This is a genomic window from Citrobacter sp. wls826 (genome assembly GCF_005281245.1).
In the GTDB taxonomy this organism is placed as follows: domain Bacteria; phylum Pseudomonadota; class Gammaproteobacteria; order Enterobacterales; family Enterobacteriaceae; genus Citrobacter; species Citrobacter braakii.
In genome coordinates this window covers 112859-154077 of the sequence record NZ_SZWS01000064.1, presented here as the reverse complement: position 1 = coordinate 154077, position 41219 = coordinate 112859, and the positions used below count along the sequence as shown (strand labels likewise).

Sequence of the window (41219 nt, the reverse complement as noted above, 5' to 3'; positions counted from 1 at the left end):
CGACCTTGCCAAGGTCGGGGTCGCGAGTTCGAGTCTCGTTTCCCGCTCCAAATTCTTACACCAATAAAAATATCCACAGCGAATAAATACGTTGGGGACGTTTTGTTTCGTCATTGACATACTCTTGTAAACAGACTTATCCACAGGTTCGGGTATTATTCCTGGAATGCAAAAAACTTAGTCGGGTGAATAGTATCATTTTAACTCTTTGAAAATATTGAATTAATTATCATTTCAAATTGTTAATACGATCACTTGACGATTTTTTCCCTCTTGAATATCAATGTGTTTTTATTTTTATACACAAGCTGTGGATGACTTAAGCGTCACGCGGCAGACCCTTTTCAATGACCCTGACCAAACGTTGTTTCTTCGGTAACTGCACTTCAACTACGCAGGCATTTCGCTTCTCGATTTGCTGAGCAACCGCCCACTCTATGTGTTCGTCGAGAAGTGGGTGCTCACCTCTGCGACTTTCCAGCGCGTGAATAACGGCTTCATCCCATGGGGCATTACCCAGCGCAACGGCGATATTTCGCAGCCAGCGCAGGTGACCAATACGACGAATAGCAGACCCCTCCGTGACTTTTAAAAACCACGCTTCGCTCCAGCTAAACAGCTCTATTAACTCCGGAGCATGAAGCTGTTTGCGTGTGTTGAAGTCATCCTCTGTCGTCAACTGAGAGTAACGGTTCCACGGGCAAATGAGTTGGCAATCATCGCAGCCGTAAATTCGATTCCCCAACAGAGGACGAAATTCTTCCGGGATCGGGCCTTCCAGTTCGATAGTGAGATAAGAGATACAGCGGCGCGCATCTACCGTGTAGGGTTCAACGATGGCCCCGGTGGGACAGATGGTCATACAGGCGACGCATTTCCCGCATCCTTCTTCTACTGGGTTGTCGACCGGCAGGGGCAAATCGATCAGTAATTCCCCGAGAAAGAAAAATGAACCGGCTGCGCGATTGAGGATAAGTGAGTGCTTACCTGTCCAGCCAAGCCCGGCTTTTTCCGCTAATGGACGCTCAAGAATGGGCGCAGAATCGACAAAAGGTCTAAAATTCAGCGAAACGCAGTGCTGTTGAATCCTCTCTCCCAGCTTTTTTAAGCGGTTACGCAGCAGTTTATGGTAGTCGCGCCCAAGCGCGTAACGGCTGACGTAACCCAGAGTGGGGTTTTTCAACGTGCTGGCAAAGGCCGCATTGGCAGGAAGATAGTTCATACGTACGCTGATGACACGTAACGTACCGGGTAATAATTCGTGAGGTCGGGCGCGCATCATGCCGTGACGGGCCATCCAGTCCATCTCGCCGTGATAGTGTTTATCCAGCCAGGCCTGCAGTTTGGGCTCCGCTTCGCTGAGGTCGGTGTCGGCAATACCGACCTGCTGAAAGCCAAGCTCCAGCCCCCACTGCTTAATATTTTGCGCTAACTGATTGAGATCGAGGGGCTCTGACATGACGGACCATACAATGAAGAAAAACCCCGCAAGTATACCACACTCCATTTGGCACGCCGATGACATCAGGCGGATGGAGCGAGAGGCGGCAGACAGTTTAGGACTGACGTTGTACGAGCTGATGCAACGGGCGGGAGAGGCGGCGTTTCAGGTCACCCGCAAGACATATCCAAACGCTCAGCACTGGCTGGTGCTATGTGGTCATGGCAACAACGGTGGTGATGGTTACGTGGTGGCAAGGCTTGCCAAAGCTCAGGGTCTTGATATTACGTTGCTGGCACAGGAGAGTGATAAAGCGTTCCCCGAGGAAGCACAGCAGGCGCGCGACGCCTGGCTTAACGCCGGTGGCGTCATTCATGCTGCGGATATCAATTGGCCAGATCGCGTGGACGTCATTATTGATGCGCTGTCAGGCACAGGCTTAAAACACGCGCCGCGTGAGCCTCTCTCGGCATTGATCGAACGTGCCAATCACCATCCTGCCCCTGTCGTGGCGATAGACATTCCATCCGGCTTGCTGGCGCAGACGGGCGCGGCGCCGGGCGCGGTTATCAATGCTGCGCACACCGTGACCTTTATTGCGTTAAAGCCTGGTCTGCTAACCGGTAAAGCGCGCGATGTCACCGGACGCCTGCATGTTAACGCACTCGGACTGGACGACTGGCTGGCGGGGCAGAACGCGCCGCTGCAACGGTTTGATGCTCAACAGCTTGTAAACTGGTTAACGCCGCGTCGACCCACCTCGCACAAAGGCTCCCACGGTCGGCTGGTGATCATCGGTGGTGACCACGGCACGGCTGGCGCAATACGCATGGCCGGTGAAGCGGCGCTGCGTGCAGGAGCCGGGTTGGTCAAAGTGCTGACCCGAAGTGAAAATATTGCGCCTATTCTGACTGCCAGACCGGAACTGATGGTCGATGCGCTGACGCCGCAGACTCTGGAAGAGAGCCTGGCGTGGGCGGATGTTGTGGTGATAGGACCAGGGCTTGGTCAGCAGGAGTGGGGTAAAAAAGCGCTGCAAAAGGTAGAGAATTTTCGCAAACCGATGCTCTGGGATGCGGATGCGCTGAACCTGCTGGCAATCAACCCCGATAAACGTCACAATCGCGTGATCACGCCGCATCCTGGTGAAGCCGCGCGACTTCTGGGCTGTTCCATTGCAGAAATTGAAGACGATCGATTACTTTGTGCACAACGTCTGGTAAAACGGTACGGAGGCGTCGTCGTGCTGAAAGGCGCGGGTACGGTTGTTGCTGCCGAACAGGCCGAATTGGGTATTATTGATACCGGCAATGCTGGAATGGCCAGCGGCGGAATGGGTGATGTGCTTTCCGGTATTATTGGCGCATTGCTCGGACAGAAGCTTACCCCGTATGATGCGGCATGTGCGGGATGTGTCGCGCACGGTGCGGCGGCGGATGTGCTGGCGGCGCGTTTTGGTACGCGCGGCATGCTGGCGACAGATCTCTTTACCACGCTACAGCGTATTGTTAACCCTGATGTGATTGACGTTTATCATGATGAATCGAGTAATTCCACTACCTGATGAGCAGGCGACTTTAGACCTGGGACTGCGGGTAGCCAAAGCCTGTGATGGCGCGACGGTAATTTATTTGTACGGCGACCTGGGGGCGGGTAAAACCACTTTCAGCCGGGGATTCCTGCAGGCGTTAGGTCACAAAGGAAATGTAAAAAGCCCCACCTATACGCTGGTTGAACCCTATTCGCTCGATAATTTGATGGTATATCACTTCGATCTGTACCGACTTGCGGACCCAGAGGAGCTGGAATTTATGGGGATCCGCGATTATTTTGCCAATGACGCCATCTGCCTGGTGGAATGGCCGCAACAAGGTAAAGGTGTACTGCCAGACCCGGACGTCGAAATACACATTGAATATCAGGCGCAAGGTCGAGAGGCGCGCATAAGCGCAGTCTCCTCATCGGGTGATTTATTGCTGGCGCGTTTAGCCGATTAACCTTAAGGGTGGCGGGATGATTTATCGCATCAGAAACTGGCTGATGGCAACACTGGTCCTGCTGTGCGCGCAGGCAGGGGCCGCCAGCCTCTCCGATCTTCAGGTGTCCAATGGCGATCAACAAGCGCGGATTACGCTGAGCTTTATTGGCGATCCTGAATACGCAGTTTCGCAGGACGGGAAACGAACCGTCGCGTTGGATATTAAACAAACCGGTGTGATTCAGGGGTTACCGCTGCTGTTTAGCGGCAATAATCTGGTGAAATCTATCCGTTCCGGCACGCCAAAAGATGCGCAGTCTCTGCGCCTGGTTGTGGATTTAACCGAGAACGGCAAAGCCGAAGCCGTAAAACGCCAGAACGGCGGCAATTATACCGTCGTGTTTACCATCAAAGCTGATGCGCCTCCGCCGCCTCCACCACCTCCAGTGGTTGCGAAGCGTGTTGAAGCGCCGGTTATCGCCCCGCGCCCTGCCGAGCCTGCGCGTAATCCGTTTAAAGCGGAAAACGATCGCACCACGATGGTAACCAACAGTAATACCTCCACACGACCTGCGGCGCGCGCCAGTACCAGTAACGGCGAAAAAGTAGTTATCGCCATTGATGCCGGACACGGCGGGCAGGATCCTGGCGCTATTGGTCCCGGTGGCACACGTGAGAAAAACGTCACGATTGCCGTGGCGCGCAAACTGCGCAGTTTGCTCAATGATGACCCGATGTTTAAAGGCGTACTCACCCGTGATGGCGATTACTTTATCTCGGTGATGGGGCGTTCAGACGTTGCGCGTAAACAAAACGCCAACTTCCTGGTCTCTATTCATGCAGATGCCGCACCAAACCGGGATGCCACTGGTGCTTCCGTCTGGGTACTGTCAAACCGTCGGGCAAACAGTGAAATGGCCGGCTGGCTGGAACAGCACGAAAAGCAATCGGAACTGTTGGGTGGGGCGGGCGATGTGCTGGCAAACAGCCAGTCCGATCCTTATCTCAGCCAGGCCGTGTTGGATCTGCAGTTCGGTCATTCGCAACGCGTTGGGTATGATGTAGCGACCAGCATGATCGGCCAGTTAGAACGTATTGGCTCGATGCATAAGCGTCGTCCGGAACACGCCAGCCTTGGGGTATTACGTTCGCCTGATATCCCGTCAGTGCTGGTTGAAACCGGCTTTATCAGTAACAACAGCGAAGAGCGTCTGTTGGCGAGTGATGACTACCAGCAGCAGCTGGCCGAGGCAATTTACAAAGGATTGCGTAACTATTTCCAGGCGCACCCGATGCAAACCGGGCCTCAGGGCACACAGGCGCAAACCGCCAGTGCGGTATCGCCTGGTAACACGTTAACAAATTAAGGATTAGCCATGCCGATTCAGGTTCTACCGCCACAGCTGGCGAACCAGATTGCCGCAGGCGAGGTGGTAGAACGGCCTGCGTCAGTGGTGAAGGAGCTGGTGGAAAACAGTATCGATGCCGGTGCGACGCGCATTGATATTGATATTGAGCGCGGCGGCGCGAAGCTTATCCGTATTCGTGACAACGGCTGCGGGATTAAAAAAGACGAGCTGGCGCTGGCGCTGGCGCGTCATGCCACCAGTAAAATTTCCTCGCTTGACGATCTCGAAGCCATCGTGAGCCTCGGGTTTCGCGGCGAAGCGCTGGCCAGTATCAGCTCCGTTTCTCGTTTAACCCTGACGTCGCGTACGCAAGAACAACCTGAAGCCTGGCAAGCCTATGCCGAAGGGCGCGACATGGATGTGACGGTTAAACCCGCTGCGCATCCGGTGGGAACCACGCTGGAGGTGTTAGATCTGTTCTACAACACTCCGGCGCGGCGCAAGTTTATGCGCACCGAGAAAACTGAATTTAATCATATCGACGAAATAATCCGCCGCATTGCGCTGGCACGTTTTGATGTGACGATTAATTTGTCGCACAACGGCAAAGTGGTGCGTCAGTACCGGGCAGTGGCTGCGGATGGGCAGCAAGAGCGCCGACTGGGCGCGATTTGCGGCACGCCGTTTCTGGAACATGCGCTGGCGATTGAATGGCAGCATGGCGATTTAACGCTGCGCGGCTGGGTGGCCGATCCTAACCACACAACGGCGGCGCTGGCGGAAATCCAGTACTGCTATGTGAATGGCCGGATGATGCGCGACCGGTTGATCAACCATGCTATCCGCCAGGCCTGTGAAGATAAGCTGGGAGCCGATCAGCAGCCCGCTTTTGTGCTGTATCTGGAAATCGACCCGCATCAGGTGGATGTTAACGTACATCCCGCCAAACATGAGGTCCGTTTTCATCAGTCCCGCCTGGTGCATGATTTTATTTACCAGGGCGTGTTGAGCGTCCTGCAACAGCAGCTTGAAACGCCGCTGCCGTTGGCTGATGACGACGAGCCCGCCCCAAGGCACATCCCGGAAAACCGCGTTGCGGCCGGGCGTAACCATTTTGCCGAACCGGCCCCGGCGCGTGAACCTGCGACGCCGCGTTACTCAGCATCTGCTGGCGCTGGCAGTAGTGGTGGCCGTCAGACGGGGGCCAGCTGGCCTCATGCCCAACCTGGATATCAAAAGCAGCAGGGTGAGATTTATCAGCAACTGCTACAGACGCCGGTTCCGCCGCGTAAAACGCCGGTTTCTGAAACGCCATCAGCACCTCTGACCGGCAACAGTCAGGGCTTTGGGCGGGTGCTAACCATTGTCGGTACGGACTGCGCATTACTCGAATGCGATGGTCACATTCGGTTGCTGGCATTGCCGGTGGCGGAACGTTGGCTACGTCAGGCGCAGTTAACGCCGGACCAGGGCGTCGTTTGCGCTCAGCCGTTACTGATCCCTTTACGTCTAAAAGTGACCGCTGATGAAAAAGCGGCGCTGCAAAAAGGGCAGAGCCAACTGGCTGAGTTGGGTATTGAATTTCAACTGGATGCACAGCATGTGACCATCCGGGCGGTGCCTTTACCCTTACGCCAACAAAATTTACAAATCTTGATTCCTGAACTGATAGGCTACCTGGCGCAGCAGTCCGAATTCGAACCGGGCAATATTGCACAGTGGATTGCACGTAATCTGATTAGCGAGCATCCGCAGTGGAGCATGGCTCAGGCGATTACGCTGTTAGCGGATGTTGAGCGGCTTTGCCCACAACTCGTGAAGGCGCCGCCGGGTGGTTTGTTACAACCTGTTGATTTACATTCGGTAATGAATGCCCTGAAACATGAGTGATACCCGTAAGGCGAGCCTGCCAAAGGCGATTTTTTTGATGGGGCCGACGGCCTCCGGTAAAACGGCACTGGCAATTGAATTGCGTAAAGTTTTGCCTGTAGAGTTGATAAGCGTTGATTCCGCCCTTATTTACAAGGGGATGGATATCGGTACAGCCAAGCCTGATGCAGATGAATTACAGGCCGCGCCGCACCGGTTGCTGGATATCCGCGATCCGTCCCAGGCGTACTCTGCTGCGGATTTTCGCCGCGATGCGTTAGCCGAGATGGCTGATATCACCGCCGCGGGGCGTATTCCGCTGCTGGTGGGCGGCACAATGTTATATTTCAAAGCCTTGCTTGAAGGGCTGTCGCCGTTACCGTCGGCAGATCCGGAAGTCAGGGCCAGAATTGAGCAGCAGGCGGCAGAGCATGGGTGGGACGCGTTACACCGACAGCTTCAGGAAATAGATCCGGTGGCTGCGGCGCGTATTCATCCAAATGATCCGCAAAGACTTTCCCGGGCACTGGAAGTTTTTTTCATTTCGGGTAAAACTTTAACGGAGCTGACGCAAACGTCAGGAGATGCTTTGCCGTATCAGGTGCATCAGTTTGCTATCGCCCCGGCGAGCCGTGAACTGCTCCATCAGCGAATTGAGCAGCGTTTTCATCAGATGTTGGCTTCAGGTTTTGAAGCAGAAGTCCGGGCGCTATTTGCCCGTGGAGATTTGCATACGGATTTGCCTTCCATTCGTTGTGTAGGGTATCGCCAGATGTGGTCATACATTGAAGGCGAAATTTCATACGATGAAATGGTTTATAGAGGTGTTTGCGCCACGAGGCAGTTGGCGAAGCGACAGGTAACCTGGTTGCGTGGTTGGGAAGGGGTGCACTGGCTTGACAGTGAAAAGCCTGACCAGGCGCGAAACGAAGTATTACAGGTTGTTGGTGCTATCGCGAACTGAATGTGTACAATTGAAACGTATCGTGCGCAATTTTTCAGAATCGAAAGGTTCAAAGTACAAATAAGCATATAAGGAAAAGAGAGAATGGCTAAGGGGCAATCTTTACAAGATCCGTTCCTGAACGCACTGCGTCGGGAACGTGTTCCAGTTTCTATTTATTTGGTGAATGGTATTAAGCTGCAAGGTCAAATCGAGTCTTTTGATCAGTTCGTGATCCTGTTGAAAAACACGGTCAGCCAGATGGTTTATAAGCACGCGATTTCTACTGTTGTCCCGTCTCGCCCGGTTTCTCATCACAGCAATAATGCCACCGGCGGTACTGGCAGCAACTACCATCACGGTAGCAACGCGCAAGGTTCATCTGCGCAACAGGACAGCGAAGAAACCGAATAAGGTTGTTAGCTGTTTTACACACGGGGAGCCAGCGATCCTGCGTTCCCCGTTGATATATATTAAGGGGTTGACGCTTGTTTGACCGTTATGATGCCGGTGAGCAGGCGGTACTGGTACACATCTATTTTTCGCAAGACAAAGATATGGAAGACCTCCAGGAGTTTGAATCTCTGGTTTCTTCCGCCGGTGTCGAAGCAATGCAGGTGATTACCGGGAGCCGTAAAGCACCGCACCCGAAGTATTTTGTTGGTGAAGGTAAGGCAATCGAAATTGCGGAAGCCGTAAAAGCGACTGGCGCTGCGGTGGTGATTTTTGATCATGCTCTAAGCCCCGCCCAGGAACGTAACCTGGAACAGTTGTGCCAGTGTCTTGTTATCGACAGGACAGGTCTTATTTTAGATATTTTTGCCCAGCGTGCGCGCACCCATGAGGGTAAGTTGCAGGTTGAGCTGGCGCAGTTGCGCCATATGGCTACTCGTCTGGTCCGTGGCTGGACCCACCTTGAAAGGCAAAAGGGCGGGATTGGTTTGCGCGGTCCGGGTGAAACCCAGCTCGAAACCGACCGTCGTTTGCTGCGTAATCGCATTTTGCAAATACAGTCGCGCCTGGAAAAAGTTGAAAAGCAACGTGAGCAGGGGCGACAGTCGCGCAAGAAAGCGGATGTCCCAACCGTATCACTGGTGGGATATACCAACGCCGGAAAATCCACCCTGTTCAACCAGATCACCGAAGCCCGGGTTTACGCAGCGGATCAGCTGTTTGCAACCCTGGACCCAACGCTGCGCCGTATAGACGTAGCGGACGTCGGTGAAACCGTGCTGGCGGATACCGTAGGGTTTATCCGTCATTTGCCGCACGACCTGGTGGCGGCGTTTAAAGCCACCCTGCAGGAAACGCGTCAGGCGACATTGCTGCTGCATGTTATTGATGCTGCAGATTTTCGTGTGCAGGAAAACATCGAGGCCGTCGACACGGTGCTCGAAGAGATCGATGCGCATGAGATCCCGACTCTGCTGGTGATGAATAAAATCGATATGCTGGATGATTTTGAACCACGTATCGACAGAGATGAAGAGAATAAACCCATTCGCGTTTGGGTTTCAGCGCAAACGGGAATAGGTATACCACAGCTTTTTCAGGCTTTGACTGAGCGACTTTCCGGTGAGGTGGCGCAGCACACGTTGCGTTTGCCGCCGCAGGAAGGGCGTCTGAGAAGCCGGTTTTACCAACTTCAGGCAATAGAAAGAGAGTGGATGGAGGAGGACGGCAGCGTGGGTCTGCAGGTTCGTATGCCGATCGTAGACTGGCGTCGCCTCTGTAAACAAGAACCGGCACTGGAAGACTATATTGTCTGACCTGACGGATATGGCCTGAAGATTTTTTCGCCTCTATACCTTGTGGGTTTTGTGCAGCATGAAGGTGGCAAGTCCTGAAATCTTCAGGAGCATAGTCAACTATGTGACTGAGATTAAGGGGCGTAGCCAACGCATCGGCAGCGCAAAATACGCAGGTATAGCATCGCATAACAAATATGGAGCACAAAAATGGCGTGGAATCAGCCCGGTAATAACGGACAAGACCGCGACCCGTGGGGAAGCAGCAAACCTGGCGGCAACCCTGAGGGAAATGGAAACAAAGGTGGTCGCGATCAGGGACCTCCCGATCTGGATGATATCTTCCGCAAACTGAGTAAAAAGCTCGGTGGTCTGGGTGGCGGTAAAGGTGCTGGTTCTGGCGGCGGTAGCTCATCGCAAGGCCCGCGTCCGCAATTGGGTGGTCGAGTCTTTACTATCGCAGCGGCAGCTATCGTCATTATCTGGGCGGCCAGCGGTTTCTACACCATTAAAGAAGCGGAACGCGGCGTGGTGACACGCTTCGGTAAATTCAGCCATTTGGTTGAACCGGGTCTGAACTGGAAACCGACCTTTGTCGACGAAGTGACCCCGGTCAACGTGGAAGCCGTGCGTGAACTTGCCGCATCCGGCGTGATGCTGACCTCTGACGAAAACGTCGTACGCGTTGAAATGAACGTGCAGTACCGCGTGACCGATCCGCAGCGTTACCTGTTTAGCGTAACCAGCGCGGATGACAGTCTGCGTCAGGCAACCGACAGCGCCCTGCGTGGGGTTATCGGTAAATACACCATGGACCGTATCCTGACCGAAGGGCGTACCGTTATTCGTAGCGATACCCAGCGTGAACTGGAAGAAACGATCCGTCCGTACAACATGGGTATCACCCTGCTGGACGTCAACTTCCAGGCAGCACGTCCGCCGGAAGAAGTAAAAGCCGCGTTTGACGATGCCATTGCAGCACGTGAAAACGAGCAGCAGTACATCCGTGAAGCAGAAGCGTACACCAACGAAGTTCAGCCACGTGCTAACGGTCAGGCGCAGCGTATTCTGGAAGAAGCGCGTGCTTACAAAACGCGAACCATCCTGGAAGCACAGGGTGAAGTGGCTCGTTTCGCAAAAATTCTGCCGGAATATAAAGCCGCACCGCAAATTACTCGCGAGCGTCTGTATATCGAAACCATGGAAAAAGTGCTGAGCAATACCCGCAAAGTCCTGGTTAACGATAAGGGCAGCAATCTGATGGTTCTGCCGCTGGATCAAATGCTGAAAGGCGGTAGTGCGCCAGCAGCAAAGAGTGACAGCAGTTCAAACCTGCTGCGTCTGCCGCCAGCAACGACGTCCGGCACTGGAGCAAGCAATACCTCGTCCACCAGTCAGGGCGATATTATGGACCAACGCCGCGCGAACGCGCAGCGTAACGACTACCAGCGTCAGGGGGAATAACGATGCGTAAGTCAGTTATTGCGATTATCATCATCGTTCTGGTAGTTCTGTTCATGTCTGTCTTTGTGGTCAAAGAAGGCGAGCGCGGGATTACTCTGCGCTTTGGTAAAGTTCTGCGTGACGATGAAAACAAGCCGCTGGTTGTTGCACCAGGCCTGCACTTCAAGATTCCGTTTATTGAATCTGTGAAGATGCTGGATGCGCGTATTCAGACCATGGACAACCAGGCCGATCGCTTTGTTACCAAAGAGAAGAAAGACCTGATCGTTGACTCCTACATTAAGTGGCGCATCAGTGACTTTAGCCGTTACTACCTGGCAACGGGCGGTGGCGATGTTTCTCAGGCAGAAGTCCTGCTGAAACGTAAGTTCTCTGACCGTCTGCGTTCTGAAATTGGTCGTCTGGACGTGAAAGACATCGTTACCGATTCCCGCGGTCGTCTGACGCTGGAAGTTCGTGATGCGCTGAACTCCGGTTCTGCTGGCACGGAAGATGAAGTCGCGACTCCGGCGGCAGATAGCGCGATTGCCGAAGCGGCTGAGCGTGTTCAGGCTGAAACAAACGGTAAAGTACCGGTCATCAACCCGAACAGTATGGCGGCATTGGGCATCGAAGTGGTTGACGTGCGTATCAAGCAAATCAACCTGCCTGCTGAAGTGTCTGAGGCTATCTACAACCGTATGCGCGCTGAGCGTGAAGCGGTAGCACGTCGCCATCGTTCACAAGGTCAGGAAGAAGCGGAAAAACTGCGTGCCACGGCGGATTATGAAGTGACCAAAACGCTGGCAGAATCTGAGCGTCAGGGCCGCATCATGCGCGGTGAAGGCGATGCAGAAGCCGCTAAACTGTTTGCCGATGCGTTCAGCCAGGATCCTGACTTCTACGCCTTCATCCGTAGCCTGCGAGCTTACGAGAAGAGCTTCGAAGGCAACCAGGACGTGATGGTCATGAGCCCGGACAGCGATTTCTTCCGCTACATGAAGACACCGAGCACTACGACACGCTAATAAAGTTCCAGCGGTTTTAAACCAGCAAAACCACCGGCATCCCCATGGATGCGGTGGTTTTCTTTTTATAAAAGGACGATGGATGAATTCAACAATTTTGCTGGCGCTCGCGCTGGTTTTGGTGCTGGAAGGCCCGGGCCCTATGCTTTATCCCCGTGCGTGGAAGAAAATAATTTCCGCAATGGCACAACTTCCCGAAAATACTTTGCGTCGTTTTGGTGGAGGTCTTGTGGTTGCGGGCGTTGTGGTCTACTACATGTTGAGGAAAACGATTGGCTGATCAATAAGTAGCCTATTTTGCGGATTTTCGCATGCAAAAAGTGCTGTATATCTGAAAAAGCGGTGGTAGAATCCATTTTTAAGCAAACGGTGATTTTGAAAAATGGGTAACAACGTCGTCGTACTGGGCACCCAATGGGGTGACGAAGGTAAAGGGAAGATCGTCGATCTTCTGACTGAACGGGCTAAATATGTTGTGCGCTACCAGGGTGGTCACAACGCAGGCCATACTCTCGTAATCAACGGTGAAAAAACCGTCCTCCATCTTATTCCATCAGGTATTCTTCGCGAGAATGTCATCAGCATCATCGGTAACGGTGTTGTACTGTCTCCGTCCGCGCTGATGAAAGAAATGAAAGGACTGGAAGATCGTGGCATCCCGGTTCGCGAGCGCCTGCTGTTGTCTGAAGCTTGTCCGCTGATCCTTGATTATCACGTTGCGTTGGATAATGCTCGTGAGAAAGCGCGTGGCGAGAAAGCGATCGGTACTACCGGTCGTGGCATCGGTCCGGCTTATGAAGACAAAGTAGCTCGTCGCGGTCTGCGCGTTGGCGATCTGTTTGATAAAGCAACCTTCGCTGAAAAACTGAAAGAAGTGATGGAATATCACAACTTCCAGTTGGTGAATTTCTATAAAGTTGAAGCAGTTGACTACCAGAAAGTGCTGGATGATGTGATGGCGATTGCCGACATCCTGACCTCTATGGTTGTTGATGTTTCCGATCTGCTGGACCAGGCGCGTAAGCGTGGCGATTTCGTCATGTTCGAAGGCGCACAGGGTACCCTGCTGGATATCGACCACGGTACCTATCCGTACGTAACGTCTTCCAACACCACCGCAGGTGGCGTGGCGACTGGCTCCGGCCTGGGTCCACGGTATGTGGATTACGTTCTGGGTATCATCAAAGCTTACTCTACACGTGTAGGCGCGGGTCCGTTCCCGACTGAGCTGTTTGATGACGTTGGCGAGTTCCTGTGCAAACAAGGTAACGAGTATGGCGCGACCACCGGTCGTCGTCGTCGCACCGGTTGGCTGGACTCCGTTGCTGTACGCCGTGCAGTACAGATTAACTCCCTGTCTGGCTTCTGCCTGACCAAACTGGACGTACTGGACGGTTTGAAAGAGGTGAAAATCTGTGTCGCTTATCGTATGCCGGATGGCCGTGAAGTAACGACTACCCCGCTGGCTGCAGACGACTGGAAAGGTATCGAGCCGATCTACGAAACCATGCCGGGCTGGTCTGAATCCACCTTCGGTGTGAAGGAACGTAGCGGTCTGCCGCAGGCAGCACTGAACTACATCAAGCGTATTGAAGAACTGACCGGTGTGCCGATTGATATTATCTCAACTGGCCCAGACCGTACTGAAACCATGATCCTGCGCGACCCGTTCGACGCATAATTCTGGTTATAGCGTGGCGTCGAATGGCGCTGCGCTTGCACTATCTTAGGCCGGATGAGGCGCTTTGCATCATAATCCGGCTTAAAATCACGTAAGTTCCTCGCTTTTTTCCTTCCTGAACTGAAATAAATTAGCGACCTGGCTGGTGGCTGGTTTATCATCAATGTAATTAATACCACCAGGTTTATCCGTTTTATCCCTTTTCCTGAGGTTGATGTGCAGTTAACAAGTTTCACCGATTACGGATTACGTGCGCTAATCTACATGGCGTCACTTCCCGAAGGACGTATGACCAGTATTTCTGAGGTGACAGAAGTCTACGGCGTGTCCCGTAATCATATGGTCAAAATAATCAATCAACTTAGCCGTGCGGGCTTCGTTACTGCTATTCGAGGAAAAAATGGCGGTATCCGCCTGGGTAAACCAGCTAAGGATATTGGTATTGGTGATGTGGTTCGCGAGCTGGAACCACTATCGTTGGTCAATTGTAGCAGCGAGTTTTGCCACATTACCCCAGCCTGTCGACTTAAACAGGCGCTTTCTAAGGCAGTGCAAAGTTTTCTCACGGAACTGGACAACTACACACTTGCTGATTTGGTTGAAGAGAATCAACCGCTTTATAAATTATTGCTGGTGGAGTGACGAAAATCTTCATCAGAGCTGACAATGGAGGAACCTCGATGTCACAAGATCCTTTCCAGGAACGCGAAGCAGAAAAATACGCGAATCCTATCCCGAGCCGGGAATTTATCCTCGAACATTTAACTAAACGTGAAAAACCGGCCAACCGCGATGAGCTGGCTGCTGAACTCAACATTGAAGGTGAAGAGCAGCAAGAAGCGCTGCGTCGCCGCCTGCGCGCCATGGAGCGTGACGGGCAACTGGTCTTCACTCGTCGTCAGTGCTATGCGCTGCCGGAGCGTCTTGACCTGCTGAAAGGTACCGTTATTGGCCACCGTGATGGCTACGGCTTTCTGCGCGTTGAAGGCCGCAAAGATGACCTGTACCTGTCCAGCGAGCAGATGAAAACCTGTATTCATGGCGATCAGGTGTTGGCACAGCCGCTGGGCGCGGACCGTAAAGGTCGTCGCGAAGCGCGTATTGTGCGCGTACTGGTGCCGAAAACCAGCCAGATTGTCGGTCGCTACTTCACCGACGCTGGCGTTGGGTTTGTCGTCCCTGACGACAGCCGCCTGAGCTTTGATATCCTGATCCCGCCGGAAGAGGTGATGGGTGCTCGTATGGGTTTTGTGGTCGTGGTTGAGCTGACCCAGCGTCCGACGCGTCGCACTAAAGCGGTGGGTAAAATTGTTGAAGTCCTGGGCGACAACATGGGAACCAGCATGGCCGTTGATATGGCACTGCGTACTCATGAAATCCCGTATATCTGGCCTCAGGCGGTCGAAAAACAGGTCGCCGGACTGAAAGAAGAAGTGCCGGAAGAAGCGAAAGCCGGACGTGTCGATCTGCGCTCCCTGCCGCTGGTCACTATCGATGGTGAAGATGCGCGTGACTTCGATGATGCGGTTTACTGCGAGAAGAAGCGCGGCGGCGGCTGGCGTTTATGGGTGGCGATTGCTGACGTAAGCTATTACGTTCGCCCGCCGACTCCGCTGGACCAGGAAGCGCGCAGCCGTGGCACATCCGTCTACTTTCCATCGCAGGTTGTTCCGATGCTACCGGAAGTGCTGTCTAACGGATTGTGTTCGCTCAACCCGCAGGTGGACAGGCTGTGTATGGTCTGTGAAATGACCATTTCTTCGAAAGGCCGCTTAACAGGCTTTAAATTCTACGAAGCGGTTATGAGCTCCCATGCGCGTCTGACCTACACCAAGGTCTGGCACATGCTGCAGGGCGATCAGGAACTGCGTGAGCAGTACGCGCCGTTGGTTAAACACATTGAAGAGCTGCATAACCTCTACAAAGTGCTGGATAAAGCGCGTGAAGAGCGTGGCGGTATCTCGTTTGAAAGTGAAGAAGCGAAGTTTATCTTCAATGCTGAACGCCGTATTGAGCGTATTGAGCAGACGCAGCGTAATGACGCGCACAAACTGATTGAAGAGTGCATGATCATGGCGAACATCTCAGCGGCGCGATTCGTTGAGAAAGCCAAAGAGCCGGCACTGTTCCGTATTCACGATAAGCCGACGACCGAAGCGATTAATTCGTTCCGTTCGGTGTTGGCGGAGCTGGGGCTGGAGCTGCCTGGTGGTAATAAACCCGAGCCGCGTGATTACGCTGAACTGCTGGAGTCGATTGCTGACCGTCCTGACGCAGAAATGCTGCAAACTATGCTGCTGCGTTCAATGAAGCAGGCGATTTACGATCCGGAAAACCGCGGTCACTTTGGCCTTGCGTTGCAATCTTATGCACACTTCACCTCGCCGATCCGTCGTTACCCGGATCTCTCCTTGCACCGGGCGATTAAGTATCTGCTGGCGCAGGAGCAGGGCCATAAAGGCAACACCACGGAAACGGGTGGCTACCATTATTCGATGGAAGAGATGCTGCAGCTGGGTCAACACTGTTCGATGGCCGAGCGCCGTGCTGACGAAGCCACACGCGACGTCTCTGACTGGCTGAAGTGCGACTTCATGCTGGATCAGGTAGGTAATGTCTTCAAAGGCGTGATCGCCAGCGTGACCGGGTTTGGTTTCTTCGTCCGTCTTGATGAGCTGTTTATCGACGGTCTGGTGCATGTCTCCTCCCTGGATAACGACTACTATCGTTTTGACCAGGTTGGGCAGCGTCTGACGGGGGAATCCAGCGGTCAAATGTATCGCCTGGGCGATCGCGTGGAAGTTCGCGTGGAAGCGGTCAACATGGACGAGCGTAAAATCGACTTCAGTTTGATCTCCAGCGAGCGTGCACCGCGCAATGAAGGTAAAACCGCGCGTGAAAAAGCGAAAAAAAGCGATGCGGGTAAAAATACCGGTAAGCGTCGTCAGATGGGCAAAAAAGTAAATTTCGAGCCGGATAGCGCTTTCCGCGGCGAGAAGAAAGGCAGAGCCAAACCTCAGGCCGATAAAAAAACGGCTGAGAAGAAAGGCGATAAAAAAGCGAAAAAGCCATCGGCAAAAACGCTTAAAATCGCTGCCGCCACCAAAGCTAAACGCGCGACGAAAAAGAAAGTCGCGCAATAACAGCCATAAACAGTAAGTCGGGCAACCTCGCGTTGCCCGCGTTACGCATAAACTATTAACGAGTACATTCATGAGTGAAATGATTTACGGCATCCATGCGGTGCAGGCTCTGCTGGAACGTGCGCCTGAGCGCTTCCAGGACGTCTTTATTCTCAAAGGTCGTGAAGATAAACGCCTGCTGCCGCTGATCCACGCACTGGAAGCACAGGGTGTTGTCATTCAGCTGGCTAACCGTCAGTTCCTGGATGAGAAAAGCGAGGGTGCGGTACATCAGGGAATTATTGCTCGCGTGAAACCGGGTCGTCAGTATCAGGAAAACGATCTGCCGGATCTGATTGCTACGCTCGATCAGCCGTTCTTTTTGATCCTCGATGGTGTTACCGATCCGCATAACCTGGGGGCATGCCTGCGTAGCGCCGATGCTGCTGGCGTCCATGCTGTTATCGTACCGAAGGATCGTTCTGCGCAGTTGAATGCAACGGCGAAAAAAGTGGCCTGCGGCGCGGCAGAAAGCGTACCGCTGATCCGTGTGACCAACCTGGCGCGCACTATGCGTATGCTGCAGGAAGAGAATATCTGGATCGTCGGAACCGCAGGTGAAGCTGACCATACTCTCTACCAGAGCAAAATGACCGGACGTCTGGCGCTGGTGATGGGCGCAGAGGGTGAAGGTATGCGTCGTTTGACCCGCGAACACTGTGACGAACTGATCAGCATCCCGATGGCTGGGAGCGTTTCGTCGCTGAACGTTTCAGTTGCGACGGGCATCTGCCTGTTTGAGGCTGTACGCCAGCGCGGCTAAACTATCTCCCTCATTTCTCTCTTCTCTCAAGCCATCCTTCGGGATGGCTTTTTTGTGACCGTTGTCCCATGCGTGCAGCCCTCTGCCTGACCATACTTAAGGTGACGGCCATTGACGGAGGGAGACACAATGCACTGGCAAACGCATACCGTTTTTAACCAACCTGTACCGCTCAATAACAGCAACTTATATCTGTCCGATGGCGCGCTGTGTGAAGCGGTTATCCGTGAAGGCGCTGGCTGGGACAGCGATCTTCTCGCCAGTATTGGTCAGCAGCTAGGGACTGCCGAGTCGCTCGAGCTTGGCCGTCTGGCCAATGCTTTTCCACCCGAGTTGTTGCGCTACGACTCGCAGGGTCAGCGGCTGGATGATGTGCGTTTTCATCCTGCCTGGCATTTGCTGATGCAGGGATTGTGCGCCAATCGCGTACATAATCTGGCCTGGGAAGAAGACGCGAGGCAGGGAACATTTGTCGCCCGGGCAGCCCGTTTCATCCTGCATGCGCAGGTGGAAGCGGGCACGTTGTGTCCGGTTACCATGACTTTTGCCGCCACGCCGTTGTTACTTCAGATGTTACCTGCACCCTTTCACGACTGGTTTACGCCGCTGCTAAGCGACCGTTATGACTCGCATTTACTGCCCGGAGGGCAAAAGCGTGGGTTATTGATCGGCATGGGAATGACCGAGAAGCAGGGGGGGTCAGATGTGCTAAGCAATACCACTCAGGCAGAACGTCTTACAGACGGCTCGTATCGGCTGGTGGGACATAAGTGGTTTTTCTCCGTGCCGCAAAGCGATGCCCATTTGGTACTGGCCCAGGCAAAGGGAGGCTTATCCTGCTTTTTTGTACCGCGATTTTTACCAGACGGGCAGCGTAATGCTATCCGTCTGGAGCGGCTGAAAGATAAGTTAGGCAATCGCTCCAACGCCAGCTGCGAGGTTGAATTCCACGATGCGATTGGCTGGCTATTGGGTGAAGAAGGGGAAGGTATACGTCATATCCTGAAAATGGGGGGGATGACGCGTTTTGACTGTGCACTCGGCAGTCATGGCATGATGCGACGTGCTTTTTCTGTCGCGATTTATCATGCGCATCAGCGACAGGTTTTTGGCAAACCATTGATCGAACAGCCGATGATGCGCCAGGTATTAGGTCGGATGGCGCTCCAACTGGAAGGTCAGACGGCGTTACTGTTCCGACTGGCGCGAGCCTGGGACCGTCGCGCTGATGTCAAAGAATCTCTGTGGGCCAGGTTGTTCACACCAGCAGCGAAATTCTCTGTTTGCAAGGCCGGTATGCCGTTTGTTGCAGAGGCGATGGAAGTGCTCGGCGGGATTGGCTACTGCGAGGAGAGTGAGTTGCCGCGCCTGTATCGTGAGATGCCGGTAAACAGTATCTGGGAGGGCTCTGGCAACATTATGTGCCTCGATGTATTGCGGGTGCTGACAAAACAACCCGGCATATACGATATGCTCAGCGAAGCCTTTGCTGAGGTAAAAGGGCAAGACCGACATTACGATCGAATGGTACGTCAACTACAGCAGCGTTTACGTAAACCCAGCGAGGAGTTGGGACGGGAGATTACGCAGCAGCTTTTCCTGCTCGGTTGCGGGGCGCAGATGTTGCGCTATGCCTCTCCGCCAGTGGCGCAGGCCTGGTGTCAAATGATGCTCGATACGCGTGGTGGACTACGATTGTCCGAACAGGTGCTGAATGACTTGCTCCTGCGGGCAACGGGGGGATTACGGTAGTAATATGCCTGATGGCGACGCTGGCGCGCCTTATCATGCCTACATTCAATGTAGGCCGGATAAGTTTACGCCATCCGGCAATCTGTTAAGCATAGAGTATGGCCTGTACGCGCCAGTTGTCGGGCTGCTGGTCTTCGTACATCTGAATGATCCGATACCATGAGGCACCCTGTTCATCCGCTTTTAACGCGACTACTCGTTCTACATCCTGCGGATTCCCTGCAATGTTACTGACAGATATCAGGCCAATTTCGTTCAGGCCTGTAACGCAGTCAGCACTGGCGAACTCGGCAGACTGCGCCGTAGTACCTACCAGTCCGGCAGAAAGCAGCAGTGAGGATAAGGCAAGTGATTGTTTCATCGTCAGCTCCATTATTCGTACCCCTACACACGGCAGGGCATTCCATCGCGATCATAAACCTCAAGCTTCCTGCTGTTGGTTTATTGTGCACAGGTAAACGCATAGCGGCGCAAAGCAATGTAAAGCTGACTAAATTCCAACCCAATGTTATTTACGATACAAAATAGCTTGTGAATACCATTGGCCTGTCACGATGGTTTCATCCACTAATAAAACCACGTAGTAATCAGCTTTAGCCGCGACGGCTTTGTCACGGATCTCTGCCAGCGCATCATCCGGAGAGCCTCTTACCAGTGCGCTGACCGTTCCTATTCGCTGTAACCCATTACTCTGGTCACGGCGGATCTCCTGCGGGTGGTCGGCAACGGGCGGTGCGGGTTGCGGCGTTCCCTGTAGCACGCTACAGGCGCTTAAAAGCATCACCAGCAATAAAGAGGCAAACCGACGCATAACTCTATCTCGTTTCCTGATAGCCATAGTGTAGTGCCTTATCAATTTCCCTTTAGGGGAATGTTCCCGAAGTGTTATCTCTCACGCGATTTTCGAATGAAAATGTTGCGAAAGCGTAACCCAGTTCTCAACATTATGAATCATTGCTGAACACATTCGCTTGCGTTAAGTATTGCTGCATGGCATACCAGAAAAAAAGAGGCGACAAATGATTGAAATTGAAACACGACAGTTGGCTGGTATCCCTGTCCTGCACGCCGTTCCGACTGGTAAACGCGAGTGTTCACTCCCTTGCATTATTTTCTATCACGGGTTTACATCTTCAAGTCTGGTCTATAGCTATTTTGCCGTTGCTCTGGCTCAGGCCGGATTCCGGGTTGTCATGCCAGATGCGCCCGACCATGGTGCCCGCTTCAACGGTGATGCTCAGGAGCGAATGTTCCGCTTCTGGCATATATTGCAGCAAAACATGCAGGAGTTTACGACGTTACGTGCGGCGCTGGTGGCGGAAAATTGGCTATCAGATGAAAGACTTGCTGTTGCGGGGGCGTCGATGGGAGGCATGACGGCGTTGGGCATTATGACCCGCCATCCCGAGGTTAAATGTGTAGCCAGCCTGATGGGTTCGGGCTATTTTACCCGTCTTGCACAGACGCTTTTTCCCCCTTTACGGGTCCAGACGCCAGAGCAGCAGGCAGAGTTCGATGCCGTTATCGCACCGCTCGCCGAATGGGACGTTACGCATCAACTACAACGCCTGGCCGACCGACCGTTGCTGTTGTGGCATGGACAGGAGGACGATGTGGTGCCCGCGGTTGAAACCTTCCGCTTACAGCAGGCGCTGATTCAGGCAGGGCTGGATAACAATTTAACCTGCCTGTGGGAAGCGGGCGTGCGCCACCGCATCACGCCAGAGGCGCTGGCTGCGACGGTAACGTTTTTTCGCCAGCACCTTTAAACGCGCATTATGCTTACGCCCTGAGCTTCAAGTTGTTGCAGAATCTCAGGGTTAGCGTTTTTGCCGGTAATGAGCATATCGATTTGATCGGCGCGACTGAACAGCATCCCCGCGCGTTCACCGACCTTACTGCTATCGACCAGCACCACCAGTTTACCCACTACGTTAAGCATCTTCTGCTCAGCCATCGCGGTTAGCATATCGGTTTTATACAGTCCGTCCGCGGTCAACCCTTTACCGCTGGTAAACATCCAGTGTCCGGCATACAGGCTATTTTCGCTGCCTTGCGGACTAAGCGTGATGGACTGGCTTTTGTTGTATTGCCCTCCCATGATGATCACGCTGTCATGTTCCTGGTCGATCAGATAGTTCGCCAGCGGCAGATAATTGGTGATGATCTGCACTGGCTTGCCGCACATTTCACGACCAAGCAGGAAGGCGGTTGATCCGCAGTTGATCACCACGCTTTCACCCGCATTTACAAGCTGGGATGCGGCCTTGGCAATGCGAACTTTTTCATCGTGGTTCTGCGCCTGATGCAGATTCATAGGTGTCCAGCGCGGACGTTGCTGGGTGATGGCTTCTGCGCCATTGCGGACTTTCTTGAGTTTGCCGCTTTCGTCGAGTTTATTGATGTCCCGGCGTGCTGTGGCTGGTGAAATCCCCAGACGCTCAATCACGTTCTCAACGGTAACAAAGCCCAACTGCGCCAGCATATCCAGCAATATTTGATGTCTTTGTGCTTCAGTCATGAGCTATTCCGATACAAATTGATTTGAAAAGATGATATTTGAAATAGCCTGGAAATACTAAAGTAAATGGGAAAAAATGCCGGAATAGACCGGCATTTTGTAGGGGTCACAAGAAGGATTTAAACGGCAGATCCGGTTCAATCGTGAAGCAGTCATCAAAGCCGCGCGGATAGTGATATTCAAAGTTATCTTTGTCCAGCGGCCAGGTGAACTTACCGCCCACCTGCCAGATAAACGGCTTAAAGCCATACTTCAGTCGATCTTTTTTCATCTCCCACAGTACGCGGATCTCCTGAGGGTCGGCCTGGAAGTTTGACCAGATGTCATGATGGAAAGGGATCACCACTTTCGTATTCAACGCTTCCGCCATGCGCAGCATGTCGGAGCTGGTCATTTTGTCCGTAATCCCGCGCGGATTCTCACCATAGGAGCCGAGCGCAACGTCGATCTGGTGCTCGTTGCCATGCTTTGCGTAGTAGTTAGAGTAGTGCGAGTCTCCGCTGTGGTACAGCGTACCGCCCGGTGTTTTGAACAGGTAGTTTACCGCACGTGCATCCATACCATCCGGCAGCACACCTGCCGCTTTTTGATCGGCAGGCAGCGTGATTAATGCCGTACGATCAAACGCGTCAAGCGCATGAATTTCAATATCTTTCACTTTCACCACATCGCCTGGTTTTACCACGATGCAGCGCTCTTTTGGCACACCCCAACCCATCCACAGATCCACACAGGTTTGCGGCCCGATAAATGGCACGTCATCGGCGCAGTTTTGCATGACGGCGGCCGCGACATTCACGTCGATGTGATCGTTATGATCGTGTGTCGCCAGCACCGCATCGATCTGTCGAATTGCAAACGGATCAAGAACAAACGGCGTGGTGCGCAGGTTTGGCTGCAGTTTCTTCACCCCAGCCATGCGTTGCATCTGGTGGCCGGTTTTCATTAGCGGGTTACCGTGACTCTGTTTACCCGTTCCGCACCAGAAATCGACGCAAATGTTCGTCCCGCCTTCCGACTTCAGCCAGATGCCGGTACAGCCAAGCCACCACATAGCGAATGTGCCCGGGGCGACCTGCTCCTGTTCGATCTCTTCATTCAGCCAACTTCCCCACTCCGGGAATGTGCTCAGGATCCATGATTCACGCGTGATGCTTTTTACTTTACTCATCGCATTTACCTTCATATTTATTCAGATTAAGTCAATTTATGATTTGTTTTGATTGATATTGACATCATTTTTTCAAGAAGGCAATGCGTTGATTTTTGGTGTTCAGCGGGGAAATGTGAGCAAATCACAGCGTGACAGGATGGTTTACTTGAGTGTTTGCTTTGTATTTTATTGTTTTAATAGAGTTTATTTTGGAAGTGATTAATTAGAAGTAAAGCCACTCTGCAAGTGTGTGAATTATTTGCGTACTGCATCACATTTAATCAAATTCAATCTTGTTGTGATTACTTTTGAAAATTAGAGTGAGGGCACAACATCCTGGGCATCTGTAATGAATGTTCAGCAACTTCGTCTACTGGAGATCGTTATGGAGATCCTCTACAACATCTTTACCGTCTTTTTTAATCAGGTTATGACCAACGCGCCCTTGCTGTTGGGTATTGTGACCTGTCTTGGTTACATCCTGCTGCGTAAAAGCGTCAGCGTTATTATCAAAGGCACGATCAAAACGATTATCGGTTTTATGTTGCTGCAAGCGGGATCGGGCATTCTGACCAGCACGTTTAAACCGGTGGTGGCAAAGATGTCCGAAGTTTACGGTATCAATGGTGCGATTTCCGATACCTATGCCTCCATGATGGCAACCATCGAACGTATGGGCGATGCCTATAGTTGGGTGGGTTATGCGGTGTTGTTGGCGCTGGCGCTGAATATTTGTTACGTACTGCTACGGCGTATTACCGGCATTCGCACCATCATGCTGACCGGCCACATTATGTTCCAGCAGGCGGGCCTGATTGCCGTCTCTCTCTACATCTTTGGTTACCCGATGTGGACCACCATCATCTGCACCGCGGTGCTGGTGTCCCTCTACTGGGGCATTACTTCCAATATGATGTACAAGCCGACGCAGGAAGTGACAGACGGCTGCGGTTTCTCCATCGGTCACCAGCAGCAGTTCGCTTCATGGATTGCCTACAAAGTCGCGCCTTATCTGGGTAAGAAAGAGGAGAGTGTTGAAGATCTGAAGCTGCCGGGCTGGCTGAATATCTTCCATGACAACATCGTTTCTACCGCGATTGTTATGACCCTCTTCTTCGGCGCGATCCTGCTCTCTTTCGGCATTGATGTAGTTCAGGCGATGGCGGGTAAAACTCACTGGACGGTCTATATCCTGCAGACCGGTTTTTCGTTTGCCGTCGCTATTTTCATCATCACTCAGGGCGTACGTATGTTCGTGGCTGAGCTTTCAGAAGCGTTCAACGGTATCTCTCAACGTCTGATCCCGGGTGCAGTGCTGGCTATCGACTGCGCGGCGATTTATAGCTTTGCGCCCAACGCGGTGGTCTGGGGCTTTATGTGGGGCACCATCGGCCAACTGATTGCGGTGGGCATCCTGGTGGGTTGCGGCTCTTCTATTCTGATTATCCCTGGCTTTATTCCGATGTTCTTCTCGAACGCGACTATCGGCGTGTTTGCTAACCACTTTGGCGGCTGGCGCGCGGCACTCAAGATTTGCCTGGTGATGGGGATGATCGAAATCTTCGGCTGCGTCTGGGCGGTGAAGCTCACCGGGATGAGCGCCTGGATGGGCATGGCGGACTGGTCAATTCTGGCGCCGCCGATGATGCAGGGCTTTGCCTCCATCGGCATCGTGTTTATGGCCGTCATTATTCTGATTGCACTGGCTTATATGTTTTTCGCAGGACGCACCTTGCGCGCTGAGGAAGACGCAGAAAAACAACTGGCAGAACACTCTGCTTAATAAGGAGTTCCGATTATGACCGTACGTATTTTGGCTGTATGTGGCAATGGGCAGGGGAGTTCCATGATCATGAAGATGAAGGTGGATCAGTTTTTAACCCAGTCAAATATTGACCATACGGTAAACAGTTGCGCAGTAGGCGAATACAAAAGTGAACTGAGCGGCGCGGATATCATCATCGCTTCTACCCATATCGCCGGTGAGATTACCGTATCGGGCAATAAATATGTTGTTGGCGTACGCAACATGCTGTCTCCCGCCGATTTTGGACCAAAACTGCTGGAAGTGATCAACGCGCATTTCCCACAGGACGTGAAGTAAGGAGGCGGCCTATGAAATTACGTGATTCGCTGGCAGACAATAACACCATCCTTTTACAGGCTGAGGCCAGCTCCTGGCAGGAAGCGGTAAAGCTGAGCGTGGATCTGCTGGTTAAGGCTGATGTGGTTGAACCACGCTACTACCAGGCCATCCTCGACGGAGTCGAACAGTTCGGCCCGTATTTCGTGATTGCGCCCGGCCTGGCGATGCCGCACGGCCGTCCGGAGGAAGGGGTTAAGAAAACCGGTTTTGCGCTGGTGACGCTGAAAACACCGCTGGTGTTTAACCACGAAGATAACGACCCGGTCGACATCCTGATCACCATGGCGGCAGTAGACGCCAACACACATCAGGAAGTCGGCATCATGCAGATCGTGAATCTTTTTGACGACGAAGCCAATTTCGACCGTTTACGCGCCTGCCGTACCGCGCAGGAAGTGCTGGATTTAATTGATAACGCCACTGCGGCGGCTGTTTAAAAGGATACCAAAATGTCATTACCTATGTTGCAGGTTGCGCTGGATAACCAATCAATGTCTTCCGCCTATGAAACGACGCGTCTGATTGCCGAAGAGGTCGATATCATTGAGGTGGGCACGATTCTTTGCGTGGCAGAGGGGGTGCGCGCCGTACGCGATCTGAAGGCGCTTTATCCGCATAAAATTGTGCTGGCGGACGCCAAAATCGCCGACGCGGGTAAAATCCTCTCGCGCATGTGTTTCGAAGCCAATGCTGACTGGGTTACCGTCATCTGCTGCGCGGATATCAACACCACCAGGGGGGCGCTGGAGGTGGCGAAAGAATTTAACGGCGACGTGCAGATTGAACTGACTGGTTACTGGACCTGGGAGCAGGCGCAGGAGTGGCGTGACGCGGGCATTGGGCAAGTGGTATATCACCGCAGCCGTGACGCGCAGGCGGCGGGTGTGGCGTGGGGAGAGGCAGATATCAGCGCCATCAAACGCTTGTCTGATATGGGCTTTAAGGTCACCGTCACCGGTGGCCTGGCGCTGGAGGATCTGCCGCTGTTCCAGGGGATCCCTATCCACGTCTTTATTGCCGGACGCAGCATTCGCGATGCCGCCTCTCCGGTAGACGCTGCGCGTCAGTTCAAACGTTCCATCGCCCAACTGTGGGGATAAGGAGCGACTATGCTGTCGAAACAGGTCCCGCTCGGTATCTATGAAAAAGCGCTCCCCGGCGGGGAGTGCTGGCTGGAACGCTTGCAGCTGGCGAAGGAACTGGGCTTTGATTTTGTCGAAATATCGGTTGATGAAACCGACGATCGCCTGGCGCGTCTTGACTGGCGCCGCGAGCAGCGACTGGCGCTGGTGGCCGCTATCGCCGAGACAGGGATACGCGTACCGTCCATGTGCCTGAGCGCTCATCGTCGTTTCCCGCTTGGCAATGAAGATGATGCGGTGCGCGAACAGGGGCTGGAGATCATGCGTAAAGCCATTCAGTTTGCGCAGGATATCGGTATTCGCGTTATTCAACTGGCGGGTTACGACGTCTATTACCAGCAGGCCAATAACGAAACGCGTCGTCGGTTTCGCGATGGGCTGAAAGAGAGCGTGGAGATGGCGAGCCGCGCGCAGGTGACGCTGGCGATGGAAATCATGGATTATCCGCTAATGAATTCGATCAGCAAGGCACTGGGTTATGCCCACTATCTCAACAATCCGTGGTTCCAGTTGTATCCCGATATTGGCAATTTGTCGGCGTGGGATAACGACGTGCAGATGGAGCTGCAGGCTGGGATGGGTCATATCGTTGCCGTACACGTGAAGGATACCAAACCCGGTGTATTCAAAAATGTGCCGTTTGGTGAAGGGGTTGTTGAGTTCGAACGTTGTTTTGCGACGCTCAAACAGAGTGGGTACTGCGGACCATACCTGATTGAGATGTGGAGTGAAACGTCGGACGACCCGGCACGTGAAGTCGCGAAGGCGCGCGACTGGGTGAAGGCGCGAATGGCCAGCGCAGGTCTGGTGGAGGCGGTGTAATGCAAAAACTTAAACAGCAGGTTTTTGAGGCCAATATGGATTTGCCGCGCTACGGGCTGGTGACGTTCACCTGGGGGAACGTCAGCGCCATTGACCGCGAGCGCGGTCTGGTGGTGATTAAGCCTAGCGGCGTCGACTACCAAACGATGCAGGTAGATGACATGGTGGTTGTGGATCTGGCCGGCAACGTAGTGGAAGGGCGCTATCGTCCTTCTTCTGATACCGCCACCCATCTGGAGCTGTATCGCCGCTATTCTTCTCTCGGCGGCGTGGTGCACACCCACTCAACGCACGCGACGGCATGGGCGCAGGCGGGTCTGGCAATTCCCTCGTTCGGCACGACGCATGCGGATTACTTCTTTGGCGATATTCCTTGCACCAGGGCGTTAACTGAAGCTGAAGTTCAGGGCGAGTATGAGCTAAATACCGGTAAGGTGATTGTCGAAACGCTGGGGGAGGTGGAACCTTTGCATACGCCTGGCGTAGTGGTGTACCAGCATGGCCCGTTTGCCTGGGGCAAGGATGCTCACGATGCGGTACATAACGCCGTGGTGATGGAGGAAGTGGCAAAAATGGCATGGATTGCGCGTGGTATCAATCCGGCTCTTAGCCCCATCGACAGTTATCTGATGAATAAGCATTTCATGCGTAAGCACGGTCCAAACGCCTATTACGGACAGAAGTAACGACTAAGTCCTGGAACCCAATCATTCAGGGGATGTTATCGATCTGGCTTCGGGACTTTTTTGCAAAAAAAGCCCCCTGTGAAGGGGGCAAATTAAACTGCGGCAATGTTCTCGTTGGTTATTTCTGGTGCTAGCGGTAAATATCTGCACTGGCGTGCATATTTCCGTTACTACCGGGTTCCCTGGTGAGGATCACGTGGTAGTAGGTTGCGCCTTGCGCATCGGTCTCTTCATTCAGGGCCTGAGTGGCTTCACTTTCAGTGGCGAAGTTATGATTTATGTAAATGACGCCTAAGCTCTGCACATCATCCATATTCCTGGCCTGATGATTGTCAATTTTGATGGCTGCCGTTGCATTTGCACTAAGCAAAAGCATAGCCAGAAGGGTCAAAACACGGGCTCGCATATGTACCTCCTCGACTGCGGTCTCTGGTTGCCTCTCTCCTGTGAGTGATTAGCTTCTGATGTAATTTTAACCGTTACCGGCGCAGTCGATAGCGACCATTTCTGATGCAGTTGTTCAAAAAATTACCGCATAGCCATCTTTTCTTTTATTAACAGGCCGCTGGTGTGTACCGCTGCGGTGAAAAATACCTGTCTTTCGCGCATAAGCACTTACCAAATAGTCAATTTAATCGGGTGAGTACGCCGTTTATAGTGAGCCGGATAATTAATATAACTTTATGATAATAAGGCAAAAACTTATGGATGCTTCATTCATGGATTTCAGCTACTTTGTGATTATGTTTATGGTCGCGCTGGTGGCAGGCTTTATTAACGTGGTGTCGGGCGGCGGTGGTTTTCTCTCGATTGGCGCACTGTTAATTTCTGGTTTACCCCCGGCGAATGCGCTGGCAACCAATAAAATTCAGGCGCTGGGCAGCTCGCTGACCTCCGGGATTTATTTTTTACGCCGGGGGCATATCAACGTGCAGGAGCACAAGTATGTGTTTTTATCTGCCTTTATCGGTTCTGCGATGGGAACGACGCTTATCCAGTTCATTGAACCGGAGCTGCTGAAGAAACTGCTCCCGATCCTGATTATCGCGGTCGCTATCTACTTTATTTTTGCGCCAAATCTCAGCGAACCGAAAAGAAAGCAGCAGGTATCCCTGTTTCTCTTCTCGTTGATCGGCGGGGGATGCATTGGCTTTTATGACGGCTTTCTCGGTGCCGGGGCTGGCTCCTTTTATACCCTCAGCTATATCCTGCTGTGGGGATACAGCATCGATAAGGCGCAAATTCACTCGAATTTTATTAACCTGGCGTCCAACATCGCCTCGATATTGTTCTTCATTTTTGGCGGTAAAATGATCTGGTCGCTGGGGCTGGTGATGTTTGCCGGGCAGTCCCTCGGCGCACGTCTTGGCGCGACGGTCGTACTAACGCGCGGCAAGAAAGTTATCCGACCCATGATTGTCATTGTCTCCATTTGCATCAGCGTCAAAATGCTGCTGGATATGTATTAATGGCGACATGATAAATAATCGTACAATTACCTTGAGTTTAGTGGCAGGCGCCAGTATTATGACGCGTCAATTTTTCAGCCGACCTTTAACACGTTCCTTGCCTCCCCGGGCCTCGGCTGACCCAGACAGGAGGCTGAATAATCCGTAAGGAGCAATTCGATGCGTCATTACGAAATCGTTTTTATGGTCCATCCTGACCAGAGCGAACAGGTTCCGGGTATGATCGAACGCTACACTGCTGCCATCACTGGTGCAGAAGGCACGATCCACCGTCTGGAAGACTGGGGCCGCCGTCAGCTGGCTTACCCGATCAACAAACTGCACAAAGCTCACTACGTTCTGCTGAACGTTGAAGCGCCGCAGGAAGTGATCGATGAGCTGGAAACTACCTTCCGCTTCAACGATGCCGTTATCCGCAGCATGGTTATGCGTACTAAACACGCTGTTACCGAAGCATCTCCGATGGTTAAAGCGAAAGACGAGCGTCGTGAACGTCGCGATGATTTCGCTAACGAAACCGCAGATGATGCTGAAGCTGGGGATTCTGAAGAGTAATTTCTGATGACCAACCGTCTGGCGTTGTCCGGCACCGTGTGCAGGGCTCCCCTTCGAAAGGTCAGTCCATCAGGAATTCCTCATTGCCAGTTCGTGCTTGAGCATCGTTCTGTGCAGGAGGAAGCCGGGTTTCACCGGCAGGCGTGGTGCCAAATGCCCGTTATTATTAGCGGACACGAAAACCAGGCCATTACTCACAGTATAACGGTCGGTAGCGCAGTGACCGTTCAGGGGTTCATCTCTTGCCACAAGGCAAAGAACGGCCTGAGCAAAATGGTTCTGCATGCCGAGCAGATTGAATTGATAGATTCTGGAGACTAGCCATATGGCACGTTATTTCCGTCGTCGCAAGTTCTGCCGTTTCACCGCGGAAGGCGTTCAAGAGATCGACTATAAAGATATCGCTACGCTGAAAAACTACATCACCGAAAGCGGTAAGATTGTCCCAAGCCGTATCACCGGTACCCGTGCAAAATACCAGCGTCAGCTGGCTCGCGCTATCAAACGCGCTCGCTACCTGTCCCTGCTGCCGTACACTGATCGTCATCAGTAATCGGTCACGGTCCATTAATACGACTTTGAGAGGATAAGGTAATGCAAGTTATTCTGCTTGATAAAGTAGCAAACCTGGGTAGCCTGGGTGATCAGGTTAACGTTAAAGCGGGCTATGCTCGTAACTTCCTGGTACCACAGGGTAAAGCTGTTCCTGCTACCAAGAAAAACGTTGAATTTTTCGAAGCGCGTCGCGCTGAGCTGGAAGCTAAACTGGCTGACGTTCTGTCCGCTGCTGAAGCTCGTGCTGAGAAAATCAACGCACTGGAAACCGTAACCATCGCGTCTAAAGCTGGCGACGAAGGTAAACTGTTCGGTTCCATCGGTACTCGCGACATCGCTGACGCTGTAACTGCAGCTGGCGTTGAAGTAGCTAAGAGCGAAGTTCGTCTGCCGAACGGCGTTCTGCGTACCACTGGTGAGCACGAAGTGAGCTTCCAGGTTCACAGCGAAGTGTTTGCTAAGCTGACTGTAAACGTAGTTGCAGAATAAGTTTTTATTCTGATTACCGCGTAAAAGCGCCGGCCTTGTGTCGGCGTTTTGCTTTTCTGTTCCCTCCGCTTTTCGCTCTGGCTATTCTTTATCCTTTTCGGGATAATCATAAAAATAAAACATTATTTTAAAATGGTGATGGAATGGAACCAACGCACCAACCTCTGTTTGCGCGTAAAAATGTTGTCTACCTGAGCGCAGCGTTCTGCTGTCTGCTGTGGGGGAGCGCCTATCCGGCGATCAAAAGCGGATATGAGATCTTCCAGATTGCCACGGATGACATTCCTTCAAAAATTGTCTTTGCCGGTTATCGCTTCCTGTTTGCTGGATTATTGCTGCTATTGCTGGCGGTGGCGCAGCGTAAACCGATTGGCCGGTTAAGCCCGCGTCAGTACGGTCAGCTCACGCTGTTGGGACTGACGCAAACCTCGCTGCAATACATCTTCTTCTATATTGGCCTGGCGTTCACGACGGGGGTGAAAGGGTCGATCATGAACGCGACCGGCACCTTCTTCAGCGTGCTGCTGGCCCATTTTATCTATCAGAACGACAAGCTGAGCTACAACAAAGTGCTGGGCTGTATCCTGGGTTTTACCGGCGTAATGGTGGTGAACTTTAGCAGCGGACTGGATTTTAGCTTCAGCCTGTTAGGGGACGGTTCAGTGGTGATGGCGGCCTTTATTCTTTCTGCCGCCACGTTATACGGTAAACGCATTTCTCAGACGGTAGACCCGACGGTAATGACAGGATATCAGTTGGGTGTCGGCGGTCTGGCGCTGGTTATCGGCGGCTACGCTTTTGGGGGCACGCTAACCGTACACGGCGCGTCTTCAGTGGCGATCCTGGGCTACCTGACGTTACTCTCTTCGGTCGCTTTTGCGTTGTGGAGTATTCTGCTCAAGCATAACCGCGTGGGGATGATTGCGCCGTTTAACTTCCTGATCCCGGTTTCGGGGGCGGTTCTGTCGGCGATATTCCTCGGCGAAAACATTCTCGAATGGAAATATGCGCTGGCGCTGGTGCTGGTCTGTTCCGGGATCTGGTGGGTGAACAAGGTGAAGCGCTGACGCTTCACCTTGATGTCTGATGCGCTGTGTTTATCAGGTCTACAGGTGTGCCGGTTAACGGGCGCGAATAAAACTGCCGTTATGTTGTCGAGTAAACAGTACCTGCTGACCATTACCGGTATCAATGGTTAATCCCGTTACCACGCCGTTGGCATTCTGCCTGATTTGTACCATCTGGCCGTCTTTCAGGTTGCTCAGCGGTTTTCCGGCACCTTCAACCTGCGCCATTGCGTATACATCGGTTGGCGGGAGGTTATGGTCACGGAATACCTGCGCCAGCGTTTTGCCCGAGTCTACGCGATAGGAGCGCCACTGCTGCTCAATTCCACTATCCTGTTGGAAAGGTTGCGTCTGCGGCTGAGATTGCTGAGCCTGCGGCTGCGCGTCTGGTTCTCCTTCCTGGATTGGCTCAGGCGCAAGCGGAGCGACCTGGCCCGGATCGTTTTGCGGGGCGACCAACTGTGCCTGCAGTTGAGCTTCGGTCGGCGGCTGCGACTGTGACTGTAAATCCAGCTGGGCAGTACGCGTAACCACAGGGGCATCGCTGGTGTCACTGGAGGGCAGCAGGAAGCCTATCACCAGCACGATAGCAGCAATTATAATGCCGCGTCGGTGCATAGGCGGTAGCGGATCCATAATGCGAAAATTGTCCGGTGCATGCCAGATTTTCGCCAGGGTTGGTTTTAATTCAAAGCGCCCGGGCATGGCTTTCCTCCTGCTCCGCGTCTCGTTCCTCGATCATAGAGTATAGATGGCTAATGCTATGATGTTCGTCATATTACCCGCTTTCGTGACGTCAACGCGGGGTATTCCTATTGTTTATGTTTCCTCGCGATTTGTCATCTGTTCCCGAGACAAAGTTTTACCGGATGCGGCATGGCTGATATGCTGCCCGCTACTTTACATCCGATGAAAGGAAATATGATGGCTAACCCGACTTTTGACACTATCGAAGCGCAAGCAAGCTACGGCATTGGTTTGCAGGTAGGACAACAGCTGAGTGAATCCGGACTGGAAGGACTGTTGCCTGAAGCGCTGGTAGCGGGTATCGCTGACGCGCTGGAAGGTAAGCACCCGGCAGTGCCGGTTGATGTTGTGCATCGCGCACTGCGTGAAATCCACGAACGCGCTGATGCAGTTCGTCGCGAGCGTTTCCAGGCTATGGCGGCTGATGGCGTCAAATATCTGGAAGAAAACCGTGAGAAAGACGGTGTGAACAGCACTGAATCCGGTTTGCAGTTCCGTGTGCTGACTCAGGGCGAAGGTGCTATTCCAGCGCGTACTGACCGCGTTCGCGTGCACTACACCGGTAAACTGATCGACGGTACCGTGTTTGACAGCTCTGTCGCACGCGGCGAACCGGCTGAATTCCCGGTTAACGGCGTGATCCCTGGCTGGATTGAAGCGCTGACCCTGATGCCGGTAGGTTCCAAATGGGAACTGACTATTCCTCAGGAACTGGCTTACGGCGAGCGTGGCGCTGGTGCGTCCATTCCTCCGTTCAGCACGCTGGTGTTCGACGTTGAGCTGCTTGAGATCCTGTAAGCAGTGACTTCTGTTCCCTCCGAGGCCGGGGGGAACAAAAAAATAGCGTGAAAAGCTATAGTTACGTGGTTGTCGATATTTTATTTTGAAAATGCCTCGTTAGCGTGTATTTTTGTGAGCTGATTCGCGCTATCAGAGTGATATGACACTCACTTTAAACATTAAATTAACATTATATCTAAATCTTAGTATTCATCCCGCCAATTCTTACCTAATATCGATGAGTCCTGATAATCAGGAACGTCGTATCATAGACACACTAAAGGCCGTAGAGCCTGAACAACACAGACAGGTACAGGAAGAAAAAACATGGTAGATCAGGTAAAAGTCGACGCCGCTGAAGAGGCTTCGTCTGAACAGTCGCTACGGCGCAATCTCACAAACCGTCATATTCAACTTATTGCCATTGGTGGTGCTATTGGTACCGGCCTGTTTATGGGCTCTGGTAAAACCATCAGCCTCGCCGGACCGTCGATCATCTTTGTGTATATGATTATCGGTTTTATGCTGTTTTTCGTGATGCGTGCAATGGGTGAATTGCTGCTCTCGAATCTGGAGTACAAATCTTTTAGTGATTTCGCCTCTGACCTGCTCGGGCCATGGGCCGGGTATTTTACCGGCTGGACTTACTGGTTCTGCTGGGTTGTTACCGGGATGGCAGACGTTGTCGCCATTACGGCGTATGCGCAATTCTGGTTCCCCGAACTTTCAGACTGGGTCGCCTCGCTGGCGGTGATCGTGCTGCTGCTGAGCCTCAACCTTGCCACTGTAAAAATGTTCGGTGAGATGGAGTTCTGGTTTGCGATGATCAAAATCGTCGCCATCATCGGCCTGATTGTCGTTGGTCTGGTGATGGTGTTGACGCACTTCCAGTCGCCAACCGGCGTTCAGGCATCGTTCACGCATCTGTGGAATGACGGTGGCTGGTTCCCGAAAGGTCTGAGCGGCTTCTTTGCTGGCTTCCAGATAGCCGTGTTCGCGTTTGTGGGGATTGAGCTGGTGGGAACGACCGCTGCAGAAACCAAGGACCCGGAGAAATCTCTGCCGCGCGCCATTAACTCGATTCCGATCCGTATCATCATGTTCTACGTTTTTGCGCTGATCGTGATTATGTCTGTAACACCGTGGAGCTCGGTAGTGCCAACCAAGAGCCCATTCGTTGAACTGTTTGTGCTGGTCGGTCTGCCTGCCGCGGCGAGCCTGATCAACTTTGTGGTGCTGACTTCAGCTGCCTCTTCCGCAAATAGTGGCGTGTTCTCTACCAGCCGTATGCTGTTCGGCCTGGCACAGGAAGGCGTAGCGCCTAAAGCGTTTGCCAAACTGTCTAAACGCGCAGTTCCGGCGAAAGGTTTAACCTTCTCCTGTATCTGTCTGCTGGGCGGCGTGGTGATGCTTTACGTGAACCCGAGCGTGATTGGCGCGTTCACCATGATCACCACCGTGTCGGCGATTCTGTTCATGTTCGTCTGGACCATCATTCTTTGCTCGTACCTGGTGTACCGCAAGCAGCGTCCGCACCTGCATGAAAAATCAATCTACAAGATGCCGCTAGGCAAGCTGATGTGCTGGGTATGTATGGCGTTCTTCGTCTTCGTACTGGTACTGCTGACGCTGGAAGATGATACCCGCCAGGCGCTGATCGTGACGCCGCTGTGGTTCATCGCGCTGGGTCTGGGTTGGTTGTTTATCGGTAAGAAACGTATGGCAGGTATGCGTTAATTTTAGTGCCCGGTAGCGCGATGCTTACCGGGCCTGAATTCCGTAGGCCGGATACGCGTTAGCGCTATCCGGCGATATCTTTACTCCCCGGCGAGAGCTCGCGGGAACAACACATTATTTTCCAGACTGATGTGTTCCATCAAGTCGTCGATCATCTCGTTAATGCCGTTATACATGGCTTTCCAGGTGGTGCAGGCTTCTGGCGGCGGCGTCACGTTATGGGTGATGTGTTTGATCACTTCGACCAGTTCACCGGCATCGTCATGTTCGCTTTCCATCACGCTGATTGGTCCCATCGCCTGGCTACCCATGCCCTGTTTGATCATCGGGAACAGGATCTGCTCTTCTTTCATCATATGGCTGGACAGCTCTTCATGCAGCATGGTCAGGTTTTTCGCCAGACCGCGTGGTACGTTCGGTTTATCTGCGTGAACGCGTTCAACTTTCGTGGCCTGCAGGATCAGTTCCGGCAGCTGTTCGCGGTGTCTGTCGTGATAACGCACGATGATATGATCGATGATTTCAGCCAGTGCCACGGTACGCCAGTCTTTCTCCAGCGGCTGTTCAGCCAACTGCGCGAGCTGTGCCTCAATAACGTCTAAATCCAGCTCTTTACGCGCAGCAGCGCGTGCCAGCGTTTGCTTACCGCCGCAGCAGTAATCCATATCGTATTTACGAAACAGGGCCGAAGCGCGAGGAATAGAGAGCGCCAGTTCACCTAAAGGTTGATCGCGATAAGACATTGCCGTTACCTCATTCTTAATAATATAAGATGTATTTTAAATGCAACTTATGGCGAAGGATATAACCCTTTCGGGGTGGGGTGTTTTGTGAGGAATGTCACGAAAATTTCTTGTTTCGTTAAGGTGCTGAATCTTATTAGAAAGGAGAGGGATGGCGAAAAAAGCCGCGCGACAGGATTAAATAAGCGCACGCCGCTGCCGATAGTTAGACCTCAGACAATACCTGCATAATAAAAGGCTACAGATGTTTAAACGAATCAAAGTGATAACCCTACTTATCACCGTGTTACTCGCCCTGGGCGCGATGCAGCTCATCTCCGCGGGCGTCTTTATTGGCGCGCTCAATAACGATAAGCAAAACTTTAACGTCTCTCAGCTTTCCAGCCAGAACGTGGCCGAGTTTACCGATGCGTGGATTAGCCTGAACCAGGCTCGCGTCACGCTCAACCGGGGCATGTTGCGTTTACAGGGAACGATGGCCAGCGAGATTAACGGCGGTCAGTTGAAGGAACTGGTGAACACGGCAAATCGCCTGTTAGCAGAATCGAAAGAGCATTACGATAAATACTATGCCCTGCCGGAAACGCCGGGGCTTGATGAACATCTGGCCGATCGACTGGAAGAGCAGTACGGCATCTATTCTGCGACGCTGGCTAAAATGAACGCGCTGCTGGCTGAAGGTAAGCTGGAAGAGATGTTCAAGCAGAATGCCGAGCAAAAGCAAACGGCCATGCAGGAAGTTTATCGGGAATGGCGTAGCGCGCAAACGGCGCTGGCCACTGCCGGGGTGCAGGACAATGAGAGTGATTACCAGAAGATAATCTGGCTGCTGTCCGCCGTGATGCTGATTGTCGTCACCGTGATTATCGCCAGCTGGCTGGCAATGCAGCGAGTGCTGCTCAAGCCTCTCCACGAAGTGATGGGACATATTCGCCACATTGCTGCGGGTGATTTGACGCACAGCATCAACGCCGATGGCAGCAATGAGATGGCGCTGCTGGCAGTCAACGTTCGCGACATGCAGCAGGCGCTGGCGAACACAGTCAGCGTGGTGCGTGACGGGGCTGACACCATCTATACCGGCGCAGGTGAAATTGCCGCCGGCAGTAACGATCTCTCTTCACGTACCGAGCAGCAGGCCGCCTCTCTGGAAGAGACTGCTGCCAGCATGGAACAACTCACCGCTACCGTGAAGCAGAACGCGGATAACGCGCGTCAGGCGACCAGTCTGGCAAAAAATGCCTCACAGACGGCGCAGAAAGGCGGAACCGTGGTTGATGGCGTAGTGCGTACGATGGATGAAATTGCCACCAGTTCCAGCAAAATCGCGCAAATTACCAATGTTATCGACGGCATTGCCTTCCAGACCAATATTCTGGCGCTGAACGCGGCAGTAGAAGCGGCGCGTGCGGGCGAGCAGGGGCGCGGGTTTGCCGTGGTCGCTGGCGAGGTCCGTACACTGGCACAGCGTAGCGCTCAGGCGGCGAAAGAGATTAAGGCACTGATTGATGACTCGGGGAATCGGGTGAATGCCGGTACGGCGCTGGTGCATGAAGCGGGTGAAACGATGGCGGAAATTGTGAGCGCCGTGACCCGTGTGACCGACATCATGGGCGAGATAGCCTCGGCTTCTGATGAACAGAGCCGGGGTATCGATCAGGTAGGTCAGGCGGTTGCCGAGATGGATCGCGTGACGCAGCAAAACGCCTCGCTGGTGGAGGAGTCCGCTTCCGCCGCCGCCGCGCTCGAAGAGCAGGCAGCACGACTGAATCAGACCGTAGCGGTGTTTAAAGTTTAACGTCTACTCCGGCCTACAAAATAATATCTTGTAGGTCGGATTAGCGCAGCGCCGTCCGGGCCATTATGATTGTGGAACCACGACGACGCTTGGTTTCTGTGGTTTGGCTCTGACGGCTATCACCACCCCAACAATCAGCAGCGCAATGCCGCTTACCGTCAGCAGCGGCGGGAATTCCTGGCGCAGGATAAAGGTGTACACCAGGCCAGCCAGCGTTTCGAAGACAATCAGCGGGCCGAGGATCACCGTCGGCAATTTTTGGCTGGCGACGTTCCAGCACAGTGCGCCAACCCACGAACACAATACCGCAATCGCTATCATCAGGCCGATAAACACGCCCGGACGTGGGCCGAAGGGCAGGGCAAAGTCCGGCGTTTGCCCGTTCAGCCACAGGCAGGCTGCAATATAACCGAGCAGAGAAACAGGCAACGTTACCAGTGCCTGGGCCGTCGCCCACATCATCGGGTGCTTATCTGGATTCTCGCGCAGCCAGCGGGCATTACGCAGCGCATACCACGCCCAACACACTACCGAGATCAGCGCCAGCGCGATTCCAGAACCATAACGCCAGCCGCTAAAGTCGGGTAAGCCTTGATTCAGCTCCGAGATATTCACGCACAGCAGACCGATACCAATCAGCACCAGCGCAGGCGACAGACGCCACCATGATAATTTGCCGTCGCGCTGGCTGTAGAGCAGGTTAGCGAAGACCGGGATCACAACCGGCAATGTACCAATAATCATCGTTGAAACCGGCGCGCCAGTGCGCTGGATGGCGCTTGCCAGGCAAACGTAATAAATCAGATTACCCATCATCGTTAGCGCCAGCGCAGTGACCCAGTCTTTGCGCGTCAACTGACGCAAGCGCACACGTCCCAGCCAGGCAATCGGCAACGCTATTAGCCCCAGCGCCAGATAGCGTCCCATCGACTGCAATACCGCCGGGTATTCCGGTACGATCAGCGGCCCAACAAAAATTAATCCCCACATCAGCCCAGCCAGCAGGGCATACAACACGCCGCTAATCATTTTTGACATCCACATCGCTTAACAATAAGTCGAGTGTAGGCAGGAAAAATGCAGCCGTATTGTATGAGATTGCTGTTCAACGCCGGACGACTTGTTTCTGATAACGTACCGGCGTAATACCGTAGCGATGGGTAAACGCGCGGGTGAGATGCGACTGGTCGGTGAGGCCGGTTGCGGCAGCGACCTCCGCGGCGGGCATTCCGTGAGTGAGAAAACCTTTGGCTCGCCACAGGCGGATCGCCATCAGCATCTGGTGCGGCGTGACGTGGAAATGAGATTTAAACTGGCGCTGAAAATGCCAGGGACTCAGCGCTGCAACCCGCGCCAGTTCGTCGAGCGTGACCGGGTGCATATAATTATCGTGCAAATACTCACGTACCCGCTCAAAGCGATGCGCTCCCTCCGGTAATACCGGCGCATGGCGGGCCAGCGGCTGGAACGTGTCGATCAGATCGAGTAATAACCCTTTTTGCGCCAGCGGATCCTCAGTGTTCCACAGGCCATGGATCAGCGAGCAGATCTGGCGCGAGCGTAGCGGATCGTGACGCGTTACGTCATGAAACCACCAGTGGCGGATCCCGGTGACTTCTTCCAGAAGATCGGGCTCAAGATAGATCATCCGATAACGCCAGCCGTCGGCGGTTTCCGCTTCGCCGGTATGTAGCTCATCGGGATTCATGGTGACGACGGAATGGGCGGGGGCCACGTACTGCGTGCCGCGATAGCGAAAACGTTCGGCTCCGGCTTCTATCGCGCCAATACCAAACGCTTCATGTGTGTGGGGTTCAAAGGCGTAACGCGAGATGTGCGCATGATACAGCTCAACGCCCGGCACCTGTGCCAGATGGCGAAAGCGGGCGCTGTCTTTCTCATCAATAAACTGCTCAGGTACACCTTGCACGTATTCTCTCCCCACGCATCATCATGTCATTATCAGAGAGGATGCGCGGGGATGCCACCACAATTAACTAATTTTTAACACTTACACGATGCCTTTGACGCTGTCTGCCAGCGACGTGGTTGGGCGACCAATCAGTTTGCTCAGCGTATGGCTGTCGTCGAAGAGGCCACCTTTAGAGGCACCAACGTCTGAGTCAGCCAGCATGTCCGCCAGTCCGGCAGGTAGACCTACACTTTTCAGCGCGGCGGCAAAATCAGCTTCGCTCAGGTTTTGATACACCACTTTTTTACCGCTCTGTTTTGCCAGTTCGGCCGCCAGCTGGCTCAGGGTCCAGCCTGCGTCGCCCGCCAGTTCATAGATTTTACCGGCATGACCGTCTTCACTGATGACGCGCGCGGCGGCAGCGGCATAGTCGGCACGGGTCGCCGAGGCGATTTTGCCTTCTCCCGCCGCCCCAATAAACACGCCGTGTTCCAGCGCGGCTGGTGCGCTGGCGAGATAGTTTTCGGTGTACCAACCGTTACGCAGCAGCGCGTACGCGATACCGGATTCAGCCAGCATCTTCTCGGTTGCGACATGCTCATCAGCCAGCCCCAGCGGGGAGCGATCGGCGTGCAGCAGGCTGGTGTAGGCGATAAATTTCACGTGGGCCGCTTTCGCCGCGTTAATCACGTTGCGATGCTGCGGGGCACGTTGTCCCACTTCGCTGGAGGAGATTAGCAGTAACTTGTCTATCCCCTGTAAGGCCGTGGTAAAGGCAGCTTCATCACTGTAATCCGCCTGACGAACGGTAATGCCCTGCTGGCTAAGCGCCGTCGCTTTAGCAGGATTACGCACAATAGCCACAATCTGGCTGGCAGGAACGGTTTTCAGTAGCGTTTCAATAACGTGTTGGCCCAGTTGGCCAGTGGCACCAGTAATCGCGATCATAGGATAACTCCTTTGGTATTGGTCTTGTGTTTAATCACATTAACACCTAAACTTACTTTTAGTAAGTACGTACAAAAAGGTTAGTATGAAAATGACAGCTTTGACGCTCTCCCAGCAATTACGTGATGGCAACTTGTTTGCCGAGCAGTGTCCCTCCCGCGAGGTGTTAAAACACGTCACCAGCCGCTGGGGTGTATTGATTCTGGTGGCGCTGCGCGACGGTACGCACCGTTTCAGCGATTTGCGCCGTAAGATGGGCGGCGTCAGTGAAAAAATGCTGGCGCAATCCCTGCAGGCGTTAGAACAGGACGGGTTTATCAATCGGGTGTCATATCCGGTGGTACCGCCGCATGTGGAGTATAGCCTGACACCGTTGGGTGAGCAGGTGAGCGAAAAAGTCGCAGCGCTGGCGGACTGGATAGAGGTGAATTTGCCGCAGGTTTTGGCAAATCATACCGTTAAGAACGAAGACGTCCCGGCATCGACGTAAACGACCTGGTCGGGCTTGCCGGATGGCGCAGCGCCACCCGGCGTGGTCTTACTTACTCAAATCCAACTGATAAATGGCGAAGCCGATGTCATCGGTAGCGACTTTCTTCAGTGGATACTGGCCTTTCTCTTTGATAAACGCAGCGGCTTTATCAGACGGTGATGTTTCAAAGCGAATATCCAGTTGTGTCTCGCTGTGAATCGGCGCCAAACGCCAGTTGTTATCTGCCGCCGGATGAATTTCGCCTGCGCTCTTTGTCTGGGAACCTATCCATGCTGCCAG

The 41219-nt window shown here is 53.2% G+C and carries 43 protein-coding genes and 1 pseudogene; 32 read left to right on the top strand and 12 right to left on the bottom strand.

What is annotated here, in order from left to right; translation table 11 throughout:
• Positions 1-319: 319 nt before the first annotated feature.
• On the bottom strand, positions 320-1459 hold the full coding sequence (gene queG, locus FDW87_RS20675) for a tRNA epoxyqueuosine(34) reductase QueG (RefSeq protein WP_137352216.1): 1140 nt from the start codon (positions 1457-1459) through the stop codon (positions 320-322).
• On the opposite strand from queG, the gene nnr reads away from it, so the two are divergent.
• The 15 genes from nnr (at position 1458) to FDW87_RS20600 (ending at position 19177) form a co-directional block, all read left to right on the top strand.
• Positions 1458-3005: a bifunctional ADP-dependent NAD(P)H-hydrate dehydratase/NAD(P)H-hydrate epimerase gene (gene nnr / locus FDW87_RS20670; protein ID WP_029139739.1), complete on the top strand. Its 1548-nt coding sequence runs from the start codon at positions 1458-1460 to the stop codon at positions 3003-3005. The genes queG and nnr overlap by 2 nt on opposite strands.
• The gene (gene tsaE, locus FDW87_RS20665) at positions 2977-3438 is read left to right on the top strand and encodes a tRNA (adenosine(37)-N6)-threonylcarbamoyltransferase complex ATPase subunit type 1 TsaE (RefSeq protein ID WP_016151410.1); all 462 of its coding nucleotides are present in this window, start codon (positions 2977-2979) and stop codon (positions 3436-3438) included. The genes nnr and tsaE overlap by 29 nt, the downstream gene beginning before the upstream one ends.
• Before the next feature lie 16 nt (positions 3439-3454).
• Positions 3455-4786 carry an N-acetylmuramoyl-L-alanine amidase AmiB gene (gene amiB / locus FDW87_RS20660; protein WP_065554875.1) on the top strand — a complete coding sequence of 444 codons (1332 nt, stop codon included), beginning with the start codon at positions 3455-3457 and terminating at the stop codon, positions 4784-4786.
• A gap of 9 nt (positions 4787-4795) precedes the next feature.
• Positions 4796-6658, top strand: coding sequence for a DNA mismatch repair endonuclease MutL (gene mutL, locus FDW87_RS20655; protein WP_049041783.1), 1863 nt, complete (start codon positions 4796-4798; stop codon positions 6656-6658).
• On the top strand, positions 6651-7601 hold the full coding sequence (gene miaA, locus FDW87_RS20650) for a tRNA (adenosine(37)-N6)-dimethylallyltransferase MiaA (protein WP_016151413.1): 951 nt from the start codon (positions 6651-6653) through the stop codon (positions 7599-7601). Before mutL ends, miaA begins: the two co-directional genes overlap by 8 nt.
• A gap of 84 nt (positions 7602-7685) precedes the next feature.
• Positions 7686-7994: an RNA chaperone Hfq gene (gene hfq / locus FDW87_RS20645; RefSeq protein WP_003025584.1), complete on the top strand. Its 309-nt coding sequence runs from the start codon at positions 7686-7688 to the stop codon at positions 7992-7994.
• A gap of 74 nt (positions 7995-8068) precedes the next feature.
• A complete protein-coding gene (gene hflX / locus FDW87_RS20640) occupies positions 8069-9349 on the top strand; it encodes a ribosome rescue GTPase HflX (RefSeq protein ID WP_016151415.1) in 1281 nt (426 codons plus the stop codon).
• Positions 9350-9538: 189 nt separating this feature from the next.
• Positions 9539-10792: an FtsH protease activity modulator HflK gene (gene hflK / locus FDW87_RS20635; RefSeq protein WP_016151416.1), complete on the top strand. Its 1254-nt coding sequence runs from the start codon at positions 9539-9541 to the stop codon at positions 10790-10792.
• A 2-nt stretch (positions 10793-10794) separates the two neighbouring features.
• Positions 10795-11799, top strand: coding sequence for a protease modulator HflC (hflC, locus tag FDW87_RS20630; RefSeq protein ID WP_016155510.1), 1005 nt, complete (start codon positions 10795-10797; stop codon positions 11797-11799).
• An 82-nt stretch (positions 11800-11881) separates the two neighbouring features.
• Positions 11882-12079 (top strand): DUF2065 family protein, encoded by a 198-nt coding sequence (locus tag FDW87_RS20625; RefSeq protein ID WP_137380121.1) that lies wholly within the window; start codon positions 11882-11884, stop codon positions 12077-12079.
• Positions 12080-12181: 102 nt separating this feature from the next.
• Complete coding sequence (gene purA, locus FDW87_RS20620; RefSeq protein ID WP_003025606.1) at positions 12182-13480, top strand: adenylosuccinate synthase; 1299 nt, start codon at positions 12182-12184, stop codon at positions 13478-13480.
• 216 nt (positions 13481-13696) lie between these two features.
• The gene (gene nsrR / locus FDW87_RS20615; protein WP_003025609.1) at positions 13697-14122 is read left to right on the top strand and encodes a nitric oxide-sensing transcriptional repressor NsrR; all 426 of its coding nucleotides are present in this window, start codon (positions 13697-13699) and stop codon (positions 14120-14122) included.
• 38 nt (positions 14123-14160) lie between these two features.
• A complete protein-coding gene (gene rnr / locus FDW87_RS20610) occupies positions 14161-16623 on the top strand; it encodes a ribonuclease R (RefSeq protein WP_047500007.1) in 2463 nt (820 codons plus the stop codon).
• 70 nt (positions 16624-16693) lie between these two features.
• Entirely contained in the window at positions 16694-17425 is a 732-nt protein-coding gene (rlmB, locus tag FDW87_RS20605) for a 23S rRNA (guanosine(2251)-2'-O)-methyltransferase RlmB (RefSeq protein WP_003830482.1), read from the top strand.
• 129 nt (positions 17426-17554) lie between these two features.
• Positions 17555-19177 carry an isovaleryl-CoA dehydrogenase gene (locus tag FDW87_RS20600; RefSeq protein ID WP_137380120.1) on the top strand — a complete coding sequence of 541 codons (1623 nt, stop codon included), beginning with the start codon at positions 17555-17557 and terminating at the stop codon, positions 19175-19177.
• 85 nt (positions 19178-19262) lie between these two features.
• Here the strand turns inward: FDW87_RS20600 and yjfN are convergent, their stop codons facing one another.
• Together yjfN and bsmA are read right to left on the bottom strand one after the other, a co-directional pair.
• The gene (gene yjfN / locus FDW87_RS20595) at positions 19263-19538 is read right to left on the bottom strand and encodes a DUF1471 family protease activator YjfN (protein WP_016151420.1); all 276 of its coding nucleotides are present in this window, start codon (positions 19536-19538) and stop codon (positions 19263-19265) included.
• 147 nt (positions 19539-19685) lie between these two features.
• On the bottom strand, positions 19686-20015 hold the full coding sequence (bsmA, locus tag FDW87_RS20590) for a biofilm peroxide resistance protein BsmA (RefSeq protein ID WP_029139740.1): 330 nt from the start codon (positions 20013-20015) through the stop codon (positions 19686-19688).
• Positions 20016-20196: 181 nt separating this feature from the next.
• Here bsmA and yjfP point away from each other — a divergent pair, with 181 nt between their 5' ends.
• Entirely contained in the window at positions 20197-20946 is a 750-nt protein-coding gene (gene yjfP / locus FDW87_RS20585; protein WP_137380119.1) for an esterase, read from the top strand.
• On the opposite strand, the gene ulaR is transcribed toward yjfP, so the two are convergent.
• Both ulaR and ulaG read right to left on the bottom strand, forming a co-directional pair.
• Positions 20943-21698, bottom strand: coding sequence for an HTH-type transcriptional regulator UlaR (gene ulaR, locus FDW87_RS20580; RefSeq protein WP_003025646.1), 756 nt, complete (start codon positions 21696-21698; stop codon positions 20943-20945). The genes yjfP and ulaR overlap by 4 nt on opposite strands.
• Positions 21699-21804: 106 nt before the next feature.
• Positions 21805-22869: an L-ascorbate 6-phosphate lactonase gene (gene ulaG, locus FDW87_RS20575; protein ID WP_049282114.1), complete on the bottom strand. Its 1065-nt coding sequence runs from the start codon at positions 22867-22869 to the stop codon at positions 21805-21807.
• Between the two features lie 367 nt (positions 22870-23236).
• Here ulaG and ulaA point away from each other — a divergent pair, with 367 nt between their 5' ends.
• From ulaA to FDW87_RS20545, 6 genes are read left to right on the top strand one after another with little or no spacing between them, the layout of a single operon-like run.
• A complete protein-coding gene (gene ulaA / locus FDW87_RS20570) occupies positions 23237-24634 on the top strand; it encodes a PTS ascorbate transporter subunit IIC (protein ID WP_016155515.1) in 1398 nt (465 codons plus the stop codon).
• A gap of 15 nt (positions 24635-24649) precedes the next feature.
• Positions 24650-24955, top strand: a complete 306-nt coding sequence (ulaB, locus tag FDW87_RS20565) for a PTS ascorbate transporter subunit IIB (protein ID WP_016151426.1) — start codon at positions 24650-24652, stop codon at positions 24953-24955.
• 11 nt (positions 24956-24966) lie between these two features.
• Positions 24967-25434, top strand: coding sequence for a PTS ascorbate transporter subunit IIA (gene ulaC / locus FDW87_RS20560; RefSeq protein WP_016155516.1), 468 nt, complete (start codon positions 24967-24969; stop codon positions 25432-25434).
• 12 nt (positions 25435-25446) lie between these two features.
• The gene (gene ulaD, locus FDW87_RS20555; protein ID WP_046275837.1) at positions 25447-26097 is read left to right on the top strand and encodes a 3-keto-L-gulonate-6-phosphate decarboxylase UlaD; all 651 of its coding nucleotides are present in this window, start codon (positions 25447-25449) and stop codon (positions 26095-26097) included.
• Between the two features lie 9 nt (positions 26098-26106).
• Positions 26107-26961 (top strand): L-ribulose-5-phosphate 3-epimerase, encoded by an 855-nt coding sequence (locus FDW87_RS20550; RefSeq protein WP_137380118.1) that lies wholly within the window; start codon positions 26107-26109, stop codon positions 26959-26961.
• Entirely contained in the window at positions 26961-27647 is a 687-nt protein-coding gene (locus FDW87_RS20545) for an L-ribulose-5-phosphate 4-epimerase (protein ID WP_046275836.1), read from the top strand. Before FDW87_RS20550 ends, FDW87_RS20545 begins: the two co-directional genes overlap by 1 nt.
• 130 nt (positions 27648-27777) lie before the next feature.
• Here FDW87_RS20545 and yjfY read toward each other — a convergent pair whose 3' ends face one another.
• Entirely contained in the window at positions 27778-28053 is a 276-nt protein-coding gene (gene yjfY, locus FDW87_RS20540) for a DUF1471 family protein YjfY (RefSeq protein ID WP_016155520.1), read from the bottom strand.
• A 298-nt stretch (positions 28054-28351) separates the two neighbouring features.
• Between yjfY and FDW87_RS20535 the strand changes: the two genes are divergently transcribed.
• From FDW87_RS20535 to FDW87_RS20510, 6 genes are all read left to right on the top strand, one after another.
• Positions 28352-29116, top strand: coding sequence for a TSUP family transporter (locus tag FDW87_RS20535; RefSeq protein ID WP_137380117.1), 765 nt, complete (start codon positions 28352-28354; stop codon positions 29114-29116).
• A 159-nt stretch (positions 29117-29275) separates the two neighbouring features.
• Positions 29276-29671, top strand: coding sequence for a 30S ribosomal protein S6 (gene rpsF, locus FDW87_RS20530; RefSeq protein ID WP_016151433.1), 396 nt, complete (start codon positions 29276-29278; stop codon positions 29669-29671).
• Between the two features lie 6 nt (positions 29672-29677).
• Positions 29678-29992, top strand: coding sequence for a primosomal replication protein N (priB, locus tag FDW87_RS20525; RefSeq protein WP_003025674.1), 315 nt, complete (start codon positions 29678-29680; stop codon positions 29990-29992).
• 4 nt (positions 29993-29996) lie between these two features.
• Positions 29997-30224, top strand: coding sequence for a 30S ribosomal protein S18 (gene rpsR, locus FDW87_RS20520; protein WP_000135199.1), 228 nt, complete (start codon positions 29997-29999; stop codon positions 30222-30224).
• 41 nt (positions 30225-30265) lie between these two features.
• The gene (rplI, locus tag FDW87_RS20515; RefSeq protein WP_003025676.1) at positions 30266-30715 is read left to right on the top strand and encodes a 50S ribosomal protein L9; all 450 of its coding nucleotides are present in this window, start codon (positions 30266-30268) and stop codon (positions 30713-30715) included.
• Between the two features lie 143 nt (positions 30716-30858).
• Positions 30859-31782: a DMT family transporter gene (locus FDW87_RS20510; protein ID WP_019078212.1), complete on the top strand. Its 924-nt coding sequence runs from the start codon at positions 30859-30861 to the stop codon at positions 31780-31782.
• Between the two features lie 54 nt (positions 31783-31836).
• On the opposite strand, the gene FDW87_RS20505 is transcribed toward FDW87_RS20510, so the two are convergent.
• On the bottom strand, positions 31837-32487 hold the full coding sequence (locus FDW87_RS20505) for a LysM-like peptidoglycan-binding domain-containing protein (protein ID WP_137380116.1): 651 nt from the start codon (positions 32485-32487) through the stop codon (positions 31837-31839).
• A 219-nt stretch (positions 32488-32706) separates the two neighbouring features.
• Between FDW87_RS20505 and fklB the strand changes: the two genes are divergently transcribed.
• Entirely contained in the window at positions 32707-33327 is a 621-nt protein-coding gene (gene fklB / locus FDW87_RS20500; RefSeq protein ID WP_029139741.1) for an FKBP-type peptidyl-prolyl cis-trans isomerase, read from the top strand.
• A gap of 309 nt (positions 33328-33636) precedes the next feature.
• Positions 33637-35046 (top strand): D-serine/D-alanine/glycine transporter, encoded by a 1410-nt coding sequence (gene cycA, locus FDW87_RS20495; RefSeq protein WP_016151437.1) that lies wholly within the window; start codon positions 33637-33639, stop codon positions 35044-35046.
• Positions 35047-35126: 80 nt separating this feature from the next.
• On the opposite strand, the gene ytfE is transcribed toward cycA, so the two are convergent.
• On the bottom strand, positions 35127-35789 hold the full coding sequence (ytfE, locus tag FDW87_RS20490) for an iron-sulfur cluster repair protein YtfE (protein WP_003025690.1): 663 nt from the start codon (positions 35787-35789) through the stop codon (positions 35127-35129).
• A 244-nt stretch (positions 35790-36033) separates the two neighbouring features.
• Here ytfE and FDW87_RS20485 point away from each other — a divergent pair, with 244 nt between their 5' ends.
• Complete coding sequence (locus FDW87_RS20485; protein ID WP_046275835.1) at positions 36034-37587, top strand: methyl-accepting chemotaxis protein; 1554 nt, start codon at positions 36034-36036, stop codon at positions 37585-37587.
• A gap of 63 nt (positions 37588-37650) precedes the next feature.
• On the opposite strand, the gene FDW87_RS20480 is transcribed toward FDW87_RS20485, so the two are convergent.
• The 3 genes from FDW87_RS20480 to FDW87_RS20470 form a co-directional block, all read right to left on the bottom strand.
• Complete coding sequence (locus tag FDW87_RS20480) at positions 37651-38616, bottom strand: DMT family transporter (protein ID WP_016151440.1); 966 nt, start codon at positions 38614-38616, stop codon at positions 37651-37653.
• A 76-nt stretch (positions 38617-38692) separates the two neighbouring features.
• Positions 38693-39517, bottom strand: coding sequence for an AraC family transcriptional regulator (locus tag FDW87_RS20475; protein WP_016155523.1), 825 nt, complete (start codon positions 39515-39517; stop codon positions 38693-38695).
• 81 nt (positions 39518-39598) lie between these two features.
• Positions 39599-40447, bottom strand: coding sequence for an SDR family oxidoreductase (locus FDW87_RS20470; RefSeq protein WP_016155524.1), 849 nt, complete (start codon positions 40445-40447; stop codon positions 39599-39601).
• Between the two features lie 85 nt (positions 40448-40532).
• Between FDW87_RS20470 and FDW87_RS20465 the strand changes: the two genes are divergently transcribed.
• Positions 40533-40937: a helix-turn-helix domain-containing protein gene (locus tag FDW87_RS20465; protein WP_047358571.1), complete on the top strand. Its 405-nt coding sequence runs from the start codon at positions 40533-40535 to the stop codon at positions 40935-40937.
• Positions 40938-40985: 48 nt separating this feature from the next.
• Here FDW87_RS20465 and FDW87_RS23195 read toward each other — a convergent pair.
• A pseudogene (locus FDW87_RS23195) lies at positions 40986-41219 on the bottom strand (2',3'-cyclic-nucleotide 2'-phosphodiesterase); the annotation flags it as partial.

Excerpts from the sequence above, each read along its gene's own strand:
- nnr (WP_029139739.1), top strand. The coding sequence starts at position 1,458 with ATGACGGACCATACAATGAAGAAAAACCCCGCAAGTATACCACACTCC.
- queG (WP_137352216.1), bottom strand. The coding sequence starts at position 1,459 with ATGTCAGAGCCCCTCGATCTCAATCAGTTAGCGCAAAATATTAAGCAG.
- tsaE (WP_016151410.1), top strand. The coding sequence starts at position 2,977 with ATGATGAATCGAGTAATTCCACTACCTGATGAGCAGGCGACTTTAGAC.
- amiB (WP_065554875.1), top strand. The coding sequence starts at position 3,455 with ATGATTTATCGCATCAGAAACTGGCTGATGGCAACACTGGTCCTGCTG.
- mutL (WP_049041783.1), top strand. The coding sequence starts at position 4,796 with ATGCCGATTCAGGTTCTACCGCCACAGCTGGCGAACCAGATTGCCGCA.
- miaA (WP_016151413.1), top strand. The coding sequence starts at position 6,651 with ATGAGTGATACCCGTAAGGCGAGCCTGCCAAAGGCGATTTTTTTGATG.
- hfq (WP_003025584.1), top strand. The coding sequence starts at position 7,686 with ATGGCTAAGGGGCAATCTTTACAAGATCCGTTCCTGAACGCACTGCGT.
- hflK (WP_016151416.1), top strand. The coding sequence starts at position 9,539 with ATGGCGTGGAATCAGCCCGGTAATAACGGACAAGACCGCGACCCGTGG.
- hflC (WP_016155510.1), top strand. The coding sequence starts at position 10,795 with ATGCGTAAGTCAGTTATTGCGATTATCATCATCGTTCTGGTAGTTCTG.
- FDW87_RS20625 (WP_137380121.1), top strand. The coding sequence starts at position 11,882 with ATGAATTCAACAATTTTGCTGGCGCTCGCGCTGGTTTTGGTGCTGGAA.
- purA (WP_003025606.1), top strand. The coding sequence starts at position 12,182 with ATGGGTAACAACGTCGTCGTACTGGGCACCCAATGGGGTGACGAAGGT.
- rnr (WP_047500007.1), top strand. The coding sequence starts at position 14,161 with ATGTCACAAGATCCTTTCCAGGAACGCGAAGCAGAAAAATACGCGAAT.
- rlmB (WP_003830482.1), top strand. The coding sequence starts at position 16,694 with ATGAGTGAAATGATTTACGGCATCCATGCGGTGCAGGCTCTGCTGGAA.
- FDW87_RS20600 (WP_137380120.1), top strand. The coding sequence starts at position 17,555 with ATGCACTGGCAAACGCATACCGTTTTTAACCAACCTGTACCGCTCAAT.
- yjfN (WP_016151420.1), bottom strand. The coding sequence starts at position 19,538 with ATGAAACAATCACTTGCCTTATCCTCACTGCTGCTTTCTGCCGGACTG.
- bsmA (WP_029139740.1), bottom strand. The coding sequence starts at position 20,015 with ATGGCTATCAGGAAACGAGATAGAGTTATGCGTCGGTTTGCCTCTTTA.
- yjfP (WP_137380119.1), top strand. The coding sequence starts at position 20,197 with ATGATTGAAATTGAAACACGACAGTTGGCTGGTATCCCTGTCCTGCAC.
- ulaR (WP_003025646.1), bottom strand. The coding sequence starts at position 21,698 with ATGACTGAAGCACAAAGACATCAAATATTGCTGGATATGCTGGCGCAG.
- ulaG (WP_049282114.1), bottom strand. The coding sequence starts at position 22,869 with ATGAGTAAAGTAAAAAGCATCACGCGTGAATCATGGATCCTGAGCACA.
- ulaA (WP_016155515.1), top strand. The coding sequence starts at position 23,237 with ATGGAGATCCTCTACAACATCTTTACCGTCTTTTTTAATCAGGTTATG.
- ulaB (WP_016151426.1), top strand. The coding sequence starts at position 24,650 with ATGACCGTACGTATTTTGGCTGTATGTGGCAATGGGCAGGGGAGTTCC.
- ulaC (WP_016155516.1), top strand. The coding sequence starts at position 24,967 with ATGAAATTACGTGATTCGCTGGCAGACAATAACACCATCCTTTTACAG.
- ulaD (WP_046275837.1), top strand. The coding sequence starts at position 25,447 with ATGTCATTACCTATGTTGCAGGTTGCGCTGGATAACCAATCAATGTCT.
- FDW87_RS20550 (WP_137380118.1), top strand. The coding sequence starts at position 26,107 with ATGCTGTCGAAACAGGTCCCGCTCGGTATCTATGAAAAAGCGCTCCCC.
- FDW87_RS20545 (WP_046275836.1), top strand. The coding sequence starts at position 26,961 with ATGCAAAAACTTAAACAGCAGGTTTTTGAGGCCAATATGGATTTGCCG.
- yjfY (WP_016155520.1), bottom strand. The coding sequence starts at position 28,053 with ATGCGAGCCCGTGTTTTGACCCTTCTGGCTATGCTTTTGCTTAGTGCA.
- FDW87_RS20535 (WP_137380117.1), top strand. The coding sequence starts at position 28,352 with ATGGATGCTTCATTCATGGATTTCAGCTACTTTGTGATTATGTTTATG.
- rpsF (WP_016151433.1), top strand. The coding sequence starts at position 29,276 with ATGCGTCATTACGAAATCGTTTTTATGGTCCATCCTGACCAGAGCGAA.
- priB (WP_003025674.1), top strand. The coding sequence starts at position 29,678 with ATGACCAACCGTCTGGCGTTGTCCGGCACCGTGTGCAGGGCTCCCCTT.
- rpsR (WP_000135199.1), top strand. The coding sequence starts at position 29,997 with ATGGCACGTTATTTCCGTCGTCGCAAGTTCTGCCGTTTCACCGCGGAA.
- rplI (WP_003025676.1), top strand. The coding sequence starts at position 30,266 with ATGCAAGTTATTCTGCTTGATAAAGTAGCAAACCTGGGTAGCCTGGGT.
- FDW87_RS20510 (WP_019078212.1), top strand. The coding sequence starts at position 30,859 with ATGGAACCAACGCACCAACCTCTGTTTGCGCGTAAAAATGTTGTCTAC.
- FDW87_RS20505 (WP_137380116.1), bottom strand. The coding sequence starts at position 32,487 with ATGCCCGGGCGCTTTGAATTAAAACCAACCCTGGCGAAAATCTGGCAT.
- fklB (WP_029139741.1), top strand. The coding sequence starts at position 32,707 with ATGGCTAACCCGACTTTTGACACTATCGAAGCGCAAGCAAGCTACGGC.
- cycA (WP_016151437.1), top strand. The coding sequence starts at position 33,637 with ATGGTAGATCAGGTAAAAGTCGACGCCGCTGAAGAGGCTTCGTCTGAA.
- ytfE (WP_003025690.1), bottom strand. The coding sequence starts at position 35,789 with ATGTCTTATCGCGATCAACCTTTAGGTGAACTGGCGCTCTCTATTCCT.
- FDW87_RS20485 (WP_046275835.1), top strand. The coding sequence starts at position 36,034 with ATGTTTAAACGAATCAAAGTGATAACCCTACTTATCACCGTGTTACTC.
- FDW87_RS20480 (WP_016151440.1), bottom strand. The coding sequence starts at position 38,616 with ATGATTAGCGGCGTGTTGTATGCCCTGCTGGCTGGGCTGATGTGGGGA.
- FDW87_RS20470 (WP_016155524.1), bottom strand. The coding sequence starts at position 40,447 with ATGATCGCGATTACTGGTGCCACTGGCCAACTGGGCCAACACGTTATT.
- FDW87_RS20465 (WP_047358571.1), top strand. The coding sequence starts at position 40,533 with ATGAAAATGACAGCTTTGACGCTCTCCCAGCAATTACGTGATGGCAAC.